The 55,460-nt window shown below is 70.0% G+C and carries 58 protein-coding genes, 3 tRNA genes and 1 pseudogene (1 of these 62 running past the window's edge); 40 read left to right on the top strand and 22 right to left on the bottom strand.

Translation table 11 applies throughout. From position 1 onward, the window contains the following. A protein-coding gene (locus QM597_RS03955) for a biotin transporter BioY (protein ID WP_415003566.1) crosses the window boundary here: on the bottom strand, nucleotides 1-278 show its start. Its footprint begins 304 nt before the window's first position; 278 of the gene's 582 nt are visible here — the first part of the coding sequence; it begins with the start codon at nucleotides 276-278; its stop codon lies off the left edge, out of view. A 63-nt stretch (nucleotides 279-341) separates the two neighbouring features. Between QM597_RS03955 and QM597_RS03950 the strand changes: the two genes are divergently transcribed. After that, nucleotides 342-827, top strand: a complete 486-nt coding sequence (locus QM597_RS03950) for a TetR family transcriptional regulator (RefSeq protein WP_415003565.1) — start codon at nucleotides 342-344, stop codon at nucleotides 825-827. An 11-nt stretch (nucleotides 828-838) separates the two neighbouring features. Here the strand turns inward: QM597_RS03950 and QM597_RS03945 are convergent, their stop codons facing one another. Together QM597_RS03945 and QM597_RS03940 are read right to left on the bottom strand one after the other, a co-directional pair. Continuing rightward, nucleotides 839-2,296 (bottom strand): GuaB1 family IMP dehydrogenase-related protein, encoded by a 1,458-nt coding sequence (locus QM597_RS03945; RefSeq protein WP_415003564.1) that lies wholly within the window; start codon nucleotides 2,294-2,296, stop codon nucleotides 839-841. A 75-nt stretch (nucleotides 2,297-2,371) separates the two neighbouring features. Then, nucleotides 2,372-3,052 carry a class I SAM-dependent methyltransferase gene (locus QM597_RS03940; protein WP_415003563.1) on the bottom strand — a complete coding sequence of 227 codons (681 nt, stop codon included), beginning with the start codon at nucleotides 3,050-3,052 and terminating at the stop codon, nucleotides 2,372-2,374. 49 nt (nucleotides 3,053-3,101) lie between these two features. On the opposite strand from QM597_RS03940, the gene QM597_RS03935 reads away from it, so the two are divergent. Continuing rightward, entirely contained in the window at nucleotides 3,102-3,830 is a 729-nt protein-coding gene (locus QM597_RS03935) for an oxidoreductase (RefSeq protein ID WP_415003562.1), read from the top strand. A 289-nt stretch (nucleotides 3,831-4,119) separates the two neighbouring features. On the opposite strand, the gene QM597_RS03930 is transcribed toward QM597_RS03935, so the two are convergent. Beyond that, entirely contained in the window at nucleotides 4,120-4,941 is an 822-nt protein-coding gene (locus QM597_RS03930; protein ID WP_415003561.1) for an HAD family hydrolase, read from the bottom strand. A 148-nt stretch (nucleotides 4,942-5,089) separates the two neighbouring features. Between QM597_RS03930 and ssd the strand changes: the two genes are divergently transcribed. The 8 genes from ssd to QM597_RS03890 all read left to right on the top strand — a co-directional run bounded on the left by ssd (nucleotide 5,090) and on the right by QM597_RS03890 (nucleotide 10,331). Beyond that, on the top strand, nucleotides 5,090-6,142 hold the full coding sequence (gene ssd, locus QM597_RS03925; RefSeq protein WP_415003560.1) for a septum site-determining protein Ssd: 1,053 nt from the start codon (nucleotides 5,090-5,092) through the stop codon (nucleotides 6,140-6,142). Beyond that, nucleotides 6,142-7,314, top strand: a complete 1,173-nt coding sequence (locus QM597_RS03920) for a TadA family conjugal transfer-associated ATPase (RefSeq protein WP_415003592.1) — start codon at nucleotides 6,142-6,144, stop codon at nucleotides 7,312-7,314. Before ssd ends, QM597_RS03920 begins: the two co-directional genes overlap by 1 nt. Then, nucleotides 7,314-8,126 (top strand): type II secretion system F family protein, encoded by an 813-nt coding sequence (locus tag QM597_RS03915; RefSeq protein WP_415003559.1) that lies wholly within the window; start codon nucleotides 7,314-7,316, stop codon nucleotides 8,124-8,126. The genes QM597_RS03920 and QM597_RS03915 overlap by 1 nt, the downstream gene beginning before the upstream one ends. Beyond that, nucleotides 8,123-8,824 carry a type II secretion system F family protein gene (locus tag QM597_RS03910; RefSeq protein ID WP_415003558.1) on the top strand — a complete coding sequence of 234 codons (702 nt, stop codon included), beginning with the start codon at nucleotides 8,123-8,125 and terminating at the stop codon, nucleotides 8,822-8,824. The genes QM597_RS03915 and QM597_RS03910 overlap by 4 nt, the downstream gene beginning before the upstream one ends. 102 nt (nucleotides 8,825-8,926) lie before the next feature. Continuing rightward, complete coding sequence (locus tag QM597_RS03905) at nucleotides 8,927-9,292, top strand: DUF4244 domain-containing protein (protein WP_415003557.1); 366 nt, start codon at nucleotides 8,927-8,929, stop codon at nucleotides 9,290-9,292. An 87-nt stretch (nucleotides 9,293-9,379) separates the two neighbouring features. Further along, complete coding sequence (locus QM597_RS03900) at nucleotides 9,380-9,601, top strand: DUF4244 domain-containing protein (RefSeq protein WP_415003556.1); 222 nt, start codon at nucleotides 9,380-9,382, stop codon at nucleotides 9,599-9,601. After that, the gene (locus tag QM597_RS03895) at nucleotides 9,589-9,963 is read left to right on the top strand and encodes a TadE family type IV pilus minor pilin (RefSeq protein WP_415003555.1); all 375 of its coding nucleotides are present in this window, start codon (nucleotides 9,589-9,591) and stop codon (nucleotides 9,961-9,963) included. Before QM597_RS03900 ends, QM597_RS03895 begins: the two co-directional genes overlap by 13 nt. Beyond that, nucleotides 9,960-10,331, top strand: a complete 372-nt coding sequence (locus QM597_RS03890; protein ID WP_415003554.1) for an Rv3654c family TadE-like protein — start codon at nucleotides 9,960-9,962, stop codon at nucleotides 10,329-10,331. Before QM597_RS03895 ends, QM597_RS03890 begins: the two co-directional genes overlap by 4 nt. On the opposite strand, the gene QM597_RS03885 is transcribed toward QM597_RS03890, so the two are convergent. Next, nucleotides 10,310-12,625: a DEAD/DEAH box helicase gene (locus QM597_RS03885; RefSeq protein WP_415003553.1), complete on the bottom strand. Its 2,316-nt coding sequence runs from the start codon at nucleotides 12,623-12,625 to the stop codon at nucleotides 10,310-10,312. The two genes, QM597_RS03890 and QM597_RS03885, sit on opposite strands and share 22 nt — an antisense overlap. Before the next feature lie 91 nt (nucleotides 12,626-12,716). On the opposite strand from QM597_RS03885, the gene QM597_RS03880 reads away from it, so the two are divergent. The 7 genes from QM597_RS03880 (at nucleotide 12,717) to QM597_RS03850 (ending at nucleotide 21,868) form a co-directional block, all read left to right on the top strand. Next, the gene (locus QM597_RS03880) at nucleotides 12,717-13,058 is read left to right on the top strand and encodes an STAS domain-containing protein (RefSeq protein WP_415003552.1); all 342 of its coding nucleotides are present in this window, start codon (nucleotides 12,717-12,719) and stop codon (nucleotides 13,056-13,058) included. Next, nucleotides 13,055-14,533 (top strand): methyltransferase, encoded by a 1,479-nt coding sequence (locus QM597_RS03875; protein ID WP_415003551.1) that lies wholly within the window; start codon nucleotides 13,055-13,057, stop codon nucleotides 14,531-14,533. Before QM597_RS03880 ends, QM597_RS03875 begins: the two co-directional genes overlap by 4 nt. Nucleotides 14,534-14,666: 133 nt before the next feature. Continuing rightward, nucleotides 14,667-17,354, top strand: a complete 2,688-nt coding sequence (topA, locus tag QM597_RS03870; RefSeq protein WP_415003550.1) for a type I DNA topoisomerase — start codon at nucleotides 14,667-14,669, stop codon at nucleotides 17,352-17,354. A gap of 134 nt (nucleotides 17,355-17,488) precedes the next feature. Next, nucleotides 17,489-18,298, top strand: coding sequence for a hypothetical protein (locus tag QM597_RS03865; RefSeq protein WP_415003549.1), 810 nt, complete (start codon nucleotides 17,489-17,491; stop codon nucleotides 18,296-18,298). A gap of 242 nt (nucleotides 18,299-18,540) precedes the next feature. After that, complete coding sequence (gene tmk / locus QM597_RS03860) at nucleotides 18,541-19,176, top strand: dTMP kinase (RefSeq protein ID WP_415003548.1); 636 nt, start codon at nucleotides 18,541-18,543, stop codon at nucleotides 19,174-19,176. Between the two features lie 8 nt (nucleotides 19,177-19,184). Beyond that, entirely contained in the window at nucleotides 19,185-20,357 is a 1,173-nt protein-coding gene (locus QM597_RS03855) for a DNA polymerase III subunit delta' (RefSeq protein ID WP_415003547.1), read from the top strand. Then, a complete protein-coding gene (locus QM597_RS03850) occupies nucleotides 20,354-21,868 on the top strand; it encodes an alpha/beta hydrolase (protein WP_415003546.1) in 1,515 nt (504 codons plus the stop codon). The genes QM597_RS03855 and QM597_RS03850 overlap by 4 nt, the downstream gene beginning before the upstream one ends. Before the next feature lie 137 nt (nucleotides 21,869-22,005). On the opposite strand, the gene QM597_RS03845 is transcribed toward QM597_RS03850, so the two are convergent. Next, complete coding sequence (locus QM597_RS03845) at nucleotides 22,006-22,281, bottom strand: chorismate mutase (RefSeq protein WP_415003591.1); 276 nt, start codon at nucleotides 22,279-22,281, stop codon at nucleotides 22,006-22,008. Nucleotides 22,282-22,394: 113 nt separating this feature from the next. Between QM597_RS03845 and QM597_RS03840 the strand changes: the two genes are divergently transcribed. Beyond that, nucleotides 22,395-22,467, top strand: a tRNA-Thr gene (locus tag QM597_RS03840). A 171-nt stretch (nucleotides 22,468-22,638) separates the two neighbouring features. Here QM597_RS03840 and QM597_RS03835 read toward each other — a convergent pair. After that, nucleotides 22,639-23,811: a pyridoxal phosphate-dependent aminotransferase gene (locus tag QM597_RS03835; protein WP_415003545.1), complete on the bottom strand. Its 1,173-nt coding sequence runs from the start codon at nucleotides 23,809-23,811 to the stop codon at nucleotides 22,639-22,641. Between the two features lie 190 nt (nucleotides 23,812-24,001). Here QM597_RS03835 and QM597_RS03830 point away from each other — a divergent pair, with 190 nt between their 5' ends. The 10 genes from QM597_RS03830 to purB all read left to right on the top strand — a co-directional run bounded on the left by QM597_RS03830 (nucleotide 24,002) and on the right by purB (nucleotide 34,528). Beyond that, nucleotides 24,002-24,742: a sortase domain-bontaining protein gene (locus tag QM597_RS03830; protein ID WP_415003544.1), complete on the top strand. Its 741-nt coding sequence runs from the start codon at nucleotides 24,002-24,004 to the stop codon at nucleotides 24,740-24,742. Between the two features lie 29 nt (nucleotides 24,743-24,771). Next, nucleotides 24,772-25,413 (top strand): orotate phosphoribosyltransferase, encoded by a 642-nt coding sequence (pyrE, locus tag QM597_RS03825; protein WP_415003590.1) that lies wholly within the window; start codon nucleotides 24,772-24,774, stop codon nucleotides 25,411-25,413. Then, the gene (locus QM597_RS03820) at nucleotides 25,410-26,021 is read left to right on the top strand and encodes a TrmH family RNA methyltransferase (RefSeq protein WP_415003543.1); all 612 of its coding nucleotides are present in this window, start codon (nucleotides 25,410-25,412) and stop codon (nucleotides 26,019-26,021) included. Before pyrE ends, QM597_RS03820 begins: the two co-directional genes overlap by 4 nt. Nucleotides 26,022-26,096: 75 nt before the next feature. Continuing rightward, nucleotides 26,097-27,116, top strand: coding sequence for a class II fructose-bisphosphate aldolase (gene fbaA, locus QM597_RS03815; protein WP_415003542.1), 1,020 nt, complete (start codon nucleotides 26,097-26,099; stop codon nucleotides 27,114-27,116). A 4-nt stretch (nucleotides 27,117-27,120) separates the two neighbouring features. Next, entirely contained in the window at nucleotides 27,121-27,525 is a 405-nt protein-coding gene (locus QM597_RS03810; protein ID WP_415003541.1) for a DUF3151 domain-containing protein, read from the top strand. Between the two features lie 220 nt (nucleotides 27,526-27,745). Beyond that, on the top strand, nucleotides 27,746-29,029 hold the full coding sequence (locus QM597_RS03805) for an adenylosuccinate synthase (protein WP_415003540.1): 1,284 nt from the start codon (nucleotides 27,746-27,748) through the stop codon (nucleotides 29,027-29,029). Nucleotides 29,030-29,161: 132 nt separating this feature from the next. Further along, nucleotides 29,162-30,964 (top strand): CshA/CshB family fibrillar adhesin-related protein, encoded by a 1,803-nt coding sequence (locus QM597_RS03800; protein ID WP_415003539.1) that lies wholly within the window; start codon nucleotides 29,162-29,164, stop codon nucleotides 30,962-30,964. A 193-nt stretch (nucleotides 30,965-31,157) separates the two neighbouring features. Continuing rightward, complete coding sequence (gene purD / locus QM597_RS03795) at nucleotides 31,158-32,411, top strand: phosphoribosylamine--glycine ligase (protein WP_415003538.1); 1,254 nt, start codon at nucleotides 31,158-31,160, stop codon at nucleotides 32,409-32,411. Then, the gene (locus tag QM597_RS03790; protein WP_415003537.1) at nucleotides 32,408-33,076 is read left to right on the top strand and encodes a DUF6891 domain-containing protein; all 669 of its coding nucleotides are present in this window, start codon (nucleotides 32,408-32,410) and stop codon (nucleotides 33,074-33,076) included. Before purD ends, QM597_RS03790 begins: the two co-directional genes overlap by 4 nt. A gap of 30 nt (nucleotides 33,077-33,106) precedes the next feature. Beyond that, a complete protein-coding gene (gene purB / locus QM597_RS03785) occupies nucleotides 33,107-34,528 on the top strand; it encodes an adenylosuccinate lyase (RefSeq protein ID WP_415003536.1) in 1,422 nt (473 codons plus the stop codon). 4 nt (nucleotides 34,529-34,532) lie between these two features. Here the strand turns inward: purB and QM597_RS03780 are convergent, their stop codons facing one another. After that, nucleotides 34,533-35,087, bottom strand: coding sequence for a Uma2 family endonuclease (locus QM597_RS03780; protein WP_415003589.1), 555 nt, complete (start codon nucleotides 35,085-35,087; stop codon nucleotides 34,533-34,535). Between the two features lie 172 nt (nucleotides 35,088-35,259). Between QM597_RS03780 and QM597_RS03775 the strand changes: the two genes are divergently transcribed. Beyond that, on the top strand, nucleotides 35,260-36,126 hold the full coding sequence (locus QM597_RS03775) for a phosphoribosylaminoimidazolesuccinocarboxamide synthase (protein ID WP_415003535.1): 867 nt from the start codon (nucleotides 35,260-35,262) through the stop codon (nucleotides 36,124-36,126). 12 nt (nucleotides 36,127-36,138) lie between these two features. Here the strand turns inward: QM597_RS03775 and QM597_RS03770 are convergent, their stop codons facing one another. From QM597_RS03770 to QM597_RS03740, 7 genes and pseudogenes are all read right to left on the bottom strand, one after another. Continuing rightward, complete coding sequence (locus tag QM597_RS03770; RefSeq protein WP_415003534.1) at nucleotides 36,139-38,028, bottom strand: acyl-CoA dehydrogenase; 1,890 nt, start codon at nucleotides 38,026-38,028, stop codon at nucleotides 36,139-36,141. 28 nt (nucleotides 38,029-38,056) lie between these two features. Then, a complete protein-coding gene (gene cobA, locus QM597_RS03765; protein ID WP_415003588.1) occupies nucleotides 38,057-38,809 on the bottom strand; it encodes a uroporphyrinogen-III C-methyltransferase in 753 nt (250 codons plus the stop codon). Nucleotides 38,810-38,833: 24 nt separating this feature from the next. Further along, nucleotides 38,834-39,046 (bottom strand): annotated as a pseudogene (locus QM597_RS03760) (NAD(P)-dependent oxidoreductase); the annotation flags it as partial. A gap of 345 nt (nucleotides 39,047-39,391) precedes the next feature. Further along, nucleotides 39,392-39,529: a DUF2461 family protein gene (locus QM597_RS03755; RefSeq protein ID WP_415003533.1), complete on the bottom strand. Its 138-nt coding sequence runs from the start codon at nucleotides 39,527-39,529 to the stop codon at nucleotides 39,392-39,394. A gap of 9 nt (nucleotides 39,530-39,538) precedes the next feature. Continuing rightward, on the bottom strand, nucleotides 39,539-39,856 hold the full coding sequence (locus tag QM597_RS03750; RefSeq protein WP_415003532.1) for a type II toxin-antitoxin system RelE/ParE family toxin: 318 nt from the start codon (nucleotides 39,854-39,856) through the stop codon (nucleotides 39,539-39,541). Continuing rightward, nucleotides 39,853-40,056, bottom strand: coding sequence for an addiction module protein (locus QM597_RS03745; protein ID WP_415003531.1), 204 nt, complete (start codon nucleotides 40,054-40,056; stop codon nucleotides 39,853-39,855). Before QM597_RS03745 ends, QM597_RS03750 begins: the two co-directional genes overlap by 4 nt. Before the next feature lie 343 nt (nucleotides 40,057-40,399). Further along, the gene (locus tag QM597_RS03740) at nucleotides 40,400-41,230 is read right to left on the bottom strand and encodes an SCO6745 family protein (protein ID WP_415003530.1); all 831 of its coding nucleotides are present in this window, start codon (nucleotides 41,228-41,230) and stop codon (nucleotides 40,400-40,402) included. 132 nt (nucleotides 41,231-41,362) lie between these two features. On the opposite strand from QM597_RS03740, the gene QM597_RS03735 reads away from it, so the two are divergent. Together QM597_RS03735 and mscL are read left to right on the top strand one after the other, a co-directional pair. Further along, nucleotides 41,363-41,956, top strand: a complete 594-nt coding sequence (locus tag QM597_RS03735; protein WP_415003529.1) for an SAF domain-containing protein — start codon at nucleotides 41,363-41,365, stop codon at nucleotides 41,954-41,956. A gap of 121 nt (nucleotides 41,957-42,077) precedes the next feature. Further along, nucleotides 42,078-42,464 carry a large conductance mechanosensitive channel protein MscL gene (gene mscL, locus QM597_RS03730; RefSeq protein WP_415003528.1) on the top strand — a complete coding sequence of 129 codons (387 nt, stop codon included), beginning with the start codon at nucleotides 42,078-42,080 and terminating at the stop codon, nucleotides 42,462-42,464. A gap of 61 nt (nucleotides 42,465-42,525) precedes the next feature. On the opposite strand, the gene QM597_RS03725 is transcribed toward mscL, so the two are convergent. From QM597_RS03725 to pdxH, 5 genes are all read right to left on the bottom strand, one after another. After that, complete coding sequence (locus tag QM597_RS03725) at nucleotides 42,526-42,696, bottom strand: hypothetical protein (RefSeq protein ID WP_415003527.1); 171 nt, start codon at nucleotides 42,694-42,696, stop codon at nucleotides 42,526-42,528. Between the two features lie 38 nt (nucleotides 42,697-42,734). Further along, nucleotides 42,735-42,810 (bottom strand) — tRNA-Arg (locus QM597_RS03720). Between the two features lie 34 nt (nucleotides 42,811-42,844). Next, complete coding sequence (locus QM597_RS03715; protein ID WP_415003526.1) at nucleotides 42,845-43,336, bottom strand: PGPGW domain-containing protein; 492 nt, start codon at nucleotides 43,334-43,336, stop codon at nucleotides 42,845-42,847. Nucleotides 43,337-43,563: 227 nt separating this feature from the next. Continuing rightward, nucleotides 43,564-44,253, bottom strand: coding sequence for a metal-dependent transcriptional regulator (locus QM597_RS03710; RefSeq protein WP_415003525.1), 690 nt, complete (start codon nucleotides 44,251-44,253; stop codon nucleotides 43,564-43,566). 87 nt (nucleotides 44,254-44,340) lie between these two features. Beyond that, the gene (pdxH, locus tag QM597_RS03705) at nucleotides 44,341-44,982 is read right to left on the bottom strand and encodes a pyridoxamine 5'-phosphate oxidase (RefSeq protein ID WP_415003524.1); all 642 of its coding nucleotides are present in this window, start codon (nucleotides 44,980-44,982) and stop codon (nucleotides 44,341-44,343) included. A 35-nt stretch (nucleotides 44,983-45,017) separates the two neighbouring features. On the opposite strand from pdxH, the gene QM597_RS03700 reads away from it, so the two are divergent. Then, nucleotides 45,018-46,124, top strand: a complete 1,107-nt coding sequence (locus QM597_RS03700; RefSeq protein WP_415003523.1) for a citrate synthase 2 — start codon at nucleotides 45,018-45,020, stop codon at nucleotides 46,122-46,124. A gap of 84 nt (nucleotides 46,125-46,208) precedes the next feature. After that, the gene (locus QM597_RS03695) at nucleotides 46,209-47,036 is read left to right on the top strand and encodes an aldo/keto reductase (protein ID WP_415003522.1); all 828 of its coding nucleotides are present in this window, start codon (nucleotides 46,209-46,211) and stop codon (nucleotides 47,034-47,036) included. 16 nt (nucleotides 47,037-47,052) lie between these two features. Here the strand turns inward: QM597_RS03695 and QM597_RS03690 are convergent, their stop codons facing one another. Further along, a complete protein-coding gene (locus QM597_RS03690) occupies nucleotides 47,053-47,307 on the bottom strand; it encodes an FmdB family zinc ribbon protein (protein WP_415003521.1) in 255 nt (84 codons plus the stop codon). Nucleotides 47,308-47,439: 132 nt separating this feature from the next. Here QM597_RS03690 and QM597_RS03685 point away from each other — a divergent pair, with 132 nt between their 5' ends. Next, a complete protein-coding gene (locus QM597_RS03685; protein WP_415003520.1) occupies nucleotides 47,440-48,840 on the top strand; it encodes a hemolysin family protein in 1,401 nt (466 codons plus the stop codon). Continuing rightward, nucleotides 48,837-49,877, top strand: a complete 1,041-nt coding sequence (locus tag QM597_RS03680; protein ID WP_415003519.1) for a hemolysin family protein — start codon at nucleotides 48,837-48,839, stop codon at nucleotides 49,875-49,877. Before QM597_RS03685 ends, QM597_RS03680 begins: the two co-directional genes overlap by 4 nt. 234 nt (nucleotides 49,878-50,111) lie before the next feature. On the opposite strand, the gene QM597_RS03675 is transcribed toward QM597_RS03680, so the two are convergent. Then, entirely contained in the window at nucleotides 50,112-50,744 is a 633-nt protein-coding gene (locus QM597_RS03675; RefSeq protein ID WP_415003518.1) for a 5-formyltetrahydrofolate cyclo-ligase, read from the bottom strand. A 23-nt stretch (nucleotides 50,745-50,767) separates the two neighbouring features. Between QM597_RS03675 and QM597_RS03670 the strand changes: the two genes are divergently transcribed. The 5 genes from QM597_RS03670 (at nucleotide 50,768) to QM597_RS03650 (ending at nucleotide 55,214) form a co-directional block, all read left to right on the top strand. Further along, nucleotides 50,768-52,150, top strand: a complete 1,383-nt coding sequence (locus QM597_RS03670) for a UTP--glucose-1-phosphate uridylyltransferase (protein ID WP_415003517.1) — start codon at nucleotides 50,768-50,770, stop codon at nucleotides 52,148-52,150. Between the two features lie 5 nt (nucleotides 52,151-52,155). Next, nucleotides 52,156-53,523: a gephyrin-like molybdotransferase Glp gene (gene glp, locus QM597_RS03665; RefSeq protein WP_415003516.1), complete on the top strand. Its 1,368-nt coding sequence runs from the start codon at nucleotides 52,156-52,158 to the stop codon at nucleotides 53,521-53,523. A gap of 6 nt (nucleotides 53,524-53,529) precedes the next feature. After that, the gene (locus QM597_RS03660; protein WP_415003515.1) at nucleotides 53,530-54,126 is read left to right on the top strand and encodes a GNAT family N-acetyltransferase; all 597 of its coding nucleotides are present in this window, start codon (nucleotides 53,530-53,532) and stop codon (nucleotides 54,124-54,126) included. Between the two features lie 62 nt (nucleotides 54,127-54,188). Beyond that, nucleotides 54,189-55,088: a hypothetical protein gene (locus QM597_RS03655; RefSeq protein WP_415003514.1), complete on the top strand. Its 900-nt coding sequence runs from the start codon at nucleotides 54,189-54,191 to the stop codon at nucleotides 55,086-55,088. Nucleotides 55,089-55,138: 50 nt separating this feature from the next. Then, nucleotides 55,139-55,214: transfer RNA gene (locus QM597_RS03650), tRNA-Ala, on the top strand. The last annotated feature ends 246 nt before the right edge of the window (nucleotides 55,215-55,460 follow it).

The following is a 55,460-nucleotide window of genomic DNA, read 5'->3' as shown; positions in this document are numbered from 1 at the left end:
GCACCGCCCCAGACGCCGGGGCCGGCCTGGCCCTGGGTAAAGATCGGCACGCCGGCGGTGGCGACGGCCAGGTAGAGGGCGACAGCGGCGAAGCCACGCGGTCCGCCGAGCACGGCTCCGGCGAGGAACACGCCAAACATTTGCAGCGTGAACGGGACGTTGGCGACGCCGTTGACGGCCGGCAGCACGGCACAGACACCGATGACGGCGGCGAAGGTCGTGACGAGGGCGAGGTCGGTCGCCGAGGAGCGGCGGCGCGTGGGGGAGGTGGCGGTCATGGGAATCCTTGAGTGAACGGTGTTCAGGTGAACAGTGTTCAGGCTACTGGATAGGCTGAGCGCATGGCCAACAGCCTCGATGACGTCGTCACCGCGGCGCTGGGCGTGCTCGACGAGTACGGCCTGGAGTTCTGCTCCATGCGGCGCGTCGCCGGTGCGCTGGGCGTGCAGCCGAGCGCGCTGTACCACCACGTCGAGAACAAGCAGACGCTGTTGTCGCTCATGGCCGCGCGGCTCGTGGACGGGGTGGAGATCGACGCCGACGTCGCCGCCTCGATGGGCAGGTTCCGCGCGGCCATGCTCGCCGTCCGCGACGGTGCCGAGGTCGTCGCCACGGCCGCCGCCTTCGGGCTGACCGACTCGCCCATCGAGGCCGCGCTGGCCGAGCGCGTGGGCCGCGACGTGGCCCGCACGCTGATGATCTACGTCGTCGGGCACACCCAGGCGACCCAGCTGCATCGCCAGGCCGCAGCGGTCGGCGCCATCGCCCTCGACCCGGACCTCGACGCCTCCTTCGCCCGCGGCCTGGCCATCATCTGTCGTGCGTGAGGGTCGCGCGATTACCAGGAGGCGTGCAGGGGGCGGCCTTCGTCGTAGCCGGCCGAACTCTGCAGGCCGACCACGGCCCGGTCGGCGAACTCGGCGAGCGTGCGAGCGCCCGCGTAGGTGAATGATGAACGCACGCCCGCAGTGATCGCGTCGACGAGATCCTCGACGCCCGGCCGGTCCGGGTCGAGGAACATGCGCGAGGTCGAGATGCCCTCCTCGAACAGCGCCATGCGGGCCTTCTCGAAGCCGGCGGCGTCGCGGGTGCGGTTGGCGACCGCGCGGGAGGAGGCCATGCCGAAGGACTCCTTGTACGGGCGTCCGTCGGGACCGAACCGCAGGTCGCCCGGACTCTCGTGGGTGCCGGCGAACCAGGAGCCGATCATCACGCTCGCAGCCCCTGCGGCCAGCGCGAGCGCGACGTCGCGGGGATAGCGTACGCCGCCGTCGGCCCACACGTGGGCACCTGCGTCACGGGCCGCCGCAGCGCATTCCAGCACCGCGGAGAACTGGGGGCGGCCGACGCCGGTCATCATGCGGGTCGTGCACATGGCACCCGGACCCACGCCGACCTTGACGATGTCGGCTCCGGCCTCGACCAGCTCGCCGGTGCCGTCGGCCGAGACGATGTTGCCCGCAGCGATAGGGATACGCCGGCCGGTGCGCTCGGCGAAGGCGTCGCGCGCCTCCCTGACCAGGGGGAGGGCGCTGAGCATCTTGATCTGGTGGCCGTGGGCGGTGTCGACCACGAGCACGTCGATGCCCGCATCCAGCAGCGCCCCGGCCTTCGCGCGCACGTCGCCGTTGATGCCGACGGCCGCGCCGATCACCAGCCGTCCACCGGGATCGACAGCGGGGGTGTAGATCGTCGAGCGCAGGGCACCCTTACGGGTGATGACGCCGGCGAGGGTGCCGCCGTCCAGCACCGGTGCCAGCGGCACGTGGGACGTGGCGAGCGCGTCGAAATAGTCGCGCGGCGACAAGCCGGCCTCGACGGTGAACAGGTCGGCGTTCATCACCTCGTGGACCTGGGCGAAGCGGTCGACCTCGGCACCGTCGCGCTCGGTGACGATGCCGAGCGGCGCGCCGTCGTCGACCACGACCGCCGCGCCGTGCGCCCGCTTGGGGATCAGGCTCAGCGCCTCGCCGACGGTCATCGACGGCGGCACGGTGACCGGGGTGTCGTAGATCGTGTGGGCGGCCTTGACACGGGTGACGGTCCGCGCGACGACATCGAGCGGGATGTCCTGCGGAACGATCGCGATGCCGCCGCGGCGGGCGATCGTCTCGGCCATGCGGCGGCCCGAGATGGCCGTCATGTTCGCGACGACGAGCGGCAAGGTGGTTCCCGTGCCGTCGGCCGTCGACAGGTCCACGTCGAAACGGCTGGTGACCTCCGAGCGTCGCGGCACCATGAAGACGTCGTTGTAGGTCAGGTCGTGCGACGGCTGCAGTCCGTTGAGAAATTCCACGCGCCGAGTCTAGGCCGGATTCAGTCACGTCGGCTCCCCGCGAGCCGGGCGGCGACCGGTGCCTGTGGTGCCCGGTCAGGACAGGTCGATGAGCAGGGTGTCCGGGGGAGCGGGGTCCTCGGTGAGGGCGGACTTGTCGACCCGCGCCCGCACGCACAGGGTCTCGTGGCGCAGCCGGAGGAAGCCGGCGCCCGAGGCCGAGTCGAGGAACAGTTGATGCACTCGCGCCAGCGTGGCGTCGTCGGTGTACCGGCCGGTGTCGCGGGCGAACTGCACGAAACCCCCGCTGTCCAGCTCCTCCCACACGGCGAACTCGTGCGTCTCCGGGGCGGCGAACAGGCCCGACGCGCCGAAGGTGTCCGTCGCCGCGGCCGGGGAGGTCCCCCCGCGCACGCCGACGATCTGGCGCAGCTTGCGCACCCAGGGGACCGACTCGTCATGGCGGCGGGTCATCGTGGAGACCAGTCCGCCCGGCCGCAGCACCCGCGCGTATTCGGCCAGCGCGGAGGGTGACTCGCGCAACTCGGGCACCACGACCGCGTCGAAGGCCCGCGCGGCGAACGGCAGCCGTTCACCGCCGGTGCGCACATAGGCGATCTCCGGATGGCGGCGGCGCACCACATCGGTCCCGGCCACGATGACCTCGTGGCCCTGCTCGACGAGTCGGTAGGCCAGCGCCCCGTCGCCGACGTGGAGCACGCAGGCGAGCCGGTCGCCGACCAGCCATTTCGCCGAGCGTTCCACCGCGTCGTTCACTCTTCGGAGGGTACCGGCTGGCACGCCGGGGGTCGGTACGCTGTGGCGCGTGTCCGCCCCTGCCGATCCCTTCATCGCCGCCGCCTCGATGGAGGGGGTGCCGTCGGCCTTTGCCGGAACCCGCGACGGCATCGACGCTCTGCTGCGCGACCGCGGCCTGCGCAAGACCACGCCGGAGGACACCGCCCGCGCCTTACTCCTCGGCGCTGCGGCGAGCGCTGCCCTCGACGGTGACGAGATCGACCCCGACGACCTCGCCGCCGGCGGGGGAGGATCCACCGCGCGCGGCGCTCTGCGGCTGTCCGGTGAGGTATTGGGGTTGCTACCGGAGTGGAAACGGACCCCTGTCCAGGTCCTCGCCCGGCTACACGCGCTCGCTGCTGCGGGGTCGGTGCCCGATGACGATCTCGGCCGACCCGCGCATCCCGCAGGTGTCGCCCGGCTGCGTGAGTTGGCGCGGCTGCTGGCCCTGCCGACCGAGGCACCCGGTCTGGTCGTGGCCGCCCTCGTCCATGCCGAGATCGTCGCTGCGGGTGCCTTCGCCTCCCACAACGGTATCGTGGCGCGGGCTGCCGAACGGCTCGTGCTCGTTGCCACCGGCGTCGATCCGGCCTCCGTGACGGTGCCGGAGGCCGGCCACGCCGCAGCCCCGCGCGCCTATCGCCAGGCGCTCGACGGTTATGCGCGCGGCGATGCGGCCGGAGTCCACCAGTGGCTGTTGTACGCGGCCGAGTCCTTCGCTCGTGGTGCCGAAGCCTCCCCGATCACCCGGAGATGACGAATTCACAGGTGGTGTGCGGTCCCGAACGAAGGGACGGCACCACCGCCGGAGCGGTGGTGCCGTCGGGGTCCAGCGTGTCTGGCTACCAAGCGTGCACTTCGTCGTCGTTGTCGTCTCGGTCCGCGAGTCATAGGATCTCGCAGATCATCCGAGAGCAACTGCCCTGTGGGACGGGTGATCGCCGCGTGGGTACCGGATGCTGGGCCGTCTGTGAAGTTGTTGCTCTCACCATGCACCCGGTGACCTGCCTCACACAAGGGGTTGGGAGAAGAAAGTTCACCGGTTTTCAGAGCGAGGCAGAACGGACCCGGCGGCCGGTGACGTACAGCGCCGCAGCGGCGGCTCCAGCGACGGCACCCGCCACCGCAGCCGCGAGCACTACCTTGCCCACCGGGGTATCGAGCCGCAGCGGTGAGGCCAGCGCGACGGGGCGGTGGAAGTTCAGCACCGGCCAGTCCTTCTCCTCGGCCGCCTTGCGCAGGGCCTTGTCGGGGTTGACGCAGAAGGGATGCCCGACGACCTCCAGCATCGGCAGGTCCGTGGCCGAGTCGGAGTAGGCGTAACTCGCGGCCAGGTCGTAGCCGCGCTCGGCGGCCAGCTCGGACATGGCCTCGGCCTTGTGCGGGCCGTAGGCGTACCGCTCGATCTCGCCGGTGTAGCGGCCGTCTTCGATGGCGAGGGTCGTGGCGATGACGACGTCCGCGCCGAGGAGTGCTCCGATGGGTTCGACCACCTCCGACCCCGAGGCCGACACGATGACGATGTCGCGCCCGGCTGCCCGGTGCTCGGCGATGAGCTCGACCGCCTCGTCGTACACGAGCGGGTCGATGATCGCGTGCAGCGTCTCGGCGACCGCCTGGCGCACCGTGGCGACGTCCCAGCCGGTGACCATGCGAGTCAGGTAGGCGCGCATCTTCTCGAGCTGGTCGTGATCGGCACCGCTGACGGCGAACATGAACTGCGCGTACGCGCTGCGCAGCACGGCGCGGCGGCTCAGTAGGCCCTCGGCGAAGAACGGGCGGCTGAAGGCCAGCGTGCTCGACTTGGCGATGATCGTCTTGTCGAGGTCGAAGAATGCCGCCTCGCGGCAACCGGCCGTCCGGTCCATGCCGTCCAGCATAGGGTTCGCGAACCTCGCCGCACCGCAGGGACCGGATCGGGTTGTCCACAGATTCGCGCGGATGCCGCCGGTCGTTGTCCACAGGCTGCGGAACTGCCCTGGCGCGGACCGGTGCCTCTGCGGTCGGCTGGGGGGTATGCATACCGCAGTGGTCGTGGCGGCCTCGGCCGCCGAGACGAGAGAATCAGTGACCCGATGGGCGGCGGCGCTGGGCGCGGCCGCCGAGCCGGCCGATTCGCTGGCCGAGGTCCGGCGCCGGTGGCCCGACGCTCCGGTCGTGGTGGTCGACACCGCGATGGCACGGCTCCTGGTCGACGTCGGGGTGCCGCGTCGGCCCCATGTGCTGCTCCTCGACCCCGGCCTGGGACTGGGCGAGGCCGCCGACGACGCCTGGCGGGTGGCCGTGGCGCTGGGGGCCGAGCTGGTGTGCCGACCGCATGACGAGCAGGCGCAACGCGAGGTCATGGAGGTGCTGGCCCGGGCGCAGGACGGCCGTGACGAAGCGTGTGTCGTGGCCGTCGTGGGTGCGGTCGGCGGCGTCGGTGCCACGACCCTGGCGACCGGCATCGCCCGCGCGGCGGCGCATCGCCGATGGCGGACGGTCGTCTGCGACCTCGATCCGATCGGCGGCCTCGATCTGGTGCTGGGTGCCGAGCAGGCCGAAGGGGCGCGCTGGGACACCCTCGACCTCGGCGGCGGCCGGTTGCCTGCGGGCGCGCTGGCCGAGGTGCTGCCGAGCCATGACGGCGTGCGCTTCCTGACTGGAGAGAGGTCCGCGCCGATGAGTTGCCGTGACGCCGATGCGGTCGTACCGGTCATGCGCCGGGCGAGCGACCTGGTGGTCCTCGACGTGCCCCGCGATCCGGTGGCGCTGGCTGCTGCGGCGCGTGCGGAGGTCACGGTGGTCGTCGTGCCCGAGGATGTCCGAGGGATTGCCGCGGGGCAGCAGATGGTGGCGCACCTGCGCGGGGTCACCGGCACGGTCGTCGCCTTGGCGCGCGGCGTGCCGGGCGGCCTGGGACGGACGTCGATCGCCACGCATCTGCCGGTTCCGGTCGTCGGGCGGCTGCGGCACCGGCCCGGCCTGCGGCGTGACCTGGGGCTGGGACGCGGTATGGGCAGCTTGCGCGAGGTACGCCGGGCCGCGACGCCGGTGTTGCGGCTGCTCGGCCTGGACGGTGCCCGGTGATTCCGGCACAGGCCGTCGCCTCCGACCTCGTGGACCGGGTGCGCCGCCGGCTCGCTGCGGAGGCCGCCGCGCCCACGGCCGACAACGTGGCACGGGTGATGCGTGCCGAACCGGGGGTCTTCGGGCCGGAGACCGTGCTCGCCGTGGTCGATCAGGTGCGCCGGGACACTGCCGGTGCCGGTCCGTTGGAGCCGCTGCTGGTCGAACCGGGTGTGACCGATGTCCTCGTCAACGGCACGCGAGGCGTCTATGTCGACCGAGGGCAGGGCCTGGAGCCGGTGCCGGTGGGCTTCGGCGGCGATGACGAGGTGCGGCGGCTCGCGCAGCGGCTGGCTTCGCTGGCCGGTCGGCGCCTGGACGACGCGAGTCCGTGGGTCGACGCGCGGCTGCCCGACGGCACCCGGCTGCACGCCGTACTGGCACCCATCGCGCATCCCGGTACGGTCATCAGCCTGCGAGTGCCGTCGCGGCGCTCCTTCAGCCTGGACGACCTGATCGCGGCCGGGGCGCTCGGGCCGGACGGGGCCGAGGTGCTGCGCGGCCTGCTCGCCTCGCGCGCCGCGTTCGTCATCTCCGGCGGCACCGGGACGGGCAAGACCACGCTGCTGTCGGCGCTGCTGGCCGAGGTGCCCGTCGACGAGCGGCTGGTCGTGGTCGAGGACGCCGCCGAGTTGCGGCCCGATCATGCGCACGTCGTCGCGCTGGAGTCGCGGCCGGCCAATGTCGAGGGACGCGGCGAGGTGACACTGCGCGACCTGGTCCGCCAGGCGTTGCGCATGCGTCCGGACCGGCTGGTGGTCGGGGAGGTGCGCGGTGCGGAGGTGGTCGACCTGCTGGCGGCGCTCAACACCGGTCACGAGGGCGGCTGCGGCACGATTCACGCGAACTCCGCCGCCGACGTGCCCGCGCGTTTCGAGGCCCTGGCGCTGTCGGCGGGGCTGCCGCGCGAGGCCGTCCACGCCCAGCTCGCCGCCGGCCTCGACGCAGTGATCCACCTCGGTCGTGGCCCGGATGGTCGCCGGGCGGTCGATCACCTGGGTGTGCTGCGGGTGGGGCCGTCGGGGGTGGTCGAGTGCGTCCCGGCGGTGACCTTCGATGGCCTGCGGGGTGTTCGCTCTGGTCCGGGACACGAGGTCCTGCGGGCGGTGCTCGGCCGTAGAAGGGCCGTCTGATGCTCGCGGCGGTGCCGTGGGCGGCGTGGGCGTCGCTCGCCGCAGGATGCTGGGTGACGCTGCTCCGCCCGGAGCCGGCCTGGCTCGTGAGGCACCGGCTCGGCGGCCCCTGCGGCACGATCCGCTGGCCCCTGCTGGTCGTCGCGCTGGCCGTTGCTCCGGTGCTGCCGGTGGCCTTGCGCCTGGTCGAGGGCGTCGCCGCGTTGATCGTGGTGGCCACGGGAGCGGCCGTGGCGGCCTTCTCCGTCAGCCAGGTGCGCCGGTCGCACCGCCGGACCCAGGCGCGGCGCTGTCACCGCGAGGTGGCCGAGATTGTCGACGTGCTGGCGGCCGAGTTGCGCGCGGGGGTGCTGCCCCATCAGGGCCTGGCCACCGTCGCGGCCGACCTCGACCTGGTGGTTCCGGCGGCCCGCGCGGCGGCGGCCGGAGGCGACGTGCCCGAGGTGCTGAGGTCGGTCGCACGGGCACCCGGTTGTGCGGGACTGGCTGCGGTGGCCGCCGCCTGGCAGGTGAGCGAGGAGTGCGGTGCTCCGCTATCAGCGGTGCTCGACCGGGTGGCGCGCGCCCAGCGATTCGAGACCGAGCTGTCCGACGAGGTCAGCGCCTCGCTCGAACCGGCTCGCGCCACGGGCAGGCTGCTGGCGGTTCTCCCGGTGTTCGGGCTGCTGCTCGGTGCCGGCCTGGGATCCGATCCGGTGCGGGTCGTGACGACGACGCTGCCGGGGGCACTATGCCTCGCCGCCGGGGCGCTCCTGGCCTGCCTCGGAGTGCGGTGGATCGATGCGACCGCCGACCGGGCGGAGGCGTCGTGAGTGCCACGTTCGCGGCCCTGTTCGCCGGGCTGGCCGTGGCGATCTGGCTGCGGCCCTCCCCGGCGCGGCGGGCGCGCCGGCTGTTCGGTCCAGCGCGCGCGGAGCGTTCCGAGGCGGACTGCGGCTTGTTGGTGGCCGGCGGACTGGTCCTGGCGGGCACCCTCGTCATCGGCTGGCCGTGGGGGACGGTGGCGGCGGGGGTGGCGGCACCGTTCGTCCGCGAGCGGGTCAATGCCGGTGGCGGCCGCCGCGCGGGCGAGATCGGACCCCAGGTGCCGCTGGCGCTCGACCTGGTGGCCGCAGCGCTGGAAGCGGGCAGGCCGCCTGGACTGGCGGTGGCGGCCGCCGGGCGTGCGGTCTCCGGTTCGGTGGGCGAGGCGCTGCAGGCGATGGCGGCCCGGTTGGCGACGGCTGCCGATCCCGCGCAGGTGTGGCGTGAGGCGTCGAGTCACCCGGAACTGGCACCGCTCGGCCGCGCGGTCGTGCGTGCGGGCAGATCGGGGGCCGCTCCGGCGGCCGTGGTCGCCCAGGTGGCCGATGACCTGCGGCAGCGCCGACAGGCCGTGCTGACCCGCCGGGGGCGCTCCGGCGGGGTGGCCACTGCCGCGCCACTCGGCCTGTGCTTCCTGCCCGCCTTTTTCCTCATCGGCATCGTGCCGACCCTGCTGGGCCTGGTCCGCGAGGTCTTCTTCGGCTGAGCGCCGCACCGGCAGATACGTGCCTCCGGTCATTGAGGTGCGAGCTTGCGAGCCTCGAAATGGCCCCACCGTAGGCTTCGCGGCTCCGGTTGCAAGCGGCCTATGCGCCTCACCCTGCGGACCTTCCGCGCAATCTTCGAGTGCCCCTGTCGAGGCACCCCTGGCGTTGTCCACAAGGCGCGGACCGGGCTTTCCACAGGCCCGCAGATCGAGAGCAAATCGGCCGCAGAAAATCACATCTTCTCGGTGTTACATCCCCTCTCCGAAAGGACAACGATGATGATGCATCTCCCCTCCCGCAGCCGCCGCTCCCGTGACGAGCGCGGTATGAGCACCTCCGAGTACGCCGTCGGCACCGTCGGTGCGTGCGGCATCGGCGGCCTGCTCGTGCAGATCGCCCAGAGCGAGTGGTTCGGCAACCTCCTCCGCGACATCTTCGAGAAGATCCCGTCGCTCAACCTGTTCTGAGCGTGGCGCGAACGGTCATCCCTTCGGGGCCGGGGCGCCTCGCGCGTCCCGGCCCCACCCATTCCTGCAAGGCAAAGGAGCCTTTCTATGAACATGCACGAACAAGATGTCCCCGAGACGGCCCGCAGTGAGCGCGGTATGGCAACCACCGAGTTCGCCGTCGGCACCGTGGGTGTCATCGGCATCGGCGGTCTGCTGACCTGGCTGACCGATCTCGGGGTCTTCGACGAGTTGCTGCGAACCTTTTTCAGGATCGGCCTCGGCTTCGGGATCGACCCGGCCACGTGGACCGATCGGTGGCCTCTGTGATGGCCTCGCGTCGCCGCCGCGAGTGCGGCATGGCCACGGCGGAACTGGCGACCATCGCCCCGGTGGGTGTCGCGCTGGCGGTGCTCCTGCTGTGGGCGGTCTCGCTCGGCTACACGCAGATCCGGCTAACCGACGCGGCCCGAGAGGCGGCGCGCATGGTGGCGCGTGGTGACTCGGTAGCCGCCGCCGAGCGGGTCGCCCGTGAGCAGGCACCGGCCGATGCGGTCGTCGAGATCGACTCCGACGACGGCCTGGTCGAGGTGACGATCTCGGTGACCTCATCGCTGCCGGGAGACTGGTTCGACGGACCGCTCGACCGCGAGCTGACCGCTTCGGCGGTGGCGGCTGCGGAGGCACCGTGACCAGCCGGCGTCGCCCCAGCGACGGTGCGGTCTCGGTGCTGGCCGTTGCGGTGGCCCTGGTGCTGGTCATGGCGACGGTCGCGCTCATCGAGGTCGGTGCCGCGGTTCGGGGCAAGCACGCTGCGGCGGCGGCCGCCGATCTCGCGGCACTGGCCGCGTCGCGGGCGGTCGAGGCCGGCGAGGACGGCTGCGCAGCGGCCCGCGAGGTCGCCCGTCGCAATGGTGCCGAGGTCGTCACGTGTCGCCTCGACGCCGCAGTGGCGACGGTCACGGCCGAGGTGCGCGCGCCCCGGTGGTGGTCGTGGGGGTGGCGTTCGCGGCAGAGCGCGCGAGCCGCCCCGTCGAGTTACGTGGACCCCGGATCGTGAGCCTCGCGCAGCACCAGGTCGAGCAGGCCGACCGCGCCGGCCTTGTCGAGGGGTTCGTTGCCGTTGCCGCACTTCGGCGACTGCACGCAGGCCGGGCAGCCGCCCGTGCAGGGGCAGGCGGCGATGGTGTCGCGGGTGAAACGCAGCCAGGTCGCCGCCACCGTGTACCCGTGCTCGGCGAATCCCGCCCCGCCGGGATGAGCATCGTGGACGAAGACGGTCAGGTGCCCGGTGTCGGCGTGCAGGGAGGTCGACAGGCCCCCGAGGTCCCATCGGTCGCAGGTCGCCAACAGCGGCAGCAGTCCGATGGAGGCGTGCTCGGCCGCATGGGCGGCACCGGGCACGTCGACCCCCTCGGCGAGGTGTTCGCGGACCTGCTCCGGCGGCAGCGTCCACCAGACGGCGCTGGTGCGCAGGCTCCGTTCGGGCAGGTCCAGCGGCTCCTCGCCGAGGGTTCCGCCGCCGTGATTGTCGCGGCGCAGGTAGGAGGTCACCTGGGTCGTCACGTCGACGATGCCGGTCGAGACGGCGGCCTCGCCCCAGTCGCTGCTGCGGGCGACGTCGACGATGTCGACCCGCGTCGAGGAACGGGCCTGGGTGCTCCATCCCGGATCGTCGCGCCGTACGAGGGCGATGGCCTCGTCGGGCCGGTACTCCTCGACGACGTAGGCGTTGCCCTGGTGGACGTATACGGCGTCTTCGTGAACGGTGGCGTCGGCCGATCCGGCGTCGGCGGTGCCGACGAGCCGTCCCGTCGTGCTGTCGACGATCTGCACCTGCCGTCCGCTTCCGCCGCGCAGGTCGGCGAGGTCGGCCGCCTGCTCGCGGCGTGTCCAGAACCAGCCCGCGGGCCGCCGCCGCAGCCAGCCGGCTTCGGTCAGGGCCTCGACGCCGCTGCGGGCGCGCGGTCCGAAGCGGGGTTCTAGTTCGGCCTCGGTCAGCGGTAACTCCTGCGCGGCAGCAGCCAGATGGGGTCCGAGCACGTAGGGGTTGTCGGTCGTGAAGACGCTCGTCTCGACGGGGGCGTCGAAGACGGCTTCCGGATGGTGGACGAGATAGGTGTCGATCGGATCGGGCCGGGCGATGAGGACGCCGAGCGCCGTCGACTCGCGGCCGCGCCCGGCACGTCCCCACTGCTGGACGAGCGAGGCCCGTGTGCCGGGAAAGCCCACGGTGACGACGGCGTCCAGGCCGGAGACGTCGATGCCGAGTTCGAGCGCCGAGGTCGAGGTCAGCGCGAGCAGGTCTCGGGAGCGCAGCCGGACCTCCAGCGCCCGGCGCTCCTCGGGCAGGTAGCCACCACGGTAGGTGGCGACGCGGCCCGACAACTCCGGGTCGATTTCGTGCAGGCGACACTGGGCGCGCTCGGTCACGTGCTCGGCACCGCGCCGGGAGCGCACGAAGCAGACGCTCTGCACGCCGGCCACGGCGAGATCGGCGATCAGGTCGGCGGCCTCGTGCGAGGCCGAGCGGCGGGCACCCGAGGCGGCCGGCTGGTCGGAGGTCAGAGGCGGCGGCTCCCACAGGGCGACGGTGCGCTCCCCGCAGGGCGAGGCGTCTTCGGTGACGGCGATCGCGTCCAGGCCGGTGAGCCGCCGGGCGAACGCCTCCGGGTCGGCCACGGTCGCCGAGGAACAGATCACCACCGGGTCGGCCCCGACGTGTTCGCACAGGCGCAGCAACCGGCGCAGGATGAGCGCGACGTGGGCACCGAAGACGCCGCGATAGTGGTGACACTCGTCGATGACGATCAGGTTCAGCCCGCGCAGCAGTCGTGACCAGCGCTGATGTCCCGGCAGGATCGCGTGGTGGAGGGTGTCGGGGTTGGTGAGGACCCAGGAGGCGTGCTCGCGCGCCCACTGGCGCTCCTCGCGGCTGTTGTCGCCGTCGACGGTGGCTGCGCGGACGCCGGGATCGAGTTCGCGGACCCGGCGCAGCTGGTCGGCGGCGAGTGCCTTGGTCGGCGCGAGGTAGAGCACCGACGGCATCCGGCCGCCCTGCAGCGCCGCTCCGCCGCGACCGGCGTCGAGTGCGGTGAGTGCCGGCACCTGGAACGCCAGCGACTTGCCCGAGGCGGTCCCGGTCGTGACGATGACGTTCCGGCGGGCGTGGACGTGATCGAGTGCCTCGCGCTGATGCGCCCACAGGTGGGTGGCCCCCTGCCCCGCGAAGGCGGCCCGCACGCCGGGCGGAACCCAGTCGGGCCACGGCTCGACGACCGCCTCGCGGGCCGGCTGGCGCTCGAGGTGCGTGAGCCGTTCGCCGTAGCGCGCCAGGAGGTCGTCGGGGTGCACGGAGGGATTTTCCCAGACTGTGGGACCTGTTCGTCTTCCCCAGTGGGGCGGACCGAAGCGTGCCAGAATGGCGCGAACAGGAGGGGAATAAATGGAACTCACGGTCGAGACCCGGTCGCTGCCGCCGTTCGAGGTGGTGCAGGTCGAGGGCGAGGTCGACGTCTACACCGCGCCGCGTCTGCGCGAGGCCATCGTGACCGCCATCGACGCGGGCAAGTTGCGCCTGATCGTCGATATCGAGCGGGTGGAGTTCCTCGACTCGACCGGTCTGGGCGTGCTGGTCGGGGCGCTCAAGCGGGTCCGGGCCGATCACGGGACCTTCGACATCGTGTGCACCAACGAGCGGCTGCTCAAGATCTTCCAGATCACCGGCCTGGACAAGGTGTTCGGCCTACACGACAGCGTTGACGGCGCGGTTGCCGCGCACACGTGAGCGCGCTGACAACAGACGCCGCGACGGTCCGACGCCTCGCCGCAGCTCTGCGGTCGGCCGACTTCACCGCTGGTGCGGTCTACGCGCTGCTGGGTGCCGAAGCGCACGCCGCCCTCGGCCGCAACGAGACCACGCCTGCAGACCGCGTGACCCGTGAGGCGGATTCACCCCTGGCGGTGCTGATCCGGTTGTTCACGCTGCAGCGCCCGGTTCCGCGTGCCGCCGTCGACTCCGCGCTGCCCGGCTTGGTCGAACCGCTCACGTGCGCCGGCCTGCTGGCCGCCGACGGCGGGGAGGTCCGGGCGCTCGTGGACCTGCGTCCCTACGGCGATGAGGAGCACGACTGGTGGGTCGTGTGCGATCTGACCCCGGGCCTGGACGCCGGACCGGTCGAGGTGGGGCCGGAGCACGTGCTCGGCATCAGCGAGGCGTCGTCCTCCCTGGCGCGGCTGGTGGTGCGCCGCCCGGCGGGCCGCACGCTCGACCTGGGTACCGGCTGCGGGGTGCAGGCGCTGCACCTGGCACAGCACAGCGGGGCCGTCGTCGCTACCGACGTCAACGCGCGCGCCCTGGACATGGCGCGGCTGACGGCGGCCCTCAACGGTGTCGCCGTCGACGTGCGCGAGGGGAGCCTGTACGAGCCGGTGGCAGGTGAGCGGTTCGACCTGATCGCGTCCAATCCGCCCTTCGTCGTGTCGCCGCCCGAGGGGGAGCGGCTGGTGTACCGCGAGACCGGATTCGCCGGGGACGACGTGGTGCGGCGGCTGGTGGAGGGCGCGTCCGGCCAGCTGACCGAGGGCGGCTTGTGTCAGCTGCTCGCGGCGTGGATTCATCCGGCCGACGGTTCGTGGCGGGAGCGGCTGGCCGCGTGGATCGAGCCGACCGGTCTGGATGCATGGGTCGTCGAGCGCGAGGAGGTCGACCTCGCGGCCTATACCGAGATGTGGCTGGCCGACTCCGGGCATCGCGGCGGGCCGGGCTATGCCGAGGCGTACGACCGCTGGCTGGGCTGGTTCGCCGCGCAGGGCATCGGCTCGATGGGCTTCGGCTGGATCAATCTGTGCCGGGCGGAGCGGGTGACTCCCTCGGTGCGGATCGAGGAGTACGGCGGCCCGGTGGCCGGTCCGGTCGGTGCTGACGTGCAGGCGTGGGCCGAGGGTGTCGATGCCCTGTCCGCCGGCGATCCGTTGGACCGGGCCTGGCGCACCCGGCCCGATGCGGTGCAGATTGAGGCCGGCCCGGTGGGGGCGGAGGACCCGGCCACGATCAGCGTGCGCCTGACTCAGGGCCTGCGGCGCGAGCGCACCGTCGACACAGTAGAGGCGGGCCTGCTCTCGGCCAGCGACGGGGATCTGACCGCCGGGCAGATCCTCGATGCCTTGGCCCACCTGCTCGACCTCGATGCCGCCGCCGTCCGCGCGCAGTACGCCCCCGCCGTCACCGACCTCGCCGCCGACGGCTTCCTGCTTCCTTGACCTCTTGACTGATGGTGTGGGCACCGTGATTTGGGGCACGCCGGGCGACCGGAAGTTGCCCGGTGGTTGACGAGACGCGCTACGGTGTGCCCGCCGGGTTGCGTTCAGTCCGGCGTCTAGGGAGGAATCAACCGTGACCAGCCTCGTGATCGTCGAGTCGCCGAACAAGGTCCGCAGCATTGCGGGCTATCTCGGAGACGGCTACGTCGTGGACTCCTCCGTCGGCCACATCCGCGACCTCCCGCAGGGTGCCGACCAGGTTCCGGCCAAATACAAGGGCCAGCCGTGGGCGCGCCTGGGCGTCGACATCGAGAACGGCTTCGAGCCGGTCTACGTCGTCGCCCCGGATAAGAAGTCGCAGATCGCCAAGCTCAAGAAGCTCCTCAAGGACGCCGACGAACTCGTCCTCGCGACCGATGAGGACCGCGAGGGCGAGGCGATTGCGTGGCACCTGCTCGACGAGCTGAAGCCGAACGTCCCGGTCAAGCGCATCGTCTTCAACGAGATCACCAAAGAGGCGATCCAGCGCGCGATCGCCAACCCGCGCGACGTCGACATGGACCTCGTCGACGCCCAGGAGACCCGCCGCATCCTCGACCGCCTCTACGGCTACGAGGTCAGCCCGGTCCTGTGGAAGAAGGTGATGAGCGGCCTGTCCGCGGGGCGCGTGCAGTCGGTCGCGACCCGCCTGGTGGTCGAGCGCGAGCGTGAGCGCATGGCCTTCCGCTCGGCCTCCTACTGGGATCTCGACGCGACCTTCGACGCCACCGCGAAGTACGATCCGCAGTTCTTCCCCGCTCGTCTGGTGACCGTCGACGGCCGCAAGATCGCGACCGGTGCGGCCTTCGGTCCCGACGGTCAGCTCAAGAACGCCGAGGTCGTCGCTCTCGATGAGGTTGCGGTGACCGCGCTCGCCGAGGGCCTGCGCGGGCGGAGCCTGACGGTCGGCTCGGTGGAGGCCAAGCCGTACACCCGCAAGCCGTACGCGCCGTTCCGCACCACGACGATGCAGCAGGAGGCGTCCCGCAAGTTCGGCTGGGGCGCGGCCCGCACGATGCAGGTCGCCCAGCGGCTCTACGAGGGCGGCTTCATCACCTATATGCGTACCGACTCGGTCACGCTGAGCCAGACGGCGATCACCGCCGCCCGCGCCCAGGTCGCCGAGCTGTACGGCGCGGCCTTCCTGCCCGACAAGCCGCGCGTGTACACCGGCAAGGTCAAGAACGCCCAGGAGGCGCACGAGGCGATCCGTCCGGCGGGCGAGCAGTTCCGCACCCCGGCCGCTGCGGGCCTGTCCGGCGACGAGGCCAAGTTGTACGAGCTCGTCTGGAAGCGGACCATCGCCTCGCAGATGAAGGACGCCCAGGGCGAGCAGCTGTCGATCAAGCTGGCCGGCGAGGCCGCCACCGGCCAGGCCGTCGAGTTCACCGCCTCGGGCCGCACGATCACCTTCCACGGCTTCCTCAAGGCGTACGTCGAGACGCACGAGGACCCCCAGGCTCAGGGCGACGACCAGCAGACCAAGCTGCCGAACCTGGCCGAGGGCGACACGGTGCTGGCCCACGAGCTGACGCCGAGCGGCCACCAGACCAAGCCGCCGGCGCGCTACACCGAGGCGAGCCTCATCAAGGAGTTGGAGGACCGCGAGATCGGTCGCCCGTCGACCTACGCCTCGATCATCAACACCATCCAGAACCGCGGCTACGTCTACAAGAAGGGCACCGCGCTGGTGCCGGCCTGGATCGCGTTCAGCGTCGTGCGGCTCATGGAGCAGCACTTCAGTCGACTTGTCGACTATTCGTTCACGGCGCAGCTGGAGGACGTGCTCGACGAGGTCGCCCACGGCCGCGAGGAGCGAGTCGCGGTGCTGCAAGGCTTCTGGGCCGGCGAGGGTGCCGAGGACACGGGCCTGAAGCGGCTGGTCGAGAACCTGCCCGACATCGACGCCCGCAGCCTGTCGACCTTCGACCTCGGTGAGGGCGTCGCGGTCCGGGTGGGGCGTTACGGCCCCTATGTCGAAGGCCCGCCGATGGTTCCCGGCGATGACGGCACCGAGGTGCCCACGCGCGCCAACATCCCCGAAGATCTGCCGCCGGATGAGCTGACCCTTGAGGCCGCCCGCGAGCTGTTGAAGAACCCGGCGGGGCAGGAGCGGGCGCTCGGTCAGCATCCCGAGACCGGTCTCGACGTCATCGCGCGCAACGGCCGTTTCGGCCCGTACGTGCAGGAGAAGCTGCCCGAGGACGCCCCGAAGTCGGCCAAGCCGCGCACCGCGAGCCTGTTCAAGTCGATGAGCCTGGAGGCGATCACGCTCGATGACGCCGCACGGCTGTTGACGCTGCCGCGCGTCGTCGGCACGGGCGAGGACGGCGAGGAGATCACCGCGCAGAACGGCCGTTACGGCCCCTATCTGAAGAAGGGCAGCGACTCGCGTTCCCTCGAGTCCGAGGAGCAGCTGCTGACCATCACCGAGGCCGAGGCGCGCGCGATCTACGCCCAGCCGAAGACCTACGGCCGCCGCGCCGCCGCCGCGCCCCTCAAGGAGCTCGGCGACGATCCGGTCAGCGGCAAGCCGATCGTGCTCAAGGACGGTCGCTTCGGTCCGTACGTGACCGACGGCGAGCACAACGCGAGCCTGCGCAAGGCCGACGATCCGGAAACGATCACCCCCGAGCGTGCCCAGGAGCTGCTGGCCGAGCGCCGTGCCAAGGCCCCGGCGAAGAAGACCGCCAAGAAGGCGGCGAAGAAGGCCCCCGCGAAGAAGACGGCGGCGAAGAAGACGGCAACCAAGAAGACCGCCGCGAAGAAGACCTCTGCCTGAGGGACTCCGCTCTGCGGCCTGGGGATTCCGCAGGTGGGCGGAATCCGGTCCCTGAGGTGCCGCGAGGAACGAGCGGCCTCGAAGGGCGCACCTCAGCCAGCGGACCTATTGACGGAACCGCCTATATTCGGCCTATGGGAAGGGTGTGGGCGGTCGCTGCGGCCCTGATCGTCGGCATCGCCGGATGCGGTCCGGTCGACGAGGGCACGGCGTTCGCCGACGAGTTCGAGTCGGTCCTCGACGGGCGCGAGAAGGTCGCGGACTACTCGGTGGACGGCTACAACACCTTGCCGTGGTCCGGTGATGCTGACGTGCGGGTGACGCTCGTGGCGGGTCTGGCCGACGAGCAGATCGCGCGCGAGGTCTGGGAGATCACCCACCAGGACGTCGACCCGTGGGTCGAGTACGACCTGGTGGTGGAGTTCCCAGCGGCCTCGGGCGACGGCCAGGCCGCGACGGCGGCGTTCCGGCTCGGCGTATCGCGCCCGGCACCCGATACCGACGAGGCTCGCGAGGAGGTCGAGCGACGAGCCTTTGTCGCGCGATCCATCGTGGCGCAAGGCCGCGGCGAGACGACGATGTGGATCGATACCTTCTCCCGGCAGGTGACCTCTGAGCGTGATCCGGCCGAGTTCGCGGCGGCGCTGTGCGCGGCCGACCTGGGCGAGGGGTACACCGATTTGACGGTCTCCTCCAGTGACGAGGCCAGGCCCTCCGGCAGGGTGGAGTTCGCTGATGCGGACAGTTGCGACGACCTGGCGGGTCCGGCCGCGCTGCTGGACGCGGCGCGCCAGGTCGGCGAGTTGGCGGACTACTCGATCAGCCTCCCGGAGGGCACACGAGAGCACCCCGCCGTGTCGGTGTCCTTCGTGACGCCGCCCGTGTCGACCGATGCCCTGCGTGACCTGGCCGACTCCCTCGACATCGACCTCACCGTCGCCTGAGGATCCGCTGATAGGCGGAACCCGGTCATTGAGGTGCGAGCTTGCGAGCCTCGAAATGACCCAACCGCAGCAGTCTTCGCCCTTCGAGGCTCGTCGCAAGCTCCTCGCACCTCAGGGACCGGCAGGCAGCACACGGCCCGAATACATCAGCACGTCCCTGACGCCTCTGCTGCGGCTGCCGCCGCCGAGCCTCATCCGTTCCTCACCCGCCGATGTCAGCCCGCGCCGGTAGGCTCGCGGGCATGAGTCAGCAGGAGGCGAGTCGTGCATTGTTTCTCGTCTTCGAGGGTGGCGAGGGCGGCGGCAAGTCGACCCAGTCGCGGATGACGGCCGAGTGGCTGCGCGCGGCGGGGCGCACCGTGGTCCAGACTCGCCAGCCCGGCGGTACTGCTGTCGGCGCGCGCCTGCGCGAGATCTTGCTGGACCCGGCCACGGGTGTACTCGATCCGCGCACCGAATCGTTGGTCTACGCCGCCGACAAGGCCGAGCACGTCGCCACGGTCATCCGTCCCGCGCTGGAGCGGGGCGAGGTGGTCGTGTGCGACCGTTACGTCGATTCCACGCTCGCCTACCAGGGGGCGGGCCGGGCCATCGACGCCGCCGAGTTGGCCCAGGTGTCGGCCTGGGCGACCGGCGGGCTGCGTCCGCACCTGACGGTCGTGCTCGACATCGACCCCCGAGTCGGACTTCTGCGGGCCGGCGGCACCGGCCACGACCGCATCGAGGCCGAGCCGCTGGCCTTCCATCAGCGGGTCCGCCGGCACTTCCTGGACCTCGCCGCCGAGCGCCCGGCCGACTACCTCGTGCTCGATGCCGATCGCGATCCGCAGGCGATCCAGGCCGATATCCGGGCGGCGCTCCTGGGGGTGGCGACGTGAGCGAGCGAATGCGAGTGAACAGCGTCTGGGCCGAACTCGTCGGCCAGGAACCGGTGGTCGCGGAGCTGCGCAAGGTGGTCGCCAGCCCGAGCGGCTCCACCCACGCCTGGCTGTTCACCGGCCCGCCCGGCTCGGGCCGCTCCAATGCCGCGCTCGCCTTCGCGGCCGCCCTGCAGTGCGAGTCTGGCGGCTGCGGTACGTGTGAGTCCTGCCGCATGGTCACGGCCGGTTCTCATCCCGATGTCCAGGTCGTGCGCACCGATGGACTGTCCATCGGTGTCGACCGGGCGCGCGATGCTGTCCGCAGGGCTGCGCTGCATCCGTCGGTCGGCCGCCTGCAGATCCTCGTCGTCGAGGACGCCGACCGGCTGACCGAACAGGCCGCCAACGCGCTGCTGAAGTCGCTGGAGGAGCCGGCCCCCCAGACGGTGTGGATGCTCTGCGCTCCTGCCGTCGAGGACGTGATTGTCACGATCCGGTCGCGCTGCCGCTCGGTGGTACTGCGCACGCCACCGGCCTCGGCCATTGCCGACCTGCTCGTGCGCCGAGACGGCATCGAGCCGGAGACCGCCGCCGCGATGGCTGCGGCCTCCCAGGGCCACATCGGGCGCGCCCGCGGCCTGGCCCGTGACCCCGCTGCCCGCGCCTGGCGCACCCAGATCCTCACCATCGGCCAGCGCATCGCCCACCTGGGTGACGCCCTGGCCGTCGCGGGGCAGGTCGAGTCCGAGGCGGCCGCGCGGGCCTCGGCCGTGTGCGATGTCGCCGACGCCCGCGAACTCGACGACCTCAAGGCGTCCTGGGGCGTTCAGGACCGCGGTCGCCGCCCCACCGGTTACGCCGGGGCGCTGTCGAGCCTGACCAAGGATCAGGAGCGCCGCCGCAAACGGCGCATGCGCGACAGCATCGACGGCGTCCTGTTGGATCTGCTGTCGCTGTGCCGCGATGTCGTCGCCGCCCAGATCGCCGTGGGTGCGCCGTTCGTCAATGCCGACCTCAGCGACGAGGTCATCCGGTTGGCGCACCTGTGGACAACCGAGGAGACGTTGCGGGTGATCGATGCCATCGTGGAGTGCCGTGCGGCGCTCGACGCCAACGCGGCACCTCTGCTGGCGCTGGAACGGCTCATGTCGGCCTTCCTCGTGCCGCACGACCCGAACCGACCCGAGGGGGAACGATGAAGAAGGCACTGTGGATCGTCGGCGCGCTGGTGGTGGCGATGATCGCGGCCGGCGGGGTCACTGCCGCCGTGTTGTTGACCGGTGACGACCACACGAAGAAGCCGTCGCCGTCGCCCTCGAAGGCCCCGGACGCGCTGGAGAAGTTCTATACCCAAGAACTCGACTGGGACTCCTGCGGCACTGACGAGTGCGCGACCTTCGAGGTCCCTGTCGACTACGAGGAGCCGGACGGCGAGACGACCGAGTTGTCGATGCGGGTGGTGGGCGACGGCGACGAGCATCTGTTCGTCAACCCGGGCGGACCGGGCGCTTCAGCCATCGACTACGCGGTTTCGCTGTCGTATGACCTGGACTCCGACGTGCGCGACATGTACTCGATCGTCGGCGTCGATCCGCGCGGCGTCGGTCAGAGTAGCCCGCTGGAGTGTTATGACGACGAGGAGTTTGACGCTTACGTCGACGCCGATCCGACGCCGGACACGCCCGAGGAGGTTCAGGAGGGTCAGGACCTTTACGTGGGCATGGCCGAGGCGTGCGAGAAGAACTCCGGTGATCTGGCCGAGCACGTCTCGACCGTGGAGGCGGCCCGCGACATGGACATCGCTCGTGCCCTCGTCGGCGACGACAAGCTCAACTGGTTCGGGGCGTCCTACGGCACCTTCCTCGGTGCCACGTACGCGGCGTTGTTCCCCGAGCAGGTCGGGCGCATGGTGCTCGACGGCGCGATCAACCCCGAATTGGGTGCCATCGACTCGGCCCTCGGCCAGGCGACCGGTTTCCAGCGCTCGCTGGAGTCCTACATCGACGACTGCGTGAGCGACAGTGATTGCCCGCTCGGAACCGATCCTGCGGCCGCCGAGCAGAAGCTGGTCGACTTCCTTGCCCAGGTGGACGCGCAGCCGTTGCCGACCGACGACGAGGACCGTCCGCTGACCGAGGGGCAGGCGTTCTTCGGCATCGCGCTGCCGCTGTATGCGGAGTCGTACTGGACGTACCTGACCGACGCCCTCACCGCAGCGCTCAACGAGGGGGACGGCACCGCTCTGCAGGAACTGTCGGACTCCTATTTCGAGCGCGACAAGGACGGTTCGTACGGTTCCAATCAGGGTCAGGTCATCAGCGCGGTCAACTGCCTGGACACCATCGACCGCCCCTCGCAGGCCGAGGTCGACGAGCGTCTGGCGGAGTTCACCTCGGTCTCCCCGGTCTTCGGCCGTGCGCTGGGCCTCGGCGCGGGGGCGTGTGCGGTGTGGCCGTTCGAGTCCGACGCCGAGAAGGTGGACTATGCGGCCGAGGGTGCGCCTCCGATCCTGGTGCTCGGCACGACCCGCGATCCGGCGACGCCGTACGAGCAGGCCGTTGAGCTGGCCGACCTCCTCGACTCTGGGGTGCTCGTGACCCGTGACGGCGACGGGCACACGGCCTACGCTTCGGGCAACAAGTGCATCGTGGACACCGTCAACGACTACCTCGTCGACGGCACGGTCCCCGAGAAGGACCCGGAATGCTGACCCGCCGCCCGGTTATTGAGGTGCGAGTGAGGAACGAACGAGCCTCGAAATGACCGACTCGCGGCAGGCTTTGCCCTTCGAGGCTCGGCCGCAGGCGGCCTCGCACCTCAGGGACCGGGTTCCGCCTATCCGCGCGCTTAGCGGCGGGCTTCCTCGTGGTGCCGGATGACCTCGTCGATGACGAAGCTGAGGAACTTCTCGGCGAACGTCGGGTCGAGGTCGGCTTCGAGGGCGAGGGCGCGCAGCCGGGCGATCTGCTGGGCTTCGCGGGCCGGGTCGGACGGCGGCAAGTCGTGATCGGCTTTGAGCCGGCCGACGCGCTGGGTGTGCTTGAACCGTTCGGCCAGCAGGTGCACGAGCGCCGCGTCGATGTTGTCGATGCTGGCGCGGATTCGGCCGAGTTCGTCAGTCACGCTGTCGTCGCTCACACCGAGATCCTAGGGCTAGGCCGCACCCGGATTGGCCCTGCCGCCCGGCCGTGGGTAACATCGTGCTCCGGTCCGACGGGCGATCCCTGGCGGACTCCGCCGCTTTAGCTCAGTCGGCAGAGCGTTTCACTCGTAATGAAAAGGTCGTCGGTTCGATTCCGACAAGCGGCTCTCGACATGAGTGTGGCCCCCGCGTTCTTTGTGGGGGCCGCACTCATGTCGATATTCAACTCGCAGGAATCGAGTGGGAGTGCCCCCTGCTCGCAGCGAGGAACGAGCGGAGTGCTTGGGGGATCCGACAAGCGGCTCTCCGGCCGGAGGCCGGCCCCCGGCCCGGCCTCCTCACCCCCGCAACTTCCCCAGTCGCTCCAGCGCTTCCTTGATGACGTCGGACCGCTTGCAGAACGCCCAGCGCACGAAGGGGCGGCCACGCTCGGGGTCGAGGTGCAACACCTGTTGGGGGATTGCCACGACCCCGGCCAGATCGGGTAGACGCCGACAGAAGTCGAGGCCGTCGGCGAAGCCCAGCGGGCGGATGTCGGTCGTGGCGAAATAGGTGCCCTGGGGGCGGTACACCGTGAACCCGACCTCGCCGAGACCGTCGCACAGTAAGTCGCGCTGTGACTGGAGGTCGGCACGTAGTCCCGCGACGAAGTCGCCGACGTGCTCCAGCGCCCAGGCCACGGCCCCCTGGAACGGGGTCCCCGAGGAGTAGCTGAGCCACTGCTTCGCGGACAGCACCGCGCCGACCAGGTCGGCCGGCCCGGTGGCCCACCCGACCTTCCAGCCGGTGACCGAGAATGTCTTTCCCGCGCTGGAGACGACGACCGTGCGGTCGGCCAGGCCCGGCACCGAGCCGAGCGAGCGATGCCGCACTCCGTCGAAGGTCAGATGCTCGTATACCTCGTCGCTGATGACTACTAGATCGTGCTCGCAGGCCACCTCGGCAAGCACCGCCAACTCGCCGTCGGTCAGCAACGCGCCGGTCGGATTGTGCGGGCTGTTGACGAGGATCGCGCGAGTGCGCGGCCCGACGGCGGCCCGCAATTCCTCGACCGGCAGCCGGAAGTCCGGCACCCGCAGAGTGACCGGCTTCGGCACGGCCCCGGCCATCTGGACCATCGCGACGTAGGAGTCGAAGAACGGTTCGAACACGATCACCTCGTCACCGGGATCGACCAGGCCGAGCACGGCCGCCGCGATGGCTTCGGTCGCCCCCGTGGTGACGACGACCTGCCGGTCCGGATCGAGGGCGATGCCGTAGTGACGCTGCTGATGCCGGGCGATTGCCTCGCGCAGGGGCGAGACACCCTGCCCCGGCGCGTACTGGTTGTCGCCGCCCGCGATGGCCGTGCGCGCGCGTTCCAGCAGTGCGGCCGGTCCGCCGGTGTCGGGGAAGCCCTGACCGAGGTTGATCGCGCCGGTGCGTGCCGCAAGTGCGCTCATCTCGGCGAAGATCGTGGTGCCGAAGCCGTCGAGCCGACGTGCGGTGCTGTGGGTCACGGCACCGAGCATAGGAGGATGGCTCGCCATGATCGGGCATTGCGAAGGCCCTGCGGTATCTCGGGGGGTGAAACCGCAGGGCCTTCGCCTAGTCTACACACGTTATCGGTGGTGTCGTCAACCCCGGTTGGCGGTGCGCCGCCCAGGGCGTCGGGATTCGGGCCGCATGCTACGGGTGCCGTATGGGACACTAGGAGGCATTATGGCCGTCATCGATGCTCCTGAGCAGCCGACCTCCGATTCCCCCTCGCCACGTCGTTCGGGTCCGCGTCGCCGCGCCCGCCGTCGTCGCAGTCGCCTGCTGACCATTCTCGGCCTCGTACTCATCCTGGCCGGCCTGACCTCTATCGCCTATGTCGCCTGGGAGCTGTACGGCACGAACATTGTCGCCGGGCGTAAGCAGGAAGAGGTCAAGAAACAGATCGCCGAGGACTGGGCCAACAACATCGACAGCAACGCTATCGGCCTTCTGCGGGTGCCGGCCTGGGGCAGCGACTACGAGATGCCGATCATCCCCGGCAGCGATCTGCTCGACAGCAAGGGGCGAGCGGCTCTGGCCAGTGGTGTGGCCTGGTACGAGAAGGGTGTCGGTCCGGGTGAGATCGGTAACTTCGTTATCGCCGGTCACCGCAGCGGTCGCGGGGCGGTCTTCAAGCGCCTGCCCGAACTCAAGGCCGGGGACCTCATCGAGATCGAGACGCGCACCCAACTGTTCACCTACAAGTTGCGCATCGACGGCGACGAGATCCGTCTCAACTACGAGCAGGGCTGGCCGCTGTTCCCGGTGCCCGACCCGAACGCTCGTGGCAAGACCCCGACCGAGCCGCTGCTGACGATGATTACCTGTGCGGAGATGTTCCATACCAATGACCGCCGGGTGGTGATCGGCGAGTTGGTGGACGTCAAGGAGAAGTCGGCCGAGCAGGCCGCTGCGGCGCAGTGAGCGGCGATCCGGTGGGCGCTGCCGGGGCGATGCGCGACTACGAGCGGGCCTTCGTCGAGTTCGCACTCGACCTCGGGGTGTTGTCTTTCGGTGAGTTCACGCTCAAGTCCGGGCGCACGTCGCCGTACTTCTTCAACGCCGGCGGCTTTCGTACCGGTGCCGCGCTGGCCGGTCTGGGGCGCTTCTACGCCGACGCGATCATGGCCGCCGGGCGTGAGTTCGACGTGCTGATGGGTCCGGCCTACAAGGGCATCCCCATCGCCGCCGCGACCGCCGTGCAACTGGCCGAGCGCCACGGCCGCGACGTCCCCTGGTGCTTCAACCGCAAGGAGGCCAAGGACCACGGCGAGGGCGGCACCATCGTCGGCGCGCCGTTGGAAGGCCGGGTCATGGTGATCGACGACGTCATCACTGCGGGCACCGCGATCCGCGAGGTCGCCGGCATCGTCGCGGCGGCCGGTGCCGACCTGGTCGGGGTGACCGTGGCGCTCGACCGGGCCGAGCGGGGCCGGGGTGAGTTGTCGGCCATCGGCGAGGTCGAGCGCGATCTGGGTATCGCCGTGGACGCCATCGTCAACCTCGACCGGCTCATCGACTATCTCGCCGAGACGGGCCGGCACGCCGAGCACCTGGCGGCCGTGCGCGCCTACCGCGCCGAATACGGGGTATGAGCCAGCCGGAGCACGAGGTCGGCGTCGGTCCGTGGGAGGGGCCGTGGCCCGAGGGTGACCACTTCGACCCCGAGCTGCTGGCCGCCGGTGACCGGCGCAATGTCGTCGACCGGTACCGCTATTGGCACCATGAGGCCATTGTGGCCGACCTCGACACGCGCCGCCACGGGTTGCATGTGGTGATCGAGAACCTGCAGCACGATTTCAACATCGGCTCCATCGTGCGCACCGCCAATGCGTTCTGCGTCGCCGAGGTACACATCGTGGGGCGACGGCGCTGGAACCGGCGCGGTGCGATGGTCACCGACCGCTATCAGCACATCCGCCACCACCCCGACGTCGCCGACCTCGTGCGCTGGTCGGCCGAGGCGAACGTGCCGCTGGTGGCCGTCGAGAACGGGCCGGGTGCTGAGTCGTTGGAGACGGCTTCACTGCCGGAGTCGGTCGCGCTGGTCTTCGGCCAGGAGGGGCCGGGGCTGTCTCCGGGCCTGCTGGCGGCGTGCGGCAGGAGCCTGGCGATCAGCCAGTTCGGTTCGACCCGGTCGATCAACGTCGGAGCCGCTGCGGCGATCGCCATGCACGCTTGGGTACGCGAGCACGCGGTCTGATCCGCCTCGTGACCGAACCGCCCCGGTGGACTGGAATACTGGCCCGCGACCGTCGTTCGTGACCTAGGAGCACCCATGCCCGTCGCCACTCCCGAGATCTACGCCGAGATGCTCGACAAGGCCAAGCGCGAGTCCTTCGCCTACCCGGCCATCAACGTCTCCAGCTCGCAGACGCTGAACGCCGCCCTCGCCGGGTTCGCCGAGGCCGAGTCCGACGGCATCATCCAGATCTCGACCGGTGGTGCCGAGTACCTGTCCGGTCCGACGGTCAAGGACATGGTTTCCGGTTCGCTGGCCTTCGCCGCGTTCGCCCAGGAGGTCGCCAAGAAGTACCCGGTCAACGTGGCGCTGCACACCGACCACTGCCCGAAGGACAAGCTCGACGGCTTCGTGCGCCCGCTACTGGCGGCGTCCGAGGAGCGCGTCAAGGGCGGCGGGCTGCCGTACTTCCAGTCGCACATGTGGGACGGCTCGGCCGTGCCGCTGGCGGAGAACCTGGAGATCGCGCAGGATTTGCTCGCCCGCGCGTCGGCGGCGAACATCATCCTCGAGGTCGAGATCGGTGTCGTCGGCGGCGAGGAGGACGGCGTGGAGGCCGAGATCAACGACAAGCTCTACACCTCGCCCGAGGATGCGCTGGCCACGGTCGAGGCCCTGGGCCTGGGCGAGAAGGGCCGTTACCTGACGGCGCTGACGTTCGGCAATGTCCACGGCGTCTACAAGCCGGGCAACGTCAAGCTCCGCCCTGAGGTGCTCCAGGCCGCGCAGGAGGCTGTGCAGGAGAAGTTCGGCACCGAGCGCGCCTTCGACTTCGTCTTCCACGGCGGTTCGGGTTCGCTGCCCGAGGAGATCTCGGCGGCGGTCGACTACGGCGTGGTCAAGATGAATATCGACACCGACACCCAGTACGCCTTCACCCGCCCGGTCGCCGCGCACATGTTCACCAACTACGACGGCGTGCTCAAGGTCGACGGCGAGGTCGGCAACAAGAAGACCTACGATCCGCGTGCCTGGGGCAAGGCCGCCGAGGCCTCTATGTCCGCCCGCATCGTCCAGGCCTGCACCGAACTCCGCTCGGTCGGCACCAAGCTCTGAGCAGATGAGCAATCTGCTGGGAGAGCCGCCGGAGACGCTGTTGGCGGAGGATTCGGGTGCTGCGGGGCTGGCGGCGGGCGAATCGGCGGCCGAGATGGCCGCGCGCCATCCGGATTCGACGCTCGCCTGGGCGCTGCTGGCGGCCGAGGCCCTGGCCGACGGGCGCGATCTGGAGGGCTACGCCTTCGCCCGCACCGCCTACCATCGCTCGCTCGACGCGCTGCGGCGCAGCGGATGGAAGGGCCACGGCCCCGTGCCGTGGTCGCACGAGCCGAACCGGGGGTTCCTGCGTTCCCTCGCCGCGCTCGCCGAGGCCTCCGAACGCCTCGGCGACGAGGCCGAGGCGCACCGCTGCCGCGAGTTCCTGCGCGAATCGAGCCGCGAGGCGTTCGACGTCCTCGTCGGCTGAGGGCTGCGCCGCCACACCGTCGTGGCGCGGCCCTAGAGGATGCGCCAGTAGGCGGACCCGCCCACCGCAGGCTTTGAGGCTCGCTCGTTCCTCGCTCGCGCCTCAGCCAGCGGGTCCATTGGCGCGCAGCCCTAGCGAAGACGGGGCGGCGTCGGGCTAGACTGCGGCCGTAATAGCCCCGTGAGCGGGGCTTGTCACCTGTGGTGAGGGGTGGGCGCGCATGCCCGCAATCGTGATCGTGGGCGCCCAGTGGGGCGACGAAGGTAAAGGCAAGGCCACCGACCTGCTCGGCAGCCGAGTCGACTACGTGGTCAAGTTCAACGGCGGCAACAACGCCGGACACACCGTCGTCATCGGCGAGGAGAAGTACGCCCTGCACTTGCTGCCCAGCGGCATCCTCACCCCGGGCTGCGTGCCGGTCATCGGCAACGGCGTCGTGGTCGACCTCGACGTGCTGTTCAGCGAGATTGACGGCCTGGAAGCCCGCGGCATCGACACCAGCGCCCTGCTGGTCAGCGCCAACGCCCACGTCATCGCCGACTACAACCGCACCGTCGACAAGGTCACCGAGCGCTTCCTCGGCAGCCGCAAGATCGGCACGACCGGCCGCGGCATCGGACCCACGTACGCCGACAAGATGAACCGCCTGGGCATCCGCATCCAGGACATCTTCGACGAGAAGATCCTCCGGGAGAAGGTCGACGGCGCGCTCGAACTGAAGAACCAGATCCTCGCCAAGGTCTACAACCGCCGCGCGGTCCGGGCCGACGAGATCGTCGAGCAGCTGCTGGCCCACGCCGACCGGCTGCGGCCGATGGTCGCCGACACTGCGCTGGTGCTGCACGAGGCGTTGTCTCGCGGTGAGAACGTGCTGCTGGAGGCTGGCCAGGCCACGCTGCTCGACGTCGACCACGGCACCTACCCGTTCGTCACGTCGTCGTCGGCCACGACCGGCGGTGCCTGCACCGGCTCGGGCATCGCGCCCACGCAGATCTCGCGGGTCATCGGCATCGTCAAGGCGTATGCGACGCGCGTGGGGGAGGGGCCGTTCCCGACCGAACTCTTCGACGCCGACGGCGAGCGCCTGCGCACCAACGGCGGCGAGTTCGGCACGACCACGGGGCGGCCGCGCCGCTGCGGCTGGTACGACGCGCCCATCGCGCGCTACGCCGCGCGCATCAACGGGGTCACCGACTTCGTCCTGACCAAGCTCGACGTGCTGACCGGCTGGGAGCAGATCCCGGTGTGCGTGGCCTACGAGGTCGACGGTGAGCGGGTCGACGAGATGCCGATGACGCAGACCGGTTTCCATCACGCGAAGCCCGTCTACGAGTTCTTCCCCGGCTGGAGCGAGGACATCTCCGCTGCCCGCGAGCTGGCCGACTTGCCCGCCAACGCGCAGGCCTATGTGCGCGAGCTGGAGTCCATGAGCGGTGCCCGGATCTCGGCGGTCGGCGTGGGGCCGGGCCGCGAGGAGACAGTGGTCCTGCACGACCTCATCTGACCTTTCGCAGGATGCGGGACGCTCAAGTCAAGGACGGCACCTAGGTGCCTTGGGTTTTCTTCATAAAGTTCAGCGCTGGACCTTAGATGTGGTATATCTTCGCGGGACTTCCGTCGTGTGAATGAAGGAATCATGATGAAGAAGATTCTGGCTGTCGTGGTTGCTCTGATTCTGGGTGCCAGCCTTGGGCTCATCGCGTTCTCCGGCGCTGAGGCGAGATATGCCGATCCGACGACATCCGAGGGCCGCTATGTCGGGGAAATCGATTGGATCGAGTGGGGGGTTCACGGCACGGAGGTCGGTGACGGCACCGAGTCGATTCCGAGTAGCCGGGTGGTGGACGGGCAGACGTTGGAGGTCGGTTGCGAGCTGACCGACCCGATCACCGGCGGCACGCTGGTCGCCTGGAATCCTGGCTCCGGGTTCTGGCCGACGGCCTTCGACAACATGTACAACATTCCGAACGACGGCACTGACGGTTTGGGTAGCAACAACAATCTGGTTGCTGGTTTGCGAGCCCAGGGCGGCCCGGTCACGAGCAGTTTCACCTGCGGCGCAACCCTTGACGGCGAGACCGTTCCGTTGAGCGGTTTGGTGTTCGCCGATGCCGAGCAGAGCGGAAACAGCACTGAGTATGTGGAGGCGTCTCCGACGGGGAGTTTCACTGGGTGGTCCCTCATCGATGGTTATGCCACCGATGACTGCACGAGCACTCAGTCCCTGTCGCGCACCAGCGACACCCTGCGTATTACCGGGGGCGGCGCGTGTACTGATGGCCCCGGCTTCGTTGCGTTCATGGAAGGTACGGACTCGGCTACGTTCTCGGTGCTCGGTGGCGGTGCATCGGCGATCGCGTTGGGTGTGGTGTTGCCGGTTGACTTCGGTGACGCGCCGGAGGCTTACGGTGAGGCTGGCGCGCTCTACTCGCCGACGTTCTCCGGCGGTGAAACTCTGGACGATGGCGCGGATCTTTCCCTCAGCCCGCATACGGCTGACTATGCCTCTCAGGCCACCGAGCTGCGTCTTGGTGAAGAGATCGAGGCCGATAGCGACTATCAGGCATCGACGGCTGCGGACGCCGACGCTGTCGGTGACGACGGTGTGACGGTGCCCGCCGGAGGTTTGACGGCGACGGTCGAAGTCGGCCAGACGTACACGGTCAACGTGGCGTGTTCGGGTTCGGGTGTCGTGCGCGGCTGGCTCGACTGGAATGTGTCGAATGGTTTCGACGACGCGAGCGATGCCTCAGACCCGGTCTCCTGTACGGACGGCACTGCGGCGTTGACCTGGACGATCCCGGCCGATGCGCCGACGAATCTCATTGACGAGGAGACGGCTGCGTCCTTCTTGCGGGTGCGTCTGGTGGCCACCGACGACGTCGACCAGCTCGACTCGCCGACCGGCTTGTCGACCTCCGGTGAGGTCGAGGACTACCCGATTTCCCTGGTGAACGCGGCCAACCCGGAATTGACGCTCGACAAGTCGGCCACGTTGCACGACGACAACGGCAATGGCACCGCCGATGTCGGCGAGGAGATCGACTACTCCTTCCTCGTGTCGAACACGGGTAACCAGACCGTGCGCGACGTGACGGTCACCGATCCCCAGGTGACCGGCCTGGACCCGGAAACGGTCGCCGAGTTGGCACCGGGCGACTCGGTCACCTTTACGGCCGATCCCTACACGGTGACTGCCGCCGATGTTGCCTCCGGCTCGGTGCTCAACACCGCGACAGCCTCGGGCACGACCGAGGTCGGCGATATTGAGATCGCTGCCGAGGACTCGGTGACGACGGTCACCACGCCCGTTTCCGTGGCGGACCTGCCGTCGACCGGTTCGAGCTTCACGCAGAGCCTGCTGTGGGTTGCAGCCCTGTCGGCGGTCGGCGGCACTCTGGTCCTCCGCTTCCGCCGCCGGGCGGGTGCCACCGCCTGACGTAGGTACCTGATGTGAGGGACCCCGGGACTGATCCCGGGGTCCCTCTCACTGTTCGGGTCCCTTCGAGGCTCGGCCGCAGGCGGCCTCACACCTCAGGGACCGGCGTTCTGCGGTCCCTGAGGTGCTGCGGGGGAGGAGTGGCCTCGAAGGGACCCGACCGGGGCTGGGGCGTCGAGTAGGCTGACTGACCGTGAAGACGCTCGTCATCGGCACCGGCGGCCGTGAGCACGCCCTCGCCCTCGCCCTGTCCCGCGATCCCGGTGTCACCGAGGTCCACGCCGCGCCCGGCAACCCCGGTATCGCTGCGGTCGCCGCCCTCCATGAGGTCGATCCGCTCGACGGTGCGGCCGTTGCGGCTCTCGCCACCGAGCTGGGCGTCGATCTGGTCGTCGTCGGCCCCGAAGCCCCCCTGGTCGCCGGGGTCGCCGACGCCGTACGCGCGGCCGGGATCGACTGCTTCGGCCCGTCGGCCGCCGCCGCGCAACTCGAAGGCTCGAAAGCCTTCGCCAAGGAGGTCATGGCCGCCGCCGAGGTGCCGACCGCGCTCGCGCACGTGTGCCGCACCCGCGAGGAGATCGAGGCCGCGCTGGACGCCTTCGGCGCTCCCTACGTCGTCAAGGACGATGCCCTCGCGGCGGGCAAGGGCGTCGTGGTCACCGACGACCGGCAGGTGGCGCTCGACCACGCGCTGTCGTGTGACCAGGTGGTGATCGAGGAGTTCCTCGACGGCCCCGAAGTTTCGCTGTTCGCCATCACTGACGGGCAGACCGTCCTGCCGTTGCAGCCGGCGCAGGACTTCAAGCGCGCCCTCGACGGCGACGAGGGGCCGAACACCGGCGGCATGGGCGCCTACACGCCGCTGCCGTGGGCACCGGACGACCTCGTCGCGGACGTCACCCGCCGGGTGCTCGTGCCGACGGTCGAGGAGATGGCCCGCTGCGGCACGCCGTTCAGCGGGCTGCTGTACGCCGGTCTCGCGCTGACGAGTCGCGGGGTGCGGGTCGTGGAGTTCAACGCGCGCTTCGGCGATCCGGAGACCCAGGCCCTGCTCGCCCTGTTGCGGACGCCGCTGTCGGCGCTCCTGCGGGGGGCGGCGAACGGGACGCTCGCCGAGGTCGGTCTGCCGCAGTGGGCCGACGGCTCGGCCGTCACGGTGGTCATGGCCTCCGCCGGTTACCCGGCCACGAGCAGTTCGGGCGATCTCATCACAGGGGTCGACCAGGCCGATGCGCTGGAGGGCGTCGATGTCATCCACGCCGGCACGGCGCGTGACGCCGACGGCAACCTCGTCACCGCCGGCGGTCGCGTGCTCGCGGTGACCGCAGTCGGCGACGACCTCGCCGTTGCCCGAGACCGCGCCTACGCCGCCGTGGCCGCCATCGCCATCGAGGGCGGTCAGCACCGCACCGACATCGCGCTCACGGCGAGCCGGGGCGAGGTGTGAGCCACCACAACGAGCAGCCCGAGGGTTTCCGGCTGCCGTTCGACCTCGCTGACGAGGCCGAGGCCCTGTTGCGCGAGCGGGCCTGGGAGCAGATCGTGCGCGGCGACACCGACGCCGAGACTTTCGCAGAGATCGTGGCCGACGCCGAGGCGATCTTCGACTCCGTCGTCGAGGCCCGGCGCGCCCAGCAGGCGCAGTGGAACGACGCCGAGACCGCCACGACGCTGACACGGGCCTTCGCGGCGCTGGCCGAGATCGGCGTGGTCGCGCGGGAGAACTTCAGCTGCTGTGGCACGTGCGGGGCGGCCGAGATCGGGGACGAGCGCGACGACTCGCGGACGTGGCGCGGGTACGTCTTCTACGATCAGCAGGACACCGACTCGCTCATCGCCGACGGCGAGACGTACCTCAGCTACGGGGCCTTCCTCGACGCCTGGCTGCCCGCCCTTCGAGGCCCCTCGTCCCTCGGGGCACCTCAGGGGCCGGACGAGTGGAACGACCTCGATGACGACGCCAAGGACGCCGCCTACACGCGCATCGTGACCGCCCTGATGATCGACGAGGTGTTCCCGGTGCTCGAACGGCACGGCATCACCGCCCGATGGGACGGCGACCTCGGCCGCCGCATCCTGCTCCAGGGCGTCGACTACTACGTCAAGGTCTGAGCGCGCCGGCCCGGCTGCGAGAATGGGCCGGTGACTGCACCGAACGTCCTCGCCTCGCGCTACGCCTCCGCCGACCTGGCCCGCCTCTGGTCGCCCGAGCACAAGATCGTGCTGGAGCGCCAACTCTGGATCGCCGTCCTCAAGGCCCAGCGCGACCTCGGCATCGAGACGCCTGATGGCGTCATCGAGGCCTACGAGGCGGTCGTGGATCAGGTTGACTTGGCCTCCATTGCCGAACGCGAGCGGGTCACCCGCCACGACGTCAAGGCCCGCATCGAGGAGTTCTGTGCCCTCGCCGGCACCGAGCACATCCACAAGGGCATGACCTCGCGCGACTTGACCGAGAACGTCGAACAGTTGCAGGTCCGCGCGTCGCTGCACCTCGTGCGCGGCAAGATTGTCGCCGCGCTGGCACGCCTGGGCCGTCTCGCCGCCGAGCACGCCGACCTCGTGATGGCCGGCCGCAGCCACAATGTCGCTGCGCAGGCCACGACCCTCGGCAAGCGTTTCGCCACGGTGGCCGACGAGCTTCTGGTCGCCCTCGACCGGCTCGACGCGCTGGCGGAGCGTTACCCGCTGCGCGGCATCAAGGGTCCGGTCGGCACCGGCCAGGACATGCTCGACCTGCTGGGGGGCGACACCGCGAAGCTGGCCGAACTGGAGAGCCGGGTCGCCGAGCACCTGGGCTTTTCGCGCGTGCTGACGAGTGTCGGCCAGGTTTATCCGCGCTCGCTCGACTACGACGTCGTTACTGCGCTCGCGCAGATCGTGGCGGGGCCGAGCAATCTCGCCACGACGATCCGGCTCATGGCCGGTAACGAGCTCGTGACCGAGGGCTTCAAGCCCGGCCAGGTCGGCTCCAGCGCCATGCCGCACAAGATGAACACCCGCTCGTGCGAGCGGGTCAACGGCCTGTCGGTCATCGTGCGCGGTTACGTGTCGATGATCGGCGAACTGGCCGGCGACCAATGGAACGAGGGCGACGTGTCCTGTTCGGTCGTGCGCCGCGTGGCCCTGCCCGACGCTTTCTACGCGACCGACGGGCTGTTCGAGACCTTCCTGACCGTGCTCGACGAGTTCGGTGCCTTCCCGGCCGTTGTGCAGCGTGAGCTCGACCGGTACCTGCCGTTCCTCGCCACGACCAAGGTGCTCATGGCCGCTGTGCGCGCCGGGGTCGGCCGCGAGAGCGCGCACGAGGCGATCAAGGAGCATGCGGTCGCCGTGGCGCTGGAGATGCGCGAGCGGGGGACGGCCGACAACGACCTGTTCGCCCGGCTCGCCGCCGATCCCCGTCTGGGCCTGACCCAGGCCGATCTCGACTCGCTCGTGGCCGCGCCGATCGAGTTCACGGGTGCCGCGTTGCACCAGGTGGGTGCGGTCGTGGCGCGTATCGAGGAGGTCGCCGCGGCCGATCCGCAGGCCGCCGCCTACGCCCCGGCCGCGATCCTCTGACGCGCTACGGCTTGATGAGGTCGGCGGGGACGATGCTGACGTCGAACGGTGCCGTGAGCGTCAGCGTCTCGTCGCCGGTGGCCGCACCCGCCTCGACGTAGGTGCCATCGATCAGGGTCCAGGCGGTGATCGACGGGGCATCGGGGTCGACGACCCAGTAGTGCGGGCAGCCGCCGCGCTGCAGTCGCTCCTTCTTGAGCAGCAGGTCGACGCCGCGAGTGCTCGGCGAGAGTATTTCCACGGCCAGCAGTGGTGCCGTGGGGAGGTTGCGGTCGGTGAAGGCCCCCGACGGCGCTACCAGGAGGTCGGGCTGCATCACGGTGTCGTCGGCCATCGCCACGTCGAAGGGCGCGTAGAAGACCTCAAGGCCCGCCGAGGCCCCCGCATGCAGCAGCAGGAACAGTTGCTTGGACGCTCGCTGGTGGACGCGAGCGGGCGCGGGACTCACGATGAGGGTCCCGTCGATGAGTTCGTAGCGGTTGCCGTCATCGGGCAGCCGTTCCAACGCGTCGCGCGTCCAGTGCCGGCGTTGCGGCAAGGTCAACGGCTCGCTGGTCATGGTGCTCACTATAGGTCTCCTCGGTCGTCATGAATCAAGGAAAGTGACGGCGCGGCCGACAAGCCAGGACGCTTCTGGCACTTGTGCAAAGTGGGTCCCGGCGTCTGTGGACAACGCGCGTTGCGGTGCGAGCGAAGTGAGTCTCGAAGCCGGTGCTCGGTAGCCTGGGGGGGTGACTGTTCTCGAGATCCCCGGCGCGATCCACCTGCATTCGGGCAAGGTGCGCGACCTCTACACGCTGCCCGACGGCCACCTCCTCATGGTCGCCTCGGACCGCATCAGCGCCTTCGACCACGTGCTCAGCCCGGGCATCCCCGACAAGGGCGAAATCCTCACGCGCATGTCGCTGTGGTGGTTCGACCAGCTCGCCGACCTCGTCCCGAATCACGTGGTCTCCACCGATGTCCCCGCCGAGGTCGTCGGTCGCGCGCTCGTGGTCGAGAACCTGGACATGTTCCCCGTCGAGTGCGTCGCCCGCGGCTACCTGACCGGCTCGGGCCTGATCGACTACACCGAGACCGGCGAGGTCTGCGGCGTCCGGCTGCCGGCCGGGCTGACCGACGGCTCGCGGCTGCCCGAGCCGATCTTCACCCCTGCCACGAAGGCCGACCTCGGCGAGCACGACGAGAACGTCGACTTCGACCATGTTGTCACCGCAGTCGGCACCGAGGTTGCTGACCGGTTGCGTGATCTGACGCTCGCGGTCTACGCCCGCGCCGAACGGATCGCCCGCGAGCGCGGGATCGTCTTGGCCGACACCAAGTTCGAGTTCGGCGCTCGCCCCGACGGGCAGATCGTGCTCGCCGACGAGGTGCTGACCCCCGACTCCTCGCGCTTCTGGCCCGCCGACGACCTCCGTCCCGGCGGCCCCCAGCCGTCCTTCGACAAGCAGTTCGTCCGCAACTGGCTACTCTCGGCCGAATCGGGTTGGGACAGGTCCGGCGATGTTCCACCACCGAATCTGCCGGACGAGATCGTCGAAAAGACCCGCGCCCGCTATGTCGAGGCCTACGAAAGGCTGACGGGCGAGTCCTTCTGAGGGCACGCGCTCTCAGTCGAGGAGGATCTGGGCACCGAGGGTGGACTCGGGGATGCCGAAGCCCTCGATCAGCGTCAGCAGGTGCGGCCGCAGCACCTCCAACTGGCGGTTGACCAGCGACGTGACCGCCTTGGCGCGCTGATCGGAGAGCCGGTTATGGCCCATGAACCAGGCCAGGTCCTCCTCGATCACGCTGAGCGCGTACAGGTGGCACACCTGGCGCAGCAGGTCGGCGGCGTCGGCGTCCTCGCAGCGGGCGATACCGGCGGTGAACGCCTCCAGCACGATCCGGTCGATGTGGACCCGCCCGCAACGGATCACGTGGTCCTGGGCGTTGTTGAAGACGCGGAACGCCTCGGCGGCGTCGGCCTTCGCCGCCTTCTGCAGCCGCCGGGCCGCCGTCTCGATGACGTGCTGCTCGCGGTCCTCGAACAGCTCCAGCTGCGTGCCGCGGTCCAGTAGGTCGTGGTCGCCGGGGCGGGCGTCGATGAGCCGTTGGATGAGTTGGGAGGCGGCCGTGCGCTCGCGCACCTCGTCGGCGACCGTCGTCGCCACGAACCGGACCATGCCGAGCGGATTCAGCCCGCCGACCTCGTGCGCGTACGCGGTCAGCAACTCCTTGGCGACGAGCTGCAGCAGCACGTGGTTGTCGCCCTCGAAGGTCGTGAACACGTCGATGTCGCCGCGCAGGGTGCTGATGCGGTTCTCGGCGAGATAGCCCGCGCCGCCGCACAGTTCGCGCGCCTCCTGGATCGCCTGCGACGCATGCCAGGTGAGGACCGCCTTGAGGCCGGCGGCCCGGCTCTCCAACTCGCGCTGCTGCAGCGGATCGGGGTCGTCGGTGGTCTGCATCCGGTCCATGCGGGCGACCAGCTGGTTCTGCGCGAAGCGGTAGGCGTAGGCGCGCGCGATGAGCGGCAGCAGGCGTCGCTGGTGGACCCGGTAGTCGGCGAGCAGCACCTCCGAGCCGTCTCCGCCGGTGAACTGACGGCGCTTCAGGGCGTATCGTCCGGCGATGGACAGTGCGACCTCGGCTGCGGCCGCCGCCGACCCGCCGACGCTGACCCGGCCGCGGATCAGGGTGCCGAGCATCGTGAAGAAGCGCTTGTTGACGTTCTCGATGGGCGAGGAATACGCCCCGCCCTCGTCGACGCTGCCGTAGCGGTTGAGCAGGTTCTCGCGCGGGATGCGCACCTGATCGAAGACGAGCCGGCCGTTGTCGACGCCCCGCAGGCCGCCCTTGTAGCCGTCGTCGGAGGTGGTGACGCCGGGCAGGTCGTCGCCGTTCTCGTCGCGGATCGGCACGAGGAAGCAGTGAACGCCGTGCGACTGGCCTCGCGTGACGAGTTGGGCGAACACCGCCGCCATCGTCGCGTGCCGCGCGGCGTTGCCGATGTACTGCTTTCGGGCGCTCGGTGTCGGGGAATGGACGACGAACTCCTGCGTGGCCGGATCGTAGGTGGCCGTCGTCTCCAGGCTCTGCACGTCGCTGCCGTGGCCGGTCTCGGTCATGGCGAAGCAGCCGACGAGGCTGAGGTCGATAATGCGCGGGATCAGCGCGTCGTGGCGGGCCGTGCCGAGGTTGGCGACCGCCCCGCCGAACAGCCCCCACTGGACGCCGGCCTTGACCATGAGCGACAGGTCGAACTGGGCGAGCATCTCGATGCCGGTGACTGCCATGCCGGGGTCGCCGGTGCCGCCCTGCGCGGTGCGAAAGCCCGCCGCCGGGATGCCGGTGGGGATGAGCAGGCGGAGCTGGTCGAAGGTGCGCTGCCGCGCCGCCTCCAGGTCGAGGTCGTGGTCGAAGGCCAGGTCCAGACCGGGGAGTGTGTGGCGGGCGTCGTCGCGGACGTGCCGCCACTTGCCGTCGAGGGCGATGCGCAGTTCGTCGGCCAACGTCATGGGATCCACCGTAGTGCGCGGGAGGCGGTCAGAGGGCGGCGACGGGGCCGATGACGACGACCGCAGGTGCGCCGATCTGCTCGGCGACGACTCGCGCCGCGAGGTCGCCCACCGTGGCGCGCACCGTGCGCTGACTCGGCCGGGCCGCGTCGGCGACGACCGCTGCTGGGGTCGCCGGGTCGAGGCCGGCATCGACGAGGGCCGCCGTGATCGCCGCCAGGGTGCGTATTCCCATCAGCACGACGAGGGTGGTGCCGGAGCGGGCCAGCGCCGCCCAGTCGACGGTGGAGTCTGGATGGCCCGGCGGCACGTGCCCGGAGACGACGGTGAATCCCTGGCTGACGCCGCGATGCGTGACCGGGATACCGGCCAGCTCGGGCGCGGAGATCGCCGAGGTGACGCCGGGGATGACCCGCGTCGGCACGCCGGCCTCGCGGCACGCCTCGACCTCCTCGTGTCCGCGTCCGAAGACGAAGGAGTCCCCGCCCTTGAGCCGTACCACGCGGCGTCCGGCGCGGGCGTGCTCCACGAGCAGCGCGTTGATCGTCTCCTGGGACGTCGAGCGGCCGTGCGGGATCTTGGCGACATCGATGATCTCGACATGCGGCGGGAGGCTGTCGAGCGCGGCCAGAGGCGCGAGCCGGTCGGTGACGACGACGTCTGCCTCGGCGAGTGCGGCCTGCCCGGCGACGGTCAGCAGCCCGGGGTCGGCCGGCCCGCCGCCGACCAGAGTGACCGTTCCGCCCTCGGCGCTGCGGGTGGACTCGGGAGAACCCTGCAATGCTCCGGGGTTGAGCACGAGGTCGGCCGCGAGAAAGTCTTCGCCGGTGGCCTCGCGGCGCAGCCAGGTCAGCAGGCCGCGCTGATGCCAGTCCTCGACCGTGCCGCAGACCTCGGGAGCGGCGACGGTGACCACGGCCCCGTGGCTCAGCAGCACCTCGATCCGGGCAGCCGCGCGCGCGTCGCCGCAGGTCAGGAGGATGTGGCTGCCGGGAGACACCCAGGTCGAGTCGGTCATTGCAGGTGGGTCCTCTCCACGGTTGCGGTAGTCGAATCTTGCCGCAACGGCGTTTGCCGGTGCTCGGCAGTGGCGCGACCTGCGAGCGCGGCGACGTGGTGGGCGGGTCGGCACCGACCTCGGACCGCCGTTCACGCGCCGCTTCTGCTGCCTCCCGGCGGCTACTGCCTGCTGATGCGTCCTTCGGCGAAGGGGACGGTCTAGGGAACTGCTGGTTTATTGGGGTTGTGCGCCGCCGACGGGTCCCTGAGGTGCGAGCGCAGCACACCTCGAAGGGACTCCAACCGCAACTCATTTCGAGGCTCCGCTCGTTCCTCGCTCCGCACCTCAATGAGCGGCACCGACCTATAAAAAGGCCCGCATCGGCGCGGCCACATGCTCGTCGTAGCGGTGCTTGTTCGCGGCCCAGAACGTCGTGGAGTTGTCGGCCTCGAGGTCGTCGTAGAAGTCCAGCGCCGCCTCGGGAAACCCTGCGAACCTCATTGCCTGAGCCTAGGCGGTGTTCCTGCCTTCCAAGGTCCGCCGTATCAGATCAGGATCACGACGGGTGTGGAACATGGCTACGACGTGGATCATCTCCTCGTCCACGGCGTAGATCACCAGGTACGGGAAGGTGCGCAGGACCACGCGCCGCCAGCCCGGCAGGTATTCGACACCGGTGGCAGGGTGGGCTTCGATGCGGTGCAGGCCCTCCGCGAAGGAGTCGAGAAGACGGTCCGCCAATGCGGGTGAGACGTCATCGTAGTAGGCCAGGGCTTCGTTGAGGTCGTCGGAGAGTTTGGGGTGAGAGCGAAGGACACGCTTGCTCATGACGGCCGACGACGACCCTCAAGGTACGCCTGACCGGCGGCGATGGTCTCCTCGATCGTGCGGCCGAGGAAGGGGTCGGACCTCAACTCGGCGAGACGGTGCTCGGCGATCGTTTGCTGCTCGGTCGTGGGCACGGCACCCAAGGAGTCCTCGATGTAGGCGAGCAACTCGAAGCGCTCGGCGTCATCAAGTGCGTCCACAGACGCGAGAATTTCCGCGTTGACCATGCGTACAAGTCTACGCGGGATGCGCGGCAGATGTCGGGTCCCCGCAGATAGGCACCGCTGGCCGAGGTGCGGAGCGAGGAACGAGCGAGCCGGGTCCTGAGGTGCCCCGACGAAGGAGTCCCCCGAGAACTCCGCTGCGCTCCGTTCAGGGAGGTGACCCCAACCTCGAAGGGCGAAGCCTGCCGTGGGTGGGTCATTTCGAGGTGTGCTGCGCTCGCACTGGGGGTACCTCCCGCTTGCGGGGGACAACGAGCGGCACCGACCTATAAATCAGCACTCCCTCAGCCGAGTCGCATCAGGCCGGTGCCTCCCGCATCTACGGCCGGGGGACCCCCGTGGGGTTGGGGTAGGCGACCGCGCCGGACGCTTCGACGGCCCTGGCGATGGGCAGCAGGTCGTTCGTCAGGGCGTAGGCGCGGGCGGTGGCCTCCTGGTCGAGTCCGGCACCGCAGGAGCGGTCGGTCGCGTCCTCCAGTCGTTCGCGCGCGGCGTGCCCGGTGTCGGTCGCCGTGGTGCCGTCGACCCAGCCGAACTGCTGGAGCCGGCCGAAGGCGGCGATCCATTCGTCCTGCGTCCAACCCCGGCTCTCATGCTGCGACGGCGGCACCAGGCCGGTCGCCGCCGCGAGGGCGTTGGCCTCGACGCCGCCCAATCCTGCGGCGGTCAGGACCGCGACGTGGCAGTCGCCACGGTACTCGCGCAGCACGGTCGCGGCGTGCCACAACCGGCCGACCGGATCGCTCGGTACCGGGAGCGAACGATGTGCCGCAGCGAGCGGCCGGCCGGCGAAGTCCAGCTGCCCGGCGAGACGCTGGGCGGCCTCGGCGGTGGCGGTGACGTCGAGGCCGCCGACGGCCGCAGTGATCTGCTCACGGGCCAGGTCGAGGCGGGCCGTCAGGATCTGCTCACGGTCGGCGCGCGCCCAGGCGTCCGGTAGCGCTCGCGCCACCCGCTGCGGGGCGAAGCCGTGGAACAGGGCCGTGACCAGCTCCGGGCCGGGTGTGCCGAGCGCTGCGGACCGGGAGGCCATGTAGCCCATCCAGAAGCCGCGCAGCCCGAGCGCCTCGTACCTGGCGGTGGCGTCGGGGGCGAAATAGACGACATCGTGGATCGCCTCGACGCTGCGCCAGAACTCGCGGGTGGTCATGGCCGCAACCTACTCCCGCGCTGCCCGCGTTCCTCGGCCGCACGGGTGGGTACCTCCCGCCGGTGAAGGACGCTGTTCGTGCCTGTGGATAACGAGTTTGCGGGAAGGCGTGGGGCGGGCGAGGCTGCGGGCATGGAACGTCTCGACCGCTTCGTTTTCGCCCACCGCCGCATCCTCGCCGCCCTCTGCGCGGGCCTGGCTGTGCTGTTCGCCCTGGCCGCCCTCGACAATGGCGGCCAGACCCGGCGGGTCGTCATCGTCAGCGATGATCTTCCCGCAGGTGCCACGCTGGCCACCGAAGACCTACGGGTCATCGAGGTGCCCGTCGACTCGGCCCCCGATGGGGCGTTGCAGCAGATCAAAGGGGCCGTCGGTCGCGCGCTCGCCGGTCCGGTGCGCGCCGGGGAGATCGTCACTGACCGACGCATCTTCGATGCCCAGAATCTGTCCGGATACGGCATTGAGGACCCGGCTCTGGCGACGGTGCGGGTCGCCGACCCGGCTGCGCTGAGCGGTCTGCGCGTCGGCGACCGGGTCGACGTCATCACGGCCGACCCGCAAGGGGAGGCTGCGCCGGTCATGCTCGCTCAGGACGTTGCGGTGGCGGCGGTGCCGACGCCGGGAAAGGGGGACCCGGAGATCGTGGGTCTCGTCGCGCCGCAGGACGTCGCTGCAGCCATCGCCTCGGCTGGGTTGACCAGCGCCCTGACCCTGATTGCCGCCTGACGGTTACGAGGTCCCGCGATTTGGTACACAACGGCGGTTCGGCGTGTCCAACGTGCCGGGAATGAAGGAGTTTCGTCTACCGTGGTGACTCATCCGATCCCCTACGAAAGAGAGAAGCGCCATGATCCAGGGCTTCAAGGACTTTCTGTTGCGCGGCAATATCGTCGACCTTGCGGTCGCTGTCGTCATTGGCACGGCCTTCACCGCGCTGGTGACCAAGTTCACCGAGTCGTTCATCAATCCGCTCATCGCCCTGGTCGGTGGTGGCGGTACCGATGGCGGCACCTTTACGATCAGCGAGCAGGTGTTCACCTACGGCGCTTTCATCAACGCGGTCATCACCTTCGTCCTGACTGCTGCGGTCGTGTACTTCATCGTTGTCGTGCCGATGACGAAACTCAACGAACTGCGCAAGTCCGGCCAGGCACCCGAGCCGGAGGTCGTGTCTGAGGACATTGCACTGCTGCGCGAGATCCGCGACGCCCTGCAGGCCCGCAAGGACGGCTGAACCAGGCACATTCAGGAGGGGTCGGCCTGCAGGCCGACCCCTCCTGGCATGTCCGCCGCCGTCAGCCGTGGTGCGGGGGGACGTTGCCGCGCAACTCCTCGTCACGGCTTCCTCCAGATCGCTCTCCCCAACCCTCGTCGGTGTCGTCGCGGGTCGCCTGGGGTTCGAGGTCGCCGAGCAGTTCGGCGGCGCGTCGCAGGCGCTCGGCACGGGTGTCCTTCGGATCAGCCACGGGCTTCCCCTCTCACCAACGGCCCCAGATGCAGAACATGGTGCCCCCGAGAGGATTCGAACCTCCGACCTGCGGTTTAGGAAACCGTTGCTCTATCCCCTGAGCTACGGGGGCGCCGACTTCATCTTGCCATGCGCCCGTCACCGGTTCAGTCCGGCTCGGGGTGATGCCAGCGCACGATGCTATACGCCAGCAGACCCCAGGCAGCACAGGCCGAGGCGATGAGACCCAGACCGGTCGCCCAGCCCTGGGCCGGCAGCGCCGGACCGAAGCCCACGTCGAGGATCTCGAACTCCGGAATCGCCGGGCCGATGATCCAGACGACCCCCAGCGCGAACAGCCAGACGCCGCCGAGGACGCTCACCGCGATACGCGGCAGCGTCGCCACGCCGTACTTGGCGGCCTCGATAGCGCGGCGCTGCAGCGGATCTCGGATGCGCCTGGCCCAGGAGTGATGCCGCGACAGCAAGGCGATGCCACCGACCAGCACCAGCGTGCCCGGCCCCGGCGCGGGCATCAGCACGATGCCGAGCGGCACGAGAATCCAGCCGAGGATCTCGGTCCCGGTGTGGTCGGCCCATTGGCGTAGGCGGTCAGCCCAGGTGTGTCGCCCGATGTCCGGCCGGCCCTCCCCGTTCATGCGGCCAAGCATGCCATCTGGATCCACATGCCGCCGAACGGTGCGCGACGGATCGGGGGTGCGAGGAGCGGACCCTGAGGTGTGAGGCCGCCTGCGGCCGAGCCTCGAAGGGCGAAGCCTGCGAAAGTGGGGTCCCTTCGCCCTTCGAGGGCGCTCGTTCCTCGCGCCACCTCAGGACCCGGCTCGCAAGCTCGCACCTCAGGGATTCCGACCACCTGCGGAATCTTTTACACCGAGACGAAGATGTGGATCGCGGCGTCGTTGTCGATCTCGGCCGATTCGCCCTGACGTGCCACTACGACGCCGTCGTGGCCGCGGCTCACCAGCACGTCATTGCCGGGCAGGGCACCGACGCGGCGCAGCACCGACATGACCTGGGTGTCCTTCTGGACCTCTTCGGCGATGCGGCGCACCACCAGGCGGCGCGGCTCGTCGCTGTCGGCCACGGCGCGCGGCAACGCCTGCACGCCGTCGAGGAAACTGCTCTCGTCGACCTGCTCGCCCAACTCCGACAGGCCAGGGATCGGGTTGCCGTACGGCGACTCGGTGGGGTGCTCCAGCAGCTCGATGAGGCGCCGCTCCACCTGCTCGGAGATGACGTGCTCCCAACGACACGCCTCCTCGTGGACGTATTCGAACTCCAGGCCGATGACATCGGTCAGCAGGCGCTCGGCCAGGCGGTGCTTGCGCATCACCCGAGTGGCCAGTTGGCGGCCCTTCTCGGACAGCTCCAGATGCCGGTCGCCCTCGACGGTCAGCAGGCCGTCGCGCTCCATGCGGGCGACGGTCTGGCTTACCGTCGGTCCCGACTGGTGCAGGCGCTCGGCGATGCGCGCGCGCAGCGGGACGATGCCCTCCTCTTCGAGCTCGAAGATGGTGCGCAGATACATCTCGGTGGTGTCGATCAGGTCGCTCACGGTCGCCATTGTTCCACGAGCCGGGTGAGTCGACCCTCACCTGCATCTGCAAGCGCGCCTCAGGGACCCGATTGCGATCACCGCACGTCAAGGGGCGAGGCGGGTGCGGTCCCAGGAGCCGGTGGCGGTGCGGCGGAAACAGATGCGGTCGTGAAGGCGATTCGGGCGCCCCTGCCAGAACTCGAAGGACTCCACCGTGAGTCGGAAACCGCCCCAGTGATCCGGGCGGATACCTGCTTGCGGCGATGCGGCCGCCTCGGCCCAGCGGCGCTCCAACTCGGCCCGGTCGGCGACCACCTGCGACTGCGGGGACGCCGCCGCGCTGATCCGCCCGCCCTCGGGCCGCGAGGCGAAGTAGGCGTCGGACTCGGCGGCACTGATCCGCGCCACCGTCCCCTCCAGCCGCACCTGACGCGCCAGATCGTGCCACAGCAGGACTGCTGCGGCTTGCGGATTGGCCTCCAACTCGCGTCCCTTGCGCGAGTCGTAGTTGGTGTGGAACACCGCACCTGCGGCGTCCAATGACTTCAACAGCACGATCCGCACCGAGGGCACTGCGCTGGGGGTGGCCGTGGCCAGCGCCATCGCGTTCGGCTCGCCGATCCCCGCTGCGACTGCGTCGGCGAGCCACCGCTCGAACAGCGCCAGAGGGTCGTCACCGGCCTGCTTCTGGGAGAGCCCGGTTTCGCCGTATTCGTGTCGCATCGCGGACAGTTCGGGGGTGACCATGCGCTCAACCTAACCGCAGTGGCACGATGAAGACCATGACTGAGGTACACCACGGACTCGAGGGCGTCATCGCCTTTGAAAGCCAGATCGCCGAACCCGATAAGGAAGGCTCGGCGCTGCGCTATCGCGGTGTCGACATCGACGACCTCGTGGGCCGTGTGCCCTTCGAGAAGATCTGGGGGCTGCTGGTCGACGGCACGTACGAACCGGGCCTGCCGCCGGCCGAGCCGTTCCCCATCCCCGTCCACTCCGGCGACATCCGCGCCGACGTCCAGAGCGCCATCGCGCTGACCGCCCCCGCGTGGGGCATGGGCCAGCTCTACGACATCAGCGACGAGCAGGCGCGCGACGACCTGGCCCGTACTGCGGTCATGGTGCTGTCGTACGTTGCCCAGGCCGCGCGCGGTGTCGGTCAGCCGTTCGTTCCGCAGGCCGAGATCAACAAGTGCTCGACCATCACCGAACGGTTCCTGACCCGCTGGCGCGGTGAGGTCAATCCCGCCCACGCCAAGGCCATCGACGCCTACTGGGTCTCGGCCGCCGAGCACGGCATGAATGCCTCGACCTTCACCGCGCGGGTCATCGCCTCCACCGGCGCGGACGCCGCTGCGGCCTTGTCTGGCGCGGTTGGCGCGATGTCCGGCCCGCTGCACGGCGGAGCGCCCGCGCGTGTGCTGACGATGATCGAGGAGGTCGAGCAGCGCGGCGATGCGCGCGCTTACGTCAAGGAGTTGCTCGACTCCGGTGAACGGCTCATGGGTTTCGGCCACCGGGTGTACCGCGCCGAGGACCCCCGCGCCCGCACGCTGCGCCGCACGGCCAAGGAACTCAAGGCACCCCGCGCGGAGGTCGCCGAGGCGCTGGAGCAGGCCGCCCTGGCCGAGCTGCGCGAGCGCCGTCCCGACCGCGTGCTGGAGACGAACGTGGAGTTCTGGGCCGCCATCGTGCTCGACTTCGCCGAGATCCCCCCGCACATGTTCACCTCGATGTTCACCTCGGCCCGCACCGCCGGCTGGAGCGCGCACATCCTGGAGCAGAAGCGCACCGGTCGCCTGATCCGGCCGTCGTCGCTGTACACCGGGCCGACCGCCCGGCGCGCGGACGAGGTCGAGGGCTGGAACCCCGCCTGGGCCACCGCCTGAGCCACCCGTGAACGGAGGGCCGGAGCGCGATGCTCCGGCCCTCCGTCGCATCTCCGGGGTTGCCGAGCGTGATGAGATAGCGACATGAGCGTCCCGCACCTTCGCCTGAGCGAATCCGTCACGATCCCGCAACTCGGATTCGGGGTGTTCAAGGTCGATCCGGCCGCCACCCAGCAGGTCGTCGAGACCGCCCTGGAGGCCGGCTACCGGCACATCGACACCGCTGCGGTCTACGGCAACGAGGAGGGTGTCGGCCGGGCGCTGGCGGCCTCCGGGCTGCCCGCCGGCGAGGTGTTCGTCACCACCAAGCTGTGGAACGCCGATCAGGGCTACGACACGACCCTGGCCGCCTTCGAGCGCAGCATGGAACGGCTCGGCCTGGACGTCCTCGACCTGTACCTCATCCACTGGCCGATGCCCGATCACGGCAGCTACGTCGAGACCTGGCGCGCCCTCGCGCAGTTGCATGCCGACGGTCGTGTCCGGGCCGTCGGCGTGTCCAACTTCGGCATCGCGGAGCTGCAGGTGCTCGCCGAGGCGGGCCTGCCGACCCCGGCGATCAACCAGATCGAGGCCCATCCCCTGCTGGGGCAGGCCGCGCTGCGCGACTACCACCGCACGCACGGCATGGTCACCGAGGCGTGGAGTCCGCTCGCCCAGGGTCAGGCGCTCGATCTGCCCGAGATCGCCGCCATCGCCGAGGCCCACGGCGCGACGCCCGCCCAGATCGTCATCGCCTGGCACCTGGCGCTCGGCAACGTCGTCATCCCGAAGTCGGTCACGCCCGAGCGCATCACGTCGAACTTCGCCGCGCACGAGATCGTCTTGACCGACGAGGAGGTGGCCCGCATCGACGCGCTCGACCGCGGCCATCGCGTCGGACCCGACCCGAACACCTTCCACCGGCTCTGAGCGCTGACGGTACCTCTCAGGAGGCGGGGGTCGAACTCGATTCGGTGCTGCTCGTGGCAGACGCGGTTGAAGAGGCCCCGGAGGAACTGCTCGAGCTGCGGCTGTCGGTCCGGTAGAAGCCCGATCCCTTGAACACCACACCGACCGCGTTGAAGACCTTGCGCAGCCGCCCCCGGCACGCCGGGCACTCGGTCAGAGCCTCGTCGCTGAACGACTGCTGGACCTCGAGCGCTTCGCCGCATTCGATGCATTGGTACTGATAGGTGGGCACTGGTCTGGACTCCGGACTGGTGACTCGTGGACAAAGACCACACCAGAGTACAATTGGCCGCACTGTGAACGAGCCTCCGAGTACCGGCCCTGTCCCGTCTCAACGCGCCTCGCGCCACCTGGTGATCTGCCGGTGACCGAGTGGATCCTGCTCGGTGTCGCCGTTGTCCTGATGTTCGCCTGCGGCGTGTTCGTCGCTGCGGAGTTCTCCTTCGTCACCGTCGACCGCGCGGCGGTCGAGCGCGCAGCATCGGAGGGGCGACCCGGAGCCGCAGGCACGCTCAAGGCTCTGCGCTCCCTGTCGACGCAACTCAGCGGGGCCCAGCTCGGCATCACGATGACGAATCTCGCTATCGGCTATCTCGCCGAGCCGGCCATCGGGCGGCTGCTGCGCGGGCCGCTGGAATCGCTGGGCCTGAGCGGCGGCAGTCTCGGCTTCGCCTCCTACCTCGTGGCCCTGACGGTGAGCACCTTCGCCACGATGCTCATCGGCGAGCTGATCCCGAAGAACATCGCGCTGGCGGTCCCGATGGCCACCGCTCGCTGGACGCAGCTGCCGCAGCGGTGGTTCACCGCGATCATGGCCTGGCCGATCCGCTGGCTCAACGGCACGGCGAACGCGGTGCTGCATTCGTGGGGTGTGGAGCCGCAGGAGGAACTGCGCTCGGCGCGCTCTCCTGTCGAACTGCGCTCGCTCGTGCTCCGGTCGGCGCAAGAGGGTGCCATTGACGACGACACCGCCCGGCTTGTCGCGCGCAGCATCACCTTCGGCGACCGGACCGCCGCCGACGTCCGCACGCCGCGCGTCCGGGTGACGTTCGTCGAGGGCCGCGACAGCGCCGCCGCAGTGATCGCCGCCGCGCGGACCACCGGCCACTCGCGTTTCCCGGTCATCGGCAAGACGCCCGACGAGATCCTGGGCGTCGTCCACGTCAAGCACGCCGTCACGGTGCCGGTCGACCGGCGGCGGGCCACGCGCATCGAGGACATCTGCGTGCCCGCAGTCACCGTGCCGGACAGCCTCGAACTCGACCCGCTGCTGTCGCTCCTGCGCGAGCAGGGCATGCAGATGGCCGTGGTCCTCGATGAATACGGGGGAACCGACGGCGTCGTGACGCTGGAGGACCTTATCGAGGAGATCGTGGGCGACATCGCCGACGAGCACGACCGGGTCGCGGCGACCAGCCGCCATCGCACCGACGGCACCTGGTCGCTGTCGGGCCTGCTGCGCCCCGACGAGGTGTTCGAGCAGACCGGTATCGCGCTGCCGGAGAGTCCGCATTACGAGACGATTGCCGGCCTGATCGTGCAGGAACTGGGCCGGCTGGCCGAGCGCGGCGACGTCGTCACGCTGCTGGTCGATCCGACCCCGGAGGACACTGACGACGAGCCGGAGCCGCTGACGGTGACCCTGAGTGTCGAGCGGGTCGACGGGCGCCGCATCGACCGGGTCACGCTGACCGTTTCCGCGCCGCTGCCGCCGCCGTCCTCGGTGGCGGTCCACACCGGTCGCGAGCGAGGCGAGCAGCGATGAACATCTGGTGGGGTCTGGCCGTCACGGTCCTTCTGCTGGCGCTCAATGCGCTGTTCGTCGCCTCGGAGTTTGCGCTCATCTCGGCGCGCCGCACGCAGTTGGAGCCGGCCGCGCAGGGCGGGTCGCGTATGGCTCGCCTGGCCCTGAGAGCGATGGAGAACCTGTCGTCGGTCATGGCTGCGGCTCAGCTGGGCATCACCATCTGCTCGCTGCTGCTCGGCGCGGTGAGCGAGCCGGCCATCGCGCACGCACTGGAGCCGGTCTTCGACACGCTCGGGGTGCCGCACATCGCGGTGCATCCGGTGGCGTTCGCGCTCGCGCTGTCGCTGGTGGTGTACGCGCATGTGGTGATCGGTGAGATGGTCCCGAAGAACCTGGCGCTGGCCGGGCCGGATCGCGCGTCGCTGCTGCTCGGTCCGTTCATGCTCGCGGTGGTCGCCGTGCTCAAGCCGCTCGTGAGAATCCTCAATGGGGTGGCGAATGCCGCGCTGCGGCTGCTGGGGATCGAGCCGAAGGACGAGGTCGCCTCCACCTACACCCACGACGAGGTGTCCGATCTGGTCGAGGAGTCGCGCCGCGAGGGCCTCCTCGACGACGACGAGTACGAGCTGGTCCAGGGCGCGCTGGAGTTCCAGGGCGGGACGGTCGACGACGTGCTGCTCCCGGTGGAGGTGCTGGTGACCATCGACCGGCAGGCCACGGCGGCCGACGTCGAGGTCGCCTGCGCGCGGTCCGGTTTCTCGCGGTTCCCGGTGGTCGACGCCGCCGGGGAGCTGTCAGGCTACCTGCACCTCAAGGACGCGCTGGAGACCGATGAGGCCGCGCGGCACCGGGTCATCGCCGACAAATGGGTCCGCCCGCTCGTGACGGTGCCGGTGGGTGCGGGGCTGTTCGACGCGCTGCGGCTGATGCAGGCTCGCGGGTCGCACATGGCGCGAGTCGCCGACCACGAGGGGCGCGTCGCCGGGGTGGTCATGCTGGAGGACGTGCTCGAAGAGCTGGTCGGCGAGATCCGCGACGCCGACCGCGCCCGCTGACCGGTGCGCGGGGTTGGTGGCTTCGAGGCTCCTCGTTCCTCGTCGCACCTCAGCCGCCGGAACGACCGGCCCCTGAAGTGCGAGCGCAGCGCTCCTCGAAGGGACCTCCGCTGGTTCGGGTGGCTTGGAGGCTCCTCGCTCCTCGTCGCGCCTCAGTCACCGGAACGACCGGTCCCTGGGGTGCGTAGGCCGCTTGCGGCCGGAGCCTCGAAGGGCGTGCCTCAGCCAGCGGGCCTATCTGCGGAATCGCTTACCGGATTGCGTGTCGGCGGGGCGGAAGAGGCCCGATTCGGTGAGGACGAGATCGACGGCCTCGTCATGGGGTTCGCGCGGAACCTCCGGCAGTAGTTCGTCGGCGAACACGACGGCGCAGGTCAGCGGCCTCGGCCCGCTGGTCGGTAGCCCGGCCAGCGCACGGTCGTAGTAGCCCGCGCCGCGCCCGAGCCGGTATCCGCAGTGATCGACGGCCAGCGCTGGCAGCACCACCAGATCGACCGCCGGCAGCGGTTCGCCCGGCAGCGGTTCGCCCTCCGGCTCGTCGACGCCGAGCCGCGAGCGCCGGGTGGCCGCGGCCGGGTCGTAGGCATGCCACGCCAGGGAGCCGTCGTCATGGGCCGCCGGGACGATGATGCGGGTCCGGGCTGCCAGGCGGTCGGCGATCAATGCCTCCGTGGGCGGTTCCCCGCGCATCGAGAGGTAGACCGCGATGGCGCGCGCCCTGGTGAACACCGGTTCCCCGGCGGCGTGGGCGGCCAGGGCTAGACCCGCCTGATGCACCTCGGTCTCGGGTCGAGCGCGGCGGCGCAGCAGCAGTTCGCGGCGTGCCGCAGCCTTGCGCGCAGCCATGTCGTGCGCCGCCTCGTCCACGTCGACGACGCTATCGTGTCCGGATGGACGGATTGACTGCAGCGCGCCAGCGCATGACCGATGCGGGTGTGGCCCCGCAGGCGATCGACGTGTTCAGCCACTTCTACGAACAGCTCCGAGCCGGCGCGACCGGGATGATCCGGGAGGCCGACGTCGAGCCGTTGGCCGGCATCGACCGGGCCGCGAAGGTCGAGGTCAGCCAGGCTGAGGCGCGCGCCGCCGCCGACGCGACCGTGGTCATCAAGCTCAACGGCGGCCTCGGCACGTCGATGGGCATGGACCAGGCCAAATCACTGCTCCCGGTCCGGCCGGGCCTGAGTTTCCTCGACATCATCGCCGGCCAGGTCCAGCACGTCCGGCGCACGCTCGACGTGCGGCTGCCGTTGGTGCTGATGAACTCCTTCCGCACCCGTGACGACACCCTCGCGGCGCTCGCCGCCTACCCGGACCTGGCCGTTCCCGGTCTGCCTCTGGATTTCATGCAGAACCTCGAACCGAAGTTGCGCGCCGACGACCTCGCCCCCGTCGAGTGGCCGGCCGACCCCGAATTGGAGTGGTGCCCGCCGGGCCACGGCGACCTCTACACCGCCTTGCAGACCTCGGGCGTTCTCGACGAACTGCTGAACGCCGGCTACCTCTACGCCACCGTCTCGAACTCCGACAACCTCGGCGCGGCCCCCGACCCGGAGATGATGGCGTGGTTCGCCGCCTCCGGCGCCCCCTACGCCGCCGAGGTCTGCCGCCGTACCCCTGCCGACGTCAAGGGCGGCCACATCGTCGTTCGGCGCAGCGACGGCCGGCTCGTGCTCCGCGAGACGGCGCAGACCCCGGACGAGGACGTGGCCGCCGCCTCGGACCTGACGCGCCACCGCTACTTCCACACCAACAATCTGTGGTTCGACCTGCGGGTTCTCAAGAAGACCCTCGATGAGCGTGGCGGCATCCTCGGCCTGCCGCTGATCCGCAATCGCAAGACCGTCGATCCGACCGATCCGTCCTCGCCGGAGGTCATCCAGATCGAATGCGCGATGGGCGCGGCGATTGAGATCTTCGACGGGGCCACCGCCATCGAGGTTGATCGCTCCCGGTTCCTGCCGGTCAAAACCACCAATGATCTGCTACTGCTGCGCTCGGATATCTACGGCATCGGCGAGGACTTCGTGGTCCGCGAGACGGCAGAGCCGCCGCTGATTGATCTCGACAAGCGCTTCTACGGCACCATCGCCGACTTCGACGCCCGGTTGCCGCATCCGCCGTCGCTGGTGGGTGCGCGGTCGTTCACGGTGCGTGGTGATTGGAGTTTCGGCGAGCGGGTCGTCGTCTGCGGCGACGTGGTCATCGAGGAGGGTCAGGACGCGCCCGGCGGTGAGGTCGCGAGGATCGTCGAAGGCACCGAGTTAGGCTGATGCCCATGGTCCCTGGAGAGAGCGACATCGCCGTGCCGGTGGAGCAGCAGGGGAACGTACCGCCGCAGGCTCCGGGGCGTGCCAAGCATGCCGTGATGGGTCCGCGTCCGCGTCCGCGTCCGGTGAGCGTTCCCGACGACGTGCTGACCGTGGAGGACCACCTCGAACTCGTGCTGCGTGGCATCGGACCGCTGGCTCCGTACGAGCAGCCGCTGGTCGAGTCGGTGGGGTTGCCGCTGTACGCCGACTACGTCAGCAAGGCTGATCTGCCGCGCTTCGACCAGGCGGTCATCGACGGGTATGCCGTCGCGGTCAGTGACACCGAAAGCGCCGATGCCGACCATCCGGTGAGCCTGCCGGTTGCCGGGGAGATTCGCGCCGGGGTGTCGCGTCCGTTCTCGATCAGCCGTGGCAGCGCTGCCCGCATCACGGCCGGTTCGCCGGTGCCGCGCGGGGCCGACTGCATCGTGCCGCTGTCGCATACGGATCGCGAACAGGTCACCGGCAGAGTGGCGATCACCGTCGCCCCGCAGATCGGCCAGGGCATCCGTGCGATGGGTTCGGACGTCACGGCTGGCACTGTGGCGGTCTCGGCAGGGTCGGTGCTGGGGCCGCGCGAGGTCGGCATGCTCGCCTCGCTCGGTGCTCAGCGCGTCGCTCTTCGCCCGCGCCCGCGTGTCGTGGTCATCTCGATGGGATCGGAGCTGCGCGAGCCGGGACCGGCCTCGCATCTGGCACACGACTCCTCTTTCGACGGCAACAGCTACATGCTGGCCGCCGCGATCCGCACCGCCGGTGCCATCGCCTACAGGGTCGGTGCCATCGGTGACGACGAGGCGGAGTTCAAGCGTGTGCTCAACGAGCAGCTGGTGCGCGCCGACCTGGTGCTGACCACCGGCGGCGTGTCCGAGGGGCAGCGCGACATCATCGGGCAGACGCTGCGCTCACTCGGCACCGTCTCGTTCAACCGGGTCGCCATGACGCCGGGACGCTGGCACGGCTTCGGCACGGTGCTGGAGGAAGAGACGCCGATCATCACGCTGCCGGGCGGTTCGGTGGCGGCCTACGTGGGCTTCGAGGTCTTCGTGCTGCCGGCGCTGCGCCGCCTCATGGGACGCACCCCGTATCGCCGCCCGATGGTGCACGCGGTGCTCGCGGCCGACATCGAGTCGCCGTCGGGACACCGCCAGTACGTGCCGGCGGTCTTCGAGGTCACGCATCGCGGCGCGAAGGTCACGCCGCTGCCCGACGACGGCGATTCGCGCCTGTCGCGGCTGGCGCAGGCCAATGCGTTCATCGTGGTCGGTGAGGACGAGACGGCGATGAATCTGGGCGACACGGTGCGCACCCTGGTGCTCGACCGGGCCTTCTGACCTGCGGTGCCGATTCCCTGGAACGTCGAACTGCATCACGGCCGCGTCGGGGTGCGGGCGCTGCGGCAGTCCGACGCGCTGCGGTGGGATCACCTGCGCCGTTCGAGCGCGGACTGGCTCGGTCCGTGGGACGCCTCCCTACCCCCGGAAGGGGGACAGCCGACGACCTCCTACCGGCACATGATCTCCGTCCTGCGCAAGCGTGCCAAGCGCGGTGAGGTGATGCCGTTCGTCACGACCTGGGACGGTGTCATGGTCGGGCAGGTGAGCGTCAGCTCGATTACCTGGGGTGCGGCGCGGGCGGCCAGCATCGGCTATTGGGTCGCGGTCGACTACGCGGGACGCCGGATCACGCCGACTGCGGTGGCGCTCGTGTGCGATCTGCTGTTCGAGCGCATGCTCTTACACCGGGTCGATATCGCCATCCGTCCTGAGAATCACCCGAGTCTTGCCGTCGTGCGCCGGTTGGGGTTCACCGAGGTCGGCCTGGCACCTCGGTACCTGCACATCGCCGGAGAATGGGCAGATCACCGGCTGTTTCAGCTGCTTTCCGAGGACGTCGGGGGGCGTGTGATTGACCGCATAGGCGAGTCACATCAGTAACTTCTGTCACAACACCTTACTTTTTTCTCACATTCGACCCGGTTTGGGGTTACTCTGGTCTCGTGATCGGAGGAGCGAGCGGCGTGATCGTCGCGGTTGTCGTCATTTTGTGGGTGGCCTATGTCGTCCCTCTGGCGTTGCGCCGCTATGACGAGGCCGTGTCGACGTCGGATTCGCAGGGCACGGAGTCCGCGCTCGGCTCCCTGACGTCCCTGCGCCGCGTCATCACCCGCGCTGGTCGCCGCACGGGGACCGAGGCGGTCGAGTTGTCTGCTCCCGTCGGCGAAGGTGCCGTGCCGCAGGCCCGCCTGGAACGTCCTTCGGCTCGGCTGGCCGCGCGCCGTCGCCGCCGGGTGCTGATCGCGCTGTTGACCGCTCTTGTCGTGCTGGCCGTGTTCGGCGCGGTCGGTACGTTGTCGCCGCTTTGGACTGCCGTTCCGGCCGCCTTGATTCTGGCGTGGCTGGTGACGTGCCGCATTCAGGTGCGCCGCGAGCTGGGTCTGGGCCGCCGGGCGATCCATGTGCCGCCGGCCGCGACCGTGGCTAACCCGGTGCCGGATACCGCCGCCTCGGCCGAGGCGGCGGCTGAGGCCGCTGCGGGAGGCACTGCGGCCGACGAGGTCGACACCCTGGTCGTGTCCGATCAGTTCGAGGACGTCGAGCCGGATCATCCGCGTGTCATGGAGCCGGCTCCGCTGGCCGGTGAGGCGCTCGATGAGAAGTTGGCGATCGCCGTGCCGTCGCCGTCGACAACCGGAGAGGCCCTGTGGGATCCGCTTCCGGTCACGCAGCCCACGTACATCCGTCAGCCGCGTGTCGGCCGCACGGTGCGCACGGTCAGCCTGCCGCAGGTCGGGCAGTGGTGGTCGGGGCATGTCGAGGGCGAGGGTGCCGAGCTTCCGGGTCGCGAGTCGGGCAAGGAAGGCCCCCAAGACGGTCCGCGCGAGGCCGTGGGGCACTGATCGCACCGTTGCTGCGGGGATGCTAGGCTCGATCTGCCGCTTGCGGCACTGGGGCATTGGCGCAGTTGGTAGCGCGCTTCGTTCGCATCGAAGAGGTCAGGAGTTCGAATCTCCTATGCTCCACCAATGAGATTGGGCCGCCCCGTTCTGTGGGGCGGCCCAATCTCATTCATCAGGGATGGTGATTCGGGGAGGAGCGAGCGCCAGCGAGTGACGGGGTCTCCTATGCTCCACTCGAAGAAAACCGGCTCTTCACAATCGAGGGTGTAGAGGCTGACGGCGCGTCGGTCCGGGGGTAGATGTCGAGGTCTTCCGATGATGGAAGTTCTGACGCTCGCCATCTGGAAGACCTCGACGTGCCTGACGCTACCT

This window comes from Aeromicrobium sp., from assembly GCF_047607065.1.
GTDB lineage: Bacteria > Actinomycetota > Actinomycetes > Propionibacteriales > Nocardioidaceae > Aeromicrobium.
This window is presented reverse-complemented; position numbering and strand designations above follow the sequence as displayed.

Bases quoted from the DNA above. Each gene is read 5' to 3' on its own strand.
- QM597_RS03950 (WP_415003565.1), top strand. From the start codon at position 342: ATGGCCAACAGCCTCGATGACGTCGTCACCGCGGCGCTGGGCGTGCTC.
- QM597_RS03930 (WP_415003561.1), bottom strand. From the start codon at position 4,941: ATGGACCGGACGGCCGGTTGCCGCGAGGCGGCATTCTTCGACCTCGAC.
- ssd (WP_415003560.1), top strand. From the start codon at position 5,090: ATGCATACCGCAGTGGTCGTGGCGGCCTCGGCCGCCGAGACGAGAGAA.
- QM597_RS03915 (WP_415003559.1), top strand. From the start codon at position 7,314: ATGCTCGCGGCGGTGCCGTGGGCGGCGTGGGCGTCGCTCGCCGCAGGA.
- QM597_RS03905 (WP_415003557.1), top strand. From the start codon at position 8,927: ATGCGCCTCACCCTGCGGACCTTCCGCGCAATCTTCGAGTGCCCCTGT.
- QM597_RS03900 (WP_415003556.1), top strand. From the start codon at position 9,380: ATGAACATGCACGAACAAGATGTCCCCGAGACGGCCCGCAGTGAGCGC.
- QM597_RS03880 (WP_415003552.1), top strand. From the start codon at position 12,717: ATGGAACTCACGGTCGAGACCCGGTCGCTGCCGCCGTTCGAGGTGGTG.
- QM597_RS03865 (WP_415003549.1), top strand. From the start codon at position 17,489: ATGGGAAGGGTGTGGGCGGTCGCTGCGGCCCTGATCGTCGGCATCGCC.
- tmk (WP_415003548.1), top strand. From the start codon at position 18,541: ATGAGTCAGCAGGAGGCGAGTCGTGCATTGTTTCTCGTCTTCGAGGGT.
- QM597_RS03855 (WP_415003547.1), top strand. From the start codon at position 19,185: ATGCGAGTGAACAGCGTCTGGGCCGAACTCGTCGGCCAGGAACCGGTG.
- QM597_RS03850 (WP_415003546.1), top strand. From the start codon at position 20,354: ATGAAGAAGGCACTGTGGATCGTCGGCGCGCTGGTGGTGGCGATGATC.
- QM597_RS03835 (WP_415003545.1), bottom strand. From the start codon at position 23,811: ATGCTCGGTGCCGTGACCCACAGCACCGCACGTCGGCTCGACGGCTTC.
- QM597_RS03830 (WP_415003544.1), top strand. From the start codon at position 24,002: ATGGCCGTCATCGATGCTCCTGAGCAGCCGACCTCCGATTCCCCCTCG.
- pyrE (WP_415003590.1), top strand. From the start codon at position 24,772: ATGCGCGACTACGAGCGGGCCTTCGTCGAGTTCGCACTCGACCTCGGG.
- QM597_RS03820 (WP_415003543.1), top strand. From the start codon at position 25,410: ATGAGCCAGCCGGAGCACGAGGTCGGCGTCGGTCCGTGGGAGGGGCCG.
- fbaA (WP_415003542.1), top strand. From the start codon at position 26,097: ATGCCCGTCGCCACTCCCGAGATCTACGCCGAGATGCTCGACAAGGCC.
- QM597_RS03810 (WP_415003541.1), top strand. From the start codon at position 27,121: ATGAGCAATCTGCTGGGAGAGCCGCCGGAGACGCTGTTGGCGGAGGAT.
- QM597_RS03805 (WP_415003540.1), top strand. From the start codon at position 27,746: ATGCCCGCAATCGTGATCGTGGGCGCCCAGTGGGGCGACGAAGGTAAA.
- QM597_RS03800 (WP_415003539.1), top strand. From the start codon at position 29,162: ATGATGAAGAAGATTCTGGCTGTCGTGGTTGCTCTGATTCTGGGTGCC.
- QM597_RS03780 (WP_415003589.1), bottom strand. From the start codon at position 35,087: ATGACCAGCGAGCCGTTGACCTTGCCGCAACGCCGGCACTGGACGCGC.
- QM597_RS03770 (WP_415003534.1), bottom strand. From the start codon at position 38,028: ATGACGTTGGCCGACGAACTGCGCATCGCCCTCGACGGCAAGTGGCGG.
- QM597_RS03755 (WP_415003533.1), bottom strand. From the start codon at position 39,529: ATGAGGTTCGCAGGGTTTCCCGAGGCGGCGCTGGACTTCTACGACGAC.
- QM597_RS03750 (WP_415003532.1), bottom strand. From the start codon at position 39,856: ATGAGCAAGCGTGTCCTTCGCTCTCACCCCAAACTCTCCGACGACCTC.
- QM597_RS03740 (WP_415003530.1), bottom strand. From the start codon at position 41,230: ATGACCACCCGCGAGTTCTGGCGCAGCGTCGAGGCGATCCACGATGTC.
- QM597_RS03735 (WP_415003529.1), top strand. From the start codon at position 41,363: ATGGAACGTCTCGACCGCTTCGTTTTCGCCCACCGCCGCATCCTCGCC.
- mscL (WP_415003528.1), top strand. From the start codon at position 42,078: ATGATCCAGGGCTTCAAGGACTTTCTGTTGCGCGGCAATATCGTCGAC.
- QM597_RS03715 (WP_415003526.1), bottom strand. From the start codon at position 43,336: ATGAACGGGGAGGGCCGGCCGGACATCGGGCGACACACCTGGGCTGAC.
- pdxH (WP_415003524.1), bottom strand. From the start codon at position 44,982: ATGGTCACCCCCGAACTGTCCGCGATGCGACACGAATACGGCGAAACC.
- QM597_RS03700 (WP_415003523.1), top strand. From the start codon at position 45,018: ATGACTGAGGTACACCACGGACTCGAGGGCGTCATCGCCTTTGAAAGC.
- QM597_RS03695 (WP_415003522.1), top strand. From the start codon at position 46,209: ATGAGCGTCCCGCACCTTCGCCTGAGCGAATCCGTCACGATCCCGCAA.
- QM597_RS03680 (WP_415003519.1), top strand. From the start codon at position 48,837: ATGAACATCTGGTGGGGTCTGGCCGTCACGGTCCTTCTGCTGGCGCTC.
- QM597_RS03670 (WP_415003517.1), top strand. From the start codon at position 50,768: ATGGACGGATTGACTGCAGCGCGCCAGCGCATGACCGATGCGGGTGTG.
- glp (WP_415003516.1), top strand. From the start codon at position 52,156: ATGGTCCCTGGAGAGAGCGACATCGCCGTGCCGGTGGAGCAGCAGGGG.